Raw genomic sequence first — 57,671 nt, 5'->3', positions numbered from 1 at the left:
GCATGAGCTGGGGCACTTCCTGGCCGCGAAAGCGGTGGGGGTTCATCCATCATGTTTCTCACTCGGCTTCGGCCCCAAGCTGTGGTCTACGACTCGTAACAACACCGAGTGGAGGATCTCGGCACTACCCTTCGGCGCCTATGTGAGGTTGCCGGATGACATCGAAGAGGATCTGTCACTGCCTCGGCAATCAGTCGTGTACGCGGCCGGTCCCTTTGCCAACTATCTGGCTGCGGTCCTGGCGCTCGTCTGCCTGACGGTCTTCGGACCGAACACCAGTGAGCGGACTGTTGCGGACGGTTTCATTTTTCCGGCAGTGGCTATGGTCGAGACGCTCAAGTCCATCCCGGCGGGAATCGACTCTGGCGGCAGGGATTTCGAGGGCCCGGTAGGCATCGTCAAGGTTGGCGGGGGAATGGTCGACAATGGTGAGGTGCTCACTGACGCCGAACATCCCGAGCCGCCGACGCCGTGGATCCGAGTATTCGTCCTGTTCGCCGTCCTGAACGTCGCCCTCATGGTGACCAACCTGATGCCGATCCCGGTATTTGACGGCGGGCGTATGCTGCTGGCCGGCATCAGCGGCTTTGGCACGCTACTACTCCGGCGCTCTTGGCGCATACCTGAGGCAGCACAGACAGCTGTCCTGGTGGTGACCACCATCCCACTCTTCGGCCTCGTTCTCCTGATCACCTTCCACGACATCTTTCAGTGAGCCACCACGTCCGGCAGGAGCGATCCGCTACGATCCCCTGCCGGACGGCTCACTTTTTAGAAAGTCCGGTGTCTGCTCATTTATTATCGACCTTGGTTAACACGTAAAGCGTCTGTAAACTAACGGTATGATTCAAACTATCCTTGTTGTTGGAGCCGGAGTGTCGGGGCTATCTTCGGGCATCTTACTTTTGAAGGCCGGCTACAAGGTGCAGATATGGGCCAAAGACTTACCGCCCAATACTACGTCGAACATTGCCGCTGCCTTTTGGTATCCGTACCTGTGCAGCCCTCAGGACAAAGCGACCGGGTGGGCGGGCCTTACACTGAAGTACCTAAAACGGCATGCACTGGATGATCCAAAGAGTGGCTGTCGGCTATGCACCGTTACAGAAATATTTGATGAAAAAGTTGCTGATCCATGGTGGGCTGACGCTGTGGAGTCATGGCGCCGTGCTGGCCCTGTTGATTTGCCGGAAGGGTACATTGATGGGTATCAAACCGAAGCAGTCCTCATGGATACTACCTATTACCTGAATTGGCTCATGGACCAGTTCAAAGAGCTTGGGGGCAGGATTGAGCAACGCGAAATAAAGCATATGGACGAGGCTCTGGCTGATCATCGGATGGTTGTTAACTGCTCTGGTCTAGGATCGCGTGAACTACTGGGCGACAAGCAACTGTTTCCGGTGAGGGGCCAGGTAGTAAAAATAAAGCCAAACGGGTTTGACCATGTATTGGCTGACGACGATGGGCCAAACAGTCTTGCAGTTATTATTCCGCGAATGCATGACACGGTTTTGGGTGGAACCAAGCAGGTGAATGATTGGAATTTAGAAGTGGACCCACAAGATACCCAGGACATTTTACAAAAGGCACGTGCCTTGTCGCCCGCCTTTGAGAGCGTTGAAGTTATCAGCGAAAGTGTTGGCCTGAGGCCAGCGCGTTCTGAAGTTCGCCTCGAAATTGAAAAAATGGGTGATAAGGCAGTAGTACACAATTACGGTCATGGAGGTGCTGGTTTCACGCTATCGTGGGGCTGTGCTACTGACGTTGTTAGGCTGGTGGATGACTTGAGGGGGAGCTAGTACTACTCGTGGGGTAGAGAGCTATTCCAGTTTACAGGTTTATACCAATAGTGTATACTTTTGGTATGAGTAAGTACGCAGTGATCAATTTAAAGACTGACCCAGAGCTAAAGAAACTTGCTGCCAAGACAGCAGAAAAGTTGGGGGTTAGTGTGAGCGCGGTCCTAAATAACGAGCTACGTCGCTTTGCGACCGAGCAGAGTGTTACCTTTGACTTGCCCGAGGCGCCAAATGCCAAAACTGCCCAGGCATTGGCTGCTTCTAAGAAAGACATCGATGCGGGTGACTACCATAGATTCAAGGATAACAGCGCTGCACTTGATTTTCTACGTGATAAGCTTTCATGAAGATTTCCTACACTAAGAATTTTATAAAGCAATCCAAGAAGCTAAGCCCAACCATGCGCGCAAGACTACCACAAAGAGTTACTTTGTTTAGCGCCAATCCTCTCGATCCGCAGCTGCGAGACCATTCGCTGAGAGGGAGATATAAACAATACCGAAGCATTGATATAACCGGTGATTACCGAGCGCTTTATCTTCTGAAGGCCGACGAAGCTATTTTTGATATAGTTGGCACTCACTCGCAACTTTACGGATAATAGGAACATGAAGTTATTTGTTTGGGATTTTCATGGCGTTTTAGAAAAGGACAACGACAAGGCTGTCCTGGAAATTTCTAATGAAGTGCTACGGCAGGCAGGGCACGCCGAGCGATTTAGTGAGGAAGACAACCGGGCATTTTACGGCCTGAAATGGTTTCAGTATTTTGAAAGACTGTTGCCCGATTTAACCAACGAGCAGCACATGGCGCTGCAGGCAGCCTGCTTTGTCTTTGCCGAAGAAAATCTGCATATCTTGGCCAAGCATATAAAACCGAATGACCACGCGGTTGCGGTCCTGGAGTCGATACATGGGGCTGCTCATGACCAGATTATTTTGTCTAATACTCGGCCGCATGATCTGCTGTGGTTTGTGGACACAGTGGGCATTCAGCATCTTTTTCCAAAAGACAAAGTTGTTGGCGTGAACGCCCATCAAAAACACGGCACCAAAAAAGATGCCCTGGCCCAATACCTCAAAGGCAAGTCACTGGACGGCATCGTTATCATCGGTGATTCGCAGACTGACATCGACCTGCACCAAGTTGCCGGTGGCACGACCTACCACTATGTCCATCCGCACATAGCGACACCCAGTCCGGTTACGGCAGACCACTCTATCCGCGACTTGCGCCAAGTATTGCAAGAGTTGTAGAAAAGTGTTTACGCTTGCATAAGCAGAGGTGCTGGCAAATACTGGGGACAGGGTAATAAGGAGAGGGTAATGTTAAAGTTTAATGAACTACCACCAACTGCCGATACCACAGACGTGGATCCAGCAGTTATTCGGTGGCTGGCATATGACGTCCATGGTGACAGATGCCTTAATGGGGTGGCAGAAACTTGTGCGTCTATGGTGGTGGCGCAGACCGCTGATATGGATGAGATAACAGCCATTGGTGAAAAGATAGGACAGGCCATTGCGGACGCGCCAGCTTATGAGCAGCAGAGCGGAGACGCGTCGTGTTTTCCGCGAAGGTTTCAGGAGGTTGCGCAGGTACTTATAGATATGGCTGACGCCCGGGTATAGCCGTGGGCGCTATGTATTAGTGAATGCCTAGACTATAGTGAACGCAGTGCATAGATCCATCCGATCTCTTTTTACGAATAAAAAACTACTGGGCCTTCATGTGGTGGTTTTTTTGGTGGTGGTCTTGGGATTGTTTTTTGCCACAAAAAGTAGGGTGCCGCAGACACCTGTCTTGCCTGAACCTCCTCTGAAATCTCTGGCCGCGGCAAAGGGTATTCAGCTGGGCAACTTTGCTATGCCAAAGCTGCTGGGCGAAAAGCCGTATTCTGACATACTGACCTCGCAGTTTGACCTTGCCTTGATAGACAACCAACCCAACTGGCACTTTACGGATACTGATCTGCGGCCCACGCCTAGTACTTTTAACTTTAGCCGCGTGGACGAGGTTGTAGATTTTGCAGAAAAGCACGACATGTCTATTCAGGCACACCACTATGTATGGGGAGAAGAAAAATGGCTACCCGATTGGCTACTAAAAGGCAACTACAACAAAGCCCAGCTACTGGAGATTATTCGTAATCACATCATGACTATGGGGCAGCGATATAGCGGCAGGATCCAAGAGTGGACGGTGGTCAACGAGCCGTTTACCCGCGGCCAACACATGTACGGCTTGAATGATTGGTGGGCAGACAGTGTGGGTGATCTGAGCTACATTGACCAGTCCTTTATATGGGCCCGTCAGGCCGACCCGCATTCCAAGCTACTGTTAAACGACTTCAATAACGAAAGAATGAACGATACTTCGAACAGAATGTATGACTACACAAAAGCGGCGTTAGCGCGTGGTGTACCCATAGACGGTATAGGCATGCAGATGCACCTGGATGGTACGCATCCGCCCGTGAAGGACGAGGTAATATCTAACATGAAACGATTCGGTGACCTAGGCCTGAAAGTCTACGTGACCGAATTTGATGTAAACATGAATGACGTAAAGGCCGACCAAAAATCTAGAGATGACATACAGTCTGGCATCTACCATGAAATGATGCGTGCTTGTATTGAATCAAAAGTCTGCCCCAGCTTTGCCCTGCTGGGCATTACCGACAAAGAAACCTGGTATAACTATCTGCCTGGTACTCCAAATTCCAACCCCCTGCCTTTTGACGCAGACTACAAGCCCAAACCGGCTTTTTATAGCCTCAGAGCTGCCTTGGAGCAGCAGTAAACGAGCTACAAGTTTCATTGAATTTATAGGATTTTATGGTATTATCCGGCTGCTTTCGTGGGGTCACTCCGAAAGTGTTTTTTGACAAGTAGACTATGAACCCATTCCACATCTCCAATTCCGTCCCAAAATAGCCCATTCCGGCGCCAATTCGCCCTGGCTCACCAACCATACCTACGGGTATGCCTGGCAACCCAGAACGAATTGTCATCCGAAATGGATCAATCTTGGGATCGAAAGCGAGATATGGAATGGGCTCAGTGTGAGATATAGAGCAAGCCCGTATATTTTGTATGGGTTTGCTCTATATCTTGCATACTTCAGAGGAGATGCCGGCGGCATCGAGAGGACAACTATCGGACTACACTCTTAGGAGGAATACCCGTGATCGATCCCGATGGTCTGATGATGATCCATGTGGGTCGCACCACCAGTGCGCAACCCGTCATGGACAACCTCACCTGCATGATGGCCGCTGCCCTGCGGGCATCGCACCGTTCGGAGCGCGTCTGCCGAGGCGCCCACCGTTGCGCTTGTGGCGCCCGTAGCGACAACCACATCTACACGTTGCCCGACGGTTGCACCACCAACTCGTTGGCTGTGCACTATCTGGCATTCCATCGAGCCGACGTCCCGGCAGCCGAGCTGGCCAAGGTCCTTGCTCTGGGCTGTCCCACTGTGGAGCCCACTGCCAGCGAGCTGCAGGCTCCCAAGCCCCCCGAGCGGCCTGCTGCCGACCAGTATCAGATGCCAGGATCCAGGGTTCGGAGGACGAGATGGAGCTAGCTCTTGGCATTATCGGTGCAGTCCTGGCCATCGGTGCTGGTGGGTGGTTGATCTACCTGATCTGCCAAATTCCCAAGTTCCGTGCCTTCGAGACCAAGTCTCGCTATGACTTCGACCGACTGACCGCTCCCATGCGGCCGGACATCAATCGGCGGCAGCCACCACCCTCTCCTGAGGAGGGATGAGATGAGGCCGGGCGTGGAGATCCTTGCAACAAGAGGGTCTCCACGCCCGTCTCTCCCGTCCTTTGTCTACTTGTCATATTGCTTCTATGAATGTGCAGTCCTGCAAAGTTCATACTGACGAGCTGAAAACAGCGAAAAGCAACAGATAGATGCGGAGAGGTTCCAAGAGATTAGCTTGTAATGGTAAGTACATGTGACATAATCGCCGCATGTAGCGCATGCGCTGCTGGACCTTTCTACCAAGAGAGTTCTGATTGGATTGGTCTGTCTCTGTTGATCCACCAAGAAGGTGAGCATGATAGAACTGCAAATAGTTGCAGGCAGTGTGAGCGATGTGCCACGCATGAGAGATTCCGGGATGTTTAGCATTCTAGACGCGGTCATCGGGCATGAGTACTACGAGGTCAACGTCTGCTCGGCCCACCGCAACGCCGCTGAGCTGGCGGAATTCACCAGTGCGGGTGTGGCTGAGGGTGCTCGGGTGTACATCGGGGTTGCCGGCATGGCAGCTGCCTTGCCCGGTGCTCTGGCTGCTCATACCCGGATGGCTCGGCTGGTCATCGGTGTGCCGATGGACGAAGACGGCATCGACTCGTGCCTGTACATGCCACCTGGCGTGCCTGTGGCCACGGCTGGTGTTGGCAGGGTGGGCCTGAAGCAAGCAGCCATCATGGCCTGCCAGGTGCTGAGCATCGGCAACGATCTGCGTCTGCAGAAGCTTCTGGAGTATCTGGACTCCACGGCCAAGCCGGCCCAGTTCCGTATCGACATCAAGGAGTTCAAGGCATGACACAGACCGTGCTGGCAGAAGGCAAGACCAAGGTCATTCTGGACAACGGTCACGGCGAGGTGCTCATCCGTAGCAAGGACGACATCACCGCTGGTGATGGTGAGCGTCATGAGCTACTGACCGGCAAGGCCGCGTGCAGCACCCGGACCACCTGCAACGTCTTCGCGTTGCTGATGCTCAACGACATCCCTACCCACTATCGGGGTCATGTCGACGACGTGACCTTCCGGGCACGCCGGGTGCGTATGATCCAGCTGGAGCTGGTGGTGCGACGCATTGCCACCGGCAGCTACCTCAAGCGTCACCCTGACGTTCAGGCTGACACGCTTCTTGACGATCTGGTGTTCGAGATCTTCGAGAAGGACGACGCCAACCACGATCCGCTCATGGAGTTCGACTTCCAGCGAGAAACGGTGCGTCGTTATGATGCTAAGCTGCCCTTGGGCGAAGGCCTCATGAGCGAGACGCCACTGGCCGTGACGATTTACTCGGGCGTCAGCCCCACCTTGCTGGAGCGGCTGCAAGAAATCGCCATCCGGACCTTCCTGGTGCTCGAAGCGGCATGGGCGTCTGTCGGCGGCACGTTGTTCGACTTCAAGGTCGAGTGTGGCTACGACGCTGCAACTGGTCAGCTGTTGCTGGCAGACGTCATCGACAACGACTCGTGGCGGCTGCGCTTTGGCCAGCGGACCATGGACAAACAGTTGTTCCGCGACGGCGAGGCATCTCTGCCCGAGATCAAGCTCCGGTACGAGGAAGTTGCCGACCTGTCTGCGGAGCTCACGGACTCTGTCTACAGCGCTCCCGAAGGCACCTGAAGCAGCGGGTAGAACTTTCTGAAGGGTCACGTTGCCGAGAGCCTGTACCGATACGTTCGGACTCATGCAGGCTCTCGGCAACTACTTTATTACCACAAAAACTTGGCGTTTGCCGTGGTATAGTTTTCAAAATGAATCATGCAGACACACGGATCGCCATACTGGCGTCCGGAGACAGGGAATCAGGCCAGGGTGGCAGAGTACGGCAGATTGCGTTGCGCGGGACGCCCTGGAGGGCAAGGTGGCTTTTACCATAGGTGTGGTTATTTGCAATAACCCAGAGGGGACAGTTGGGGTCTATTCGCGGTTTGAGCAGATCAATCACGAATACGGCCTAGAAGGCGACGACCGCATAGACGTGGTGACTATTAATTCTGCCCTGTTCCCGGGCGGCCCTCAGCCGCGTGGTCAGACCGCAGAGGAATCGTCGGCCGTATGCCGGGAGCTGGACCGGCGATCGATCGACTTTGTGGCCATGTTGGGCTGGCTAAAAGTGATAACAACCGAATTTGAAGAGACCTGGGCGTGGCGTCCGGAGCATGCTGCCGATGGCACGGGATTCGATTATCGCTCGGGCTTGTATCATCCACGGGCGCGTATTGCCAATAACCATCCGGCCATTTTGCCCTTTACGGCTGATACCTATGGGCGGCACGCACATCAAAGGGTGTTGCAGGCAAACCGAGCGGGCCAACTCGATCAGACGGCTATGACCTGGCACTTGGTATCTGCCGAGGTAGACCAAGGGCCAATCATACGGGAGGTGCCTATAGATGTGCTGCCTACAGACACCGCCGACACTTTGGGCAGCCGGGTGCAAGAGGTAGAAAAAGACCTGACTGCTACGGTGCTGGAGCATCACCTAATGATGCGGGCTACCCACGTGCGGGCACGCACGGAAACACACAACTCACCTGCCAGTATTCAGCCGGCGCCCATTTGGCCCTGCACTGGTACAATATATCCATGACAAGACGCGTAGCTCTAGCTGCGGTGCACATGCTCTTTGGTGGGCTGGCCCTGGTGGCGATTGCTCGTCAGCTTATGATCCAGATCGATTCTGGCAGCAGTGTCGTTAACTTTTTTAGCTACTTTACGAATTTATCGAATATATTTGCAGCTATTGTCTTGTTACTGGGGGCCGTCTATTTGCTGACCAACCGAAAACCATCGGCTGCCTCTGATATCGTTCGTGGCACATCAGTGGTGTGTATGGTGCTGGTTGGCATCGTGTTTTCGGTATTGCTGCGTGACGTTGATCTGGGGCATCTGCTGCCGTGGGTTAATGCGGTAGTGCATTATGTTATGCCGGTAGTTATATTTGCCAGCTGGCTGTGGTGGCCGCCCCAGACCAAACTGACCACGCGCTCTATAAAGTATTGGATGATTTTCCCTCTTGCCTACCTGGGTTACATACTCATTCGCGGCGCACGTGTCGATTGGTATCCTTATCCCTTTCTGACACCAGAAAAAGTAGGTGGGTACTGGGGCGTGATGGGCTACAGCCTGGGAATCTTGGGCTTATTCCTGGTTAGCAGCTGGGGCCTGCTAGTGCTGGGCAATAAGCTGCGGCCCAAGCGACACTAGAGCTTGGGGTTCGCTCGTCACAGGGAGATATGGAGAAGCTCTTGGACAACGGCTTTGGCCCGGGAGTACAATACCAGTAATAAATAGGAGTCAGCGTTATGCAGGTGGACGTTAACATTTGGGCCGTTCTGTTGGCCATGGCCAGTAGTATGGCGGTGGGTAGCGTGTGGTACGCTCGGCCGGTCTTTGGCAATACGTGGATCAAGCTGGCTAAAGTTGATATGAAAAAGAATACCTCTGCGGCCAAGCCTATCATAGTTACCATGGTGGTCAGTCTGCTGACGGCCTATATTTTGGCGCATGTGATTTTCTTGTCACATCAGTTCTTTGGCAATTCTTTCTTGCAGGATTCTCTGACGACGGCTGTATGGATGTGGCTGGGCTTTACGGCTGCGCGGTTTATTACACATGATGCTTTCGAGGGTCGTCCAGCAGCGCTGACTATTCTGAACATCTCTCACGAACTGGTGACATTTCTTGTCATGGGCCTGATTGTTGGCCTCATGGGTGTGTAACAAACATTAAATAACTTCGCGTCATTAATTGACGTTGAAATTACTGCATACTACCATAGTGATAATGTTTAGTGTGCGGAAAAAGCCACGGCCTACGGCTAATAGTGTTCAGACCATCGGGGACCTTGTGAAGGTTACCCTGGTGGGTAGTCAGGATAAGGCGTTATCTATAAAAACGCTTGCTCAATTCAGGGAGGCGCTCAGGGCCGTGAAGACCAAGCACGACAAGGTCTTTGTCCTGGTGGATGTGACTGGCATGACGCCCAAAGATGTCACCACGTATTCTCGGGTGGCTATCAAAGAAGCTTTTTCGTATTCCTACGACGGGCTAGCTGCTGTTGGTCGTAGTCATTTACTGGAGGTGGCTATGTATTTGATCCGGGCAGGTCAAGCGACCAACCGGGCCAGATACTTTACCTCCGAGCGGAAAGCCTTTCGCTATCTGGGTAACCTGAAGCATCCCCACGAAACCCGTAACAAAGTTCCGCTTGTAGGTGCACTGTTTCTGGCTGCCATCAGTGTTGCGGGCCTCTACTCTTGGCAAACGGGGTACCTGACGTGGGGTCGTTGGGTTGAGCGTTTGCATGTAGTTAATCCTACAACGTGTATCGGGCTCTTGGTTCTGGCAGCCGCATTGTGGGCACTGTGGTCAGGCCATAAGCAAGTGCGGATAGCCTGTGCTTGGCTGTGTGTGGTATTGGGTGTGAGCGCTTTTGTGCCAAATCTTCACCTGCCTTTATTTGTCGGTAAGCTGGAAGCTCTGGGGCAATCGCTGCAGCCATCACATTCAACGGCAATCTGTTTTGTACTGGCTGCGATCAGCCTGCTTGTAGTTGATCTGAAGGGTCGTGACGTAAAATTATTGCGCTATGCACTGGGCGGGATAATCTTGGCAACGGCGCTGTTCAATGCCTTTGGTACCCTGTATGCACTTGGGCCATTGAGCCAAATTGGTCCGAGCTTCAAGATGTCCATGCCAGCGGCAGTTTCATTTGAGATTATGGGACTCTATCTGTTGTCTCTGGCCCGCTTCGGTGCTCGTGACAGTATTGCCGCCCATGTGAGTAGGGTGGGCTGGTTGATCATTGCACTCTTTATGCTGGTCCAAAGCTTTACGTTTGTCTATTGGGAGCAGAGTGTTGCCCGAAACAAGGCAGATAGTCAGAGCGCCTTTGTGGCCCGATCGGCTAGTGTGAGCGATACTATCGAGAACCGTATGCAGGCCTATGTCGATGCACTGTATGGATTCCGGGGTCTGTTTGCGGCCAGTGACGGGGTAGATATGGCAGAGTTCAATACTTACTACAACTCTATAGATTTGGCCGCAAAATATCCCGGCCTGCGAGCTGCTACCTTTATAAGTCGAGTCAAAACGCCGGATCTGCCAGCTCTGGTGGCACTGCGAAATGCCGACCAGAGCGCCAAGGCCGCCGGGTCACCGACATTCAAGATTAATCAGCCAGTGGCAAATGTACCAGTACACTACATCCTGACCTATGTTGCCAACAGTCCCACCAGTACCGGCATGGGCAATGACTTTACCAGCGATCCAGTTCGGTTTGCGGCATACGAGAAAGCAGTGAAGGATGGCGTGCCGACGGCCTCGAGCCCACTGACATTCAATGCCGCCACGCCTAGTGCTCAGACCAATCGCGGGTTCTTTATAACATCACCCATGTCCAGCAAGGCTTCGACGGAAAGAGTCGACGCAGATAAGTACGTGGGTCTGGTCAGCGCGGTATTTTACTATGACGAGTTCTTCAAAAACCTGTTCCGTGACGAATCAATCACCAGCGGACTTGAAGTCGTGGTAAGTGACACGGCATCAGGCGAGAAAGTATTCAGCCCGCAGACTGACAGCAATGGTGATCTGCGCAACACTGCGTTGATAAATATCGCGGATCGGACGTGGCGGGTCCAGACAACCGCGGCCACGGGCTTTGGGATCAAAGACGGCCAGAATATTTTGCCACGGACTATTTTATTTGCCGGACAGGCGTTCTCTGTACTCTTGCTTATTATCTTTGTCTTGCAACAACAAGCACGAAAGCGAGCGCTGCAACTGGCGGACGATATTACGGCTGACTTGCAGCATGAGCGCAACCGGGCTATTGCTCTGCAGCGCAAAGACGACGCTATCCTGTCTAGTATTGGCGATGCGGTCTTTGCGGTAGATAGCAAGAAGCGCATCACCCTCTTTAACCCAGTAGCGGCTGGGGTAAGCGGCTTCACAGAGGAAGAGGCTTTAGATAAGCCATTTGACACAATCTTGAAGTTTACCAATGCCAAAGACAAGAAGCGCAATGACAAATTTATCGACGAAGCACTGGACGGAAAGGTTACTGCCATGAAGGGCAACACAGTGCTGGCGCGCAAGGATGGTTCGTTTGTGCCAGTGGCTGACTCTGCGGCGCCCATTCGTGATTCCGAGGGTAAGATTATGGGTGTTATAGTAGTCTTCCGTGACATCACCAAAGAGCAAGAGTTAGACCGCGCCAAGTCCGAATTTGTGTCAGTGGCTTCACACCAGCTACGGACACCATTGTCGGCTATGAACTGGTACACCGAGATGCTGCTAAACGGTGACGCTGGAAAGCTAACAAAAGATCAGGCCACCTACCTACAAGAAATATATACGGGCAACAAGCGTATGGTAGAACTCGTTAACTCGCTGCTGGATACGTCGCGCTTGGACCTGGGCAAGCTGGCCAACAATCCAGAGGATGTCTCTGTGCCAGAGCTACTGGATAGCCTACATAAAGAGATGCAGCCTGCTATCGGCAAGAAGAGCCAGCAGTACAAGCAGCAAATCGAAAAAGGCATTGCCAGCCTGTACACTGACCCCAAACTTATCCGTATGATTGTTCAAAACCTTATGTCCAACGCGGTCAAATACACGCCAGACAAAGGTATTGTGTCGGTTACGGTGAAAAAGGATGATGCCAAGGTAGAGATTGCCGTAAATGACACTGGCTTTGGTATTCCGGCTGCCCAGCAAGACAAGATCTTTACCAAGATGTTTAGGGCCGACAATGTACTGGAAATGGAGGGTACCGGACTGGGCTTGTATATCGTGCGCGAAGCCGCCCGCAAGCTAGGCGGCGATGTGTCATTTACATCAGAAGAAGGCAAAGGTTCGACCTTTGTGGTCACCCTGCCCGCAAAGGGTGGGCAAAAGAAAGCGCGGTGAAGTATATAACAGGCGTGATACAATATTCGTAGTAACAAAGAGGGTAATTTAGCGTATGGCAGCTGCAAAGCATGTACTGATAGTTGAAGACGAAAAGCCATTGTCGCATGCACTCGAGCTGAAGCTACAGCACGAGGGCTTTGCCACCACCGTGGCACCAAATGGTCAGAAATGTTTGGAGCTTTTACGGGCAAACAAATATGACGTTGTATTGCTGGACATGATGATGCCAGTCATGGACGGCTTCCAGGTACTGCAAAAAGTCAAGGAAGAGGGAGTGACATTGCCGACCACTTTTGTGCTGTCGAATCTCAGCATGCGTGAGGACGAAGATCGTATTTTGGCATTGGGGGCCAAGAAGTTCTTTATCAAATCTGACACGCCGCTAGCGGTCATTGTCGAGGAAGTAAAAAAAGCCTAAGAGATACTTAAAAAAACGGGTGGGTTATGTATCCGAGCATTGAAAAACTTAAGAGCCTACTGCTCCAAGAAAACTATATTTCTGAAGCAGACAACAAAGCAGCCGAGGCGGCAGCACATGATAGCGGCAGCTATGTAGACTACCTCATTCGTGAGCAACTACTCAGCAAGGCTCTGCTGGGCCAAGCCATTGCCGAATCTTATAAACTCAGCTTTGCTGATCTGAACGTCAACCCCACCAGCAAAGAATTGGTACTGCGTCTGCCTCTCCAGATTGCCCAGGCCAACCGGGCGGTAGTGATTGGCGAGACTGACCAAGCTGTGCTGATTGCGACTGACCAACCGGCAGCACTCAATCCCAACGATATCCAGGCTGCCTTCAAGGGCAAGCAAGTGCAGGTGGCCTACACTTTGCCGGAATATATCACTCTGAGCTTTGGGTTGTATGAGCAGCCGCTCGAGACTCGCTTTTCGCAAATTATTCAGTCCAACCAGCGCGTGGCCCCCGAGATTGTAGACGAGATTATCAAGGATGCTGCCGGCTTTCGTGCCTCTGACATTCATTTTGAACCGCGGGTTGATGAAGTGGTGGTGCGTTTTCGGGTAGACGGCGACCTGCGTGTAGCTGGTAAGTTGCCCAAAGAGAATTACGAGAACGTGCTGAACCGAATCAAAGTAGAGAGTGGTATGCGCATAGATGAGCACCTGGCTGCTCAAGATGGTACCATCCAGCGGATGGGTGAGGGCTTTGTGACTGACCTGCGCGTGTCCTTGGTACCCACCGTACATGGCGAAAAGGTGGTTATGCGGGTGCTCAGTTCTTATGTACAAGACATCACCTTGGCCGACATTGGTCTGAGCGAAGCCCATCGCAAGATGGTAGAAGTCCACGCTGCCAAGCCATTTGGCATGATTCTGACTGTTGGGCCAACCGGCTCGGGCAAAACGACCACACTGTATTCTTTGCTGAAGTTTGTAGACAAACCCAATGTGAACATCACTACCATCGAAGACCCAGTGGAATACAAAATGTCCAGTGTTAATCAGATCCAAGTGCAAGAGCAGGGTGGTATGAGTTTTGCCCGCGGATTGCGGGCCATTGTGCGCCAGGATCCAGACATTATTCTGGTGGGAGAAATTCGTGACCAAGAGACAGCCGAGATATCGGTGAATGCCGCCCTGACCGGCCACCTGCTGCTGTCTACGTTTCATGCCAATGACGCCGCTACGGCTATTCCACGCCTGATAGATATGGGGATTGAACCCTTCCTGCTGGCCTCTACCCTAGAGGTTATTATTGCCCAACGGCTGGTCCGTCGCATCTGCCAAAAGTGTCGCTACAGTGTGCCGGCCAGCGAGAGCATGGTCCGCAGCAATGCTGTCGTGGCCAAGTACTTTGCGGCTAGCGACAACGTCTACGCCGGCAAGGGCTGTAACGTATGTAATGGGACTGGGTATACTGGTCGCATTTCTTTATTTGAGTTCATCGAGGTGACTGACGCTATGCAAGACCTGATTGTCAAATCACCATCTACACGTGACATCATTGCCCTGGCTCGCAAACAGGGCAATGCCTCGATGTTCGACGACGGCGTCCAAAAGGTAAAAAGTGGTATCACAACCATTAACGAATTACTGCGTGTGGTAGAGCCACCGTTGTCACGCTAGGAGCAACAGCGCGTGACTGAAGATAAAAAACAACCGCCCAAAGCCAAACACTATCACATCGCTGCCAAGGACCGCGGTTACTTTATTAACAACATAGCCCTACTGCTCAAGGCCAACGTGCCGATTCAGGAAGCACTAGGATCTTTGGCCGACACCAGCAAGTCCAAGAGCTTCAAGGCTGCGCTCAAACAAATGCAGAACGACGTAGATAATGGTCTGCCATTGTGGAAGAGTCTGGACCGTAGCGGCATGGTGTCGCGGGAATCTCTGGTGCTAGTGCGCTTGGGTGAAGCCTCTGGTGGCTTGGTAGACAACTTACTGAAGGCGTCCAAACAAGAAGACAAGCAACGCATCTTTCGGGCCCGCGTACGCTCTGCCATGCTATATCCGGTGCTGGTGCTATCGCTGACCACCGTGGCTGGGTTGGGCGTAGCTTGGTTCTTGCTGCCCCGGCTGGCAGTGACTTTTCGGCAGCTAGACGTGGAACTGCCGTTGATCTCGCGGATTCTACTGGGCACGGGTGAGTACCTAAAGGTCAATGGCTGGTGGGCCATACCACTGGCAGTGACGGTAGTCGTGCTGCTTGGGCTGATATTGTTTGTCTTCCCGCTAACCAAACAACTGGGGCAGCGGATGCTCTTCCGGGTGCCGGGCATTGGCGCTCTCATGCGCGAGATAGAAGTGGCCCGTTTTGGGTATCTGCTGGGAACACTGCTAGAAGCCGGTTTGTCGGTGACCGATGCTACAGAACTCATGCAAGGTGCGACACCCTTGCCGCACTACCGAAAGCTGTACAAGCATCTCAACCAGTCGTTCGAAGATGGCTACAGTTTTCGGGCTAGTTTGCCTGCTTATAAAAAAGCTGGTGATGTGCTGCCCCCTGCCGTGCAACAAATGTTGATTGCTGGCGAGCGCTCGGGCGCGCTGTCCGATACGCTCCTAAACATTGGCCAGATTTACGAGGACAAGACTGATATCTCTGCCAAAAACTTAGAGGTTGTTATGGAGCCGGCCTTGCTGGTCATCATAGGCAGTGCGGTACTGGTTTTGATGCTGGCGGTGTTGGTGCCTATTTATAGTTTGGTAGACAAGGTTCAGGGATGACTGGAGGCTCGAGTGCGTAAGTCGTGGGAGTCGGGTTTCACGCTAGTGGAACTGTTGCTGTCTATGGCCATGATAGGCATTGTTGCTGGCGCTTCTTTGCCGGTGTATTTCTCTTTTTATAATCGCAACGACGTGTCACTTACTACCGAGACCATTGCTTCTATGTTCCGGCGAGCGCAGAACTATGCTCGCAGTGTGCAGGGCGATAGCCAGTGGGGTGTGCACATTCAGGCAGGGTCTGCCACGCTCTTCAAGGGCGCTACCTATGCTGCCCGCGACACCGCGTACGACGAAACGGCCGTCATCAATACCAGTATCACGCCCACTGGCACTACTGATGTGCTGTTCGCCAAACTGTCCGGGGCGCCCGGCTCGACTGCTTCTGTTACCCTGACTGGTCAAGCAAATGAAACAAGGACAATCATCGTCAATGCCAAAGGTACCGTTAGTTACTAGACTAAATCAGAAGGGGTTCTCGTCTGTGGAGGCGTTGCTGGCGGCGGTTGTTTTTGGCCTGTTGGTGACAGCACTGGCGGGGGCAATCGTATACGGCCGAGGGTCGAGCGCCTCGGCTGGTGAGCGAGTGCGGGCCAACCAACTGGCAGAAGAGGGTGTAGAGGCGGCACGCAATATTCGCGACGCAGGCTACACCAACTTGGTGGATGGCACCTATGGCTTGGTCCAGGGCGGCAATGTTTGGACGCTGTCTGGCAACTCGGACACTAGTGGCATATTTACCAGGCAGGTAGTAGTGGCCAGTGCTGGTGCCAATCGCAAAAACATTACAGCTACCGTTAGCTGGCCGCAGGGAACAGCCACTGCTTCAACCAGTGTGGTTACGCGTCTGACCAACTGGTTTGCAATCACGCAGTCATGGGCCAATCTCGTGTTAGCCGGCAGCTACAATGCTGCGAGCACACAGGACGCTGTCAAGGTTGCAACTTCTGGCGACTATGCCTACGTGGTCCGCAACGATGCCGCACCGGACTTCATGGTAGTGAATATTTCTAACCCGGCAGCACCCACCCTCGCTGGGTCACTCAGTCTCAGCGGCGCTCCAACCAATGTGTTTGTCAGTGGCAACTATGCCTATGTGACTACCAGTGACGACGTTGCAGAGCTGCGTATCATAAATATTTCCAACCCAGCTGCCCCGGTTATTGCTGGCACCTATAACGCCACGGGGGCGGCCAATGGTCTCGGTGTGTATGTGGTAGGGAACACTGCATATTTATCTCGGGCAGCTAACGCAAGTAGCGACGAGTTCGTGCTGGTGAATGTGACCACGCCAGCCTCACCTACGCGCATTGGCGGCCTGGCCAATAACATCAGCATGTACGAGGTGTATGTGTCGGGCACGGTAGCTTATTTGGCAACGTTGTCTGACACGGCCGAGGTGCTGGTAGTCAATATTGCCACACCAGCCACACCCGTCCTGGGTACCAGCCTGAATCTCACCGGCACAACCGACGCCCTGACTATAGATGGCTTTGGCACCAATTTACTGGTAGGGCAAGGAACAACACTATACACGTTAAGTATCGCGGCACCATTGGTGCCCACCCAGCTCGGAACGGTTACGGCAAGTGGCACAATATATGACGTGGCAGACAACGGCTCCAGCCGCGCGTTTATTGGTACCAATGGTGCGCTCGCACCCTTCCAGACCGTTAACTTGAACACTATTGCTTCGCCTGTCATTGATAAGTCCTACGCTGCGACACTGCTCACTTTTTACGGTGTAGCCTACAATGCCACTAAAGACCGGGTAATTGCTGCTACTAATTCTGATACACAGGAGGTTATGGTCCTTGCGCCAAACTAGCCTATGAAACGAAACACTGCCGGCTATACCTTGATAGAGCTGCTCCTATATATAAGCATTGCCGGTATCTTGCTGCTGGCTGTGACGTCGTTCTTTCAGCTGACGCTGGACGCTCGGGCCAAATCGCAGACCATCATGGAGGTGGACGAGCAAGGCACGGCGCTCATGGAATATATTACCCAGACCGTACGCAACGCCGACAGCATCACTACGCCTGTCGCCGGGGCCACTGGCTCGTCGCTTACTATCGCAGTGCCAACTGCTGGCTTGAGCCCGACCATCTTTGACCTTACCGGCACCACTGCTCAGGTAAAGGAGGGCGTGGCTACGGCAGTGGCCCTGACCAACAACAAAGTACAGATTAGTTCACTGACTTTTAAGAATTTGACACGTGGTGGTACATTTGGCGCGGTACAAGTCAGCTTTACGGTGACTCGGGTGAATACCAGCGGGCTGAATGCCTATGACTATTCAAAAACATTTACGACTACGGTGGCCCTAAGATGACACGCCTGCAGCATGAATCGTCTGGCTTTATCGTTCTTCTGGCAGTCTTGATTGTGGGGGCAGTCAGCCTGGCTATGGCCACTCTCTTACTGACGCGTGGTATCGACACCCAAAAAGCTACGTTGTCCAACCAGCAATCTGTGCAGGCACGTGGTTTGGCTGGCGCTTGTGCCGAAGAAGGCCTGCAGCAAATCCGTGACAACACCAGCTATATTGGCACTAATAATCTGAACTTGGGCGCTGGAACTTGCACCTATACGGTGGCTAGTGCAGGCGCGTCAACTCGTACGGTTACGGTGTCTGCGGCAGTAGGGGCGGCCACGCGCAAGACCACGGCCTATGCTACAATAGGCACATCAACCATAAGCGTTACGGCTTGGCAAGATGTCCAATGAGGCACGTGTAAAGACTATGCATCAAAGGAGCTCTTAAAGTGAAACTTCATAAGAAACATTCAAGCGGCTTTACTTTGCTGGAACTGGTACTGGTGGTGGCTATCTTGGGAATTTTGGCAGCTATCGTGATCGCTGCTATTAACCCGGGTAAGCAGCTGGGTGACAGCCGCAATTCGCAGCGCACATCTGACGTCACTACTATCCTGAACGCTACTTACCAATACACCGTAGATAATAGCGGTGCCCTGCCTGCTAGTATTACTACCACGGCCACCGAAATTTGCGCTACTGGTGCTGCTAGCTGTACTGGCCTTGTTGACCTGACTGTGCTGACGGCCACCGAAAAGTATTTGACTGCTATTCCCAAAGATCCACAATGTGGTACCGGCACGGTTTGTGCCACTAATGGAACTGGCTACAGGATTGTAAAGACGGCCAACAATCGGGTTACCGTGAACGCTCCAGCGGCCGAGCAGAGCAAAACAATCTCGGTGACTAAGTAGTTCGAGACTTCTCGCTAAAGGAATCTATGGCAGCTATAACCGGCAGGGCTTTGTGGCCCAGGCTGGTCAGGTTATAGGTGACGCAGTTTTTCTCATCTGGGTCGACGATACGGCTAATCAAACCGGCTTCTTCTAGTTTTTTCAGTCGGTTAGTGAGCGTCACGGGGTTGCAGTTATCGACGGCTCGCTGCAGGTCACAAAAACGTACCTCGCCCTCGCCGAGGCGATTGATGATACGCAGTGTCCAGTAGTCTCCTAGTAATTTGATTGCTTCCACAACCTACACACCTCTCCTGCCTGCCATCCAGCAGGGCTGGCTACCCTGCAGGAGTTTTTGGCGCCCAGCACATTTTTCAGCTGTGATCCTCACATCACCGTACCATCTGTACGGCTTGTTCCGGTTCTCGCTGAAGAAATGCACTGGGCATCCAAATGTGTGGGTTGTGGCTTCCATAAAATACTTGCTATAAATTCTATAGTGCTATATATTTTATAGTATCACAGATTAAGCCAAAGTACAAGGAGCACCATACCTATGGCGCGAGATTACGCACGCCCTGTTTCAGATACAGAACTAAACACAGCCAAAGCGGCGCTGGAGAAAAACGGATTCAAGGTAGAGGTTGTTGACGATCTGGCAGCAGCCAAGCAAACAGTTCTGGCCCAGATACCACAAGGCGCAGATGTCTACACCGGTACCTCGGTAACACTGGATGAGGCAGGACTGACGAAAGAACTAGAAGAGTCAGGCCACTACGACTCTGCCCGCAAGCGCTTTATGCCACTGATACTAGATGGCAATAGGCTGGACGGTCGCCGAGTTGGCTCGGCGTCTGATTATGCCGTGGGCAGTGTGCATGCCATAACTCAGGACGGGCAGGTGCTTGTTGCGTCGTCTACGGGCAGCCAATTGCCCAATTATGTCTACGGAGCAAATCACGTCATCTGGGTAGTTGGTACCCAAAAGATTGTCAAAGATCTTAACGAGGCCATTGACCGTATAGAAACCCATGCTCTGCCCCTGGAGGACGTCCGGGCGCAGGCGGTTTATGGCGTTGGTTCGGCTATTAACCGGCTGCTTATTTACCGGAAAGAGCCCAGAGAACGCGTTACAATCATATTGATCAAGCAAGCCGTCGGCTATTAAAAAGGAGTCACTATGAAAGCAGCACAAATGACAGATTACGGTGACCCTTCGGTCATTGCTATTAACGAAGTAGACAAGCCTACAGTAGTTGAAGGCCAAGTGCTGGTAGAGGTACATGCTGCCAGCTTGAATCCGTGGGATACAAAAGTGCGTGAGGGCGCAGCCAAGAGCTTTATGCCCTTGGAATTTCCGGTGACTGCTGCTGGTGATATTGCTGGCGTGGTGGCTGCGGTGGGCGGTGGTGTATCGCATGTAAAAGTTGGCGATAAAGTCTACGGCAGCGCGGGTGTAAAAGCCGGCAGCGGCGCCCTGGCTGAGTTTGCGGTTGCCCCTGGCGGTCAGGTGGCCAAAGCCCCAGCCAATCAGGACTTTGAACAAGCTGCTGCACTGGTGCTGGTTGGGATTGCAGCAGTGCAAGGCCTGACCCAGCATATTGGCCTGAAATCTGGCCAGAAGATTCTAATCCACGGCGGTGCCGGCGGTATCGGTAGTATTGCCATACAGATTGCTAAGCACTTGGGTGCTATAGTGGCTACCACTGCCTCGGCTGACAGCTTTGACTTTGTGAAAGAGCTGGGTGCCGACGAAGTGATTGATTATAAAACCCAGCAGTTCCAAGAGATTATTCGTGACTACGATGCGGTGTTCGACATGGCAGGTGGGGATGTGGTGGATAAGTCAATTAGCGTACTGAAGCCCGGTGGTATTTTGGTGTCCATGACCACTGCCGCCAACGAAGAGAAGGTTGCTCAGCAGGGCATTGTTGCACTGGTTGAGCAAGCTCACGCAACCACAGCGTTATTAGATGAGCTACGTGGCCTGGTAGAGGCCGGCGTGGTCAAGGTGCATGTAGACAAAGTGTTTTCGCTCGACCAGGCGGCCGCAGCCTTTCGTTTCCGTGAAGCCGGGGGTATCAAGGGCAAGGTAGTTATTTCTATCAAGCCATAACTCACGCGCGACTCGCACCATAAAAAATAACCCCGCTTGTGACGGGGTTATTTTAGTTGTGGACGACTACCAACGGTTGTCGTTGCCACCTTCGCGCTTAGGGCGCTCTTCACGAGGACGAGCCTCGTTAACGGTGATGGTACGACCACCAATTTCAGTACCGTTCATAGCTTTTTCAGCTGCTTTGCCTTCGTCGTCACTTTCGAACTCGACGAAACCAAAACCTTTGCTACGACCAGTATCACGATCAGTGATGACCTTTGCATAACCGACGGTACCATGGGCACCAAAGAGCTGCTGTAGCTCGTCATCGGTTGTGGAGAAAGGTAGACCACCTACGAATAATTTGTACATTCGTTATTCCTTGATTACTTTCTTTAGAGGTTCGACCCCTTACTGTACTGAGCCTCAAGAACCGTCGAACTTTGCCTGGTAATCCATGGAACAACTCGATCATTCTACTGCTTCGAACAAATAAGAACCTACGGGGGTATTTAAACAGATTATTCGTTAAAGCGCAATCATTTTATTTACGGGGGTGTTATATCACACTGCGCGACTTGTGCACACCTAGGACTTAATTTTGTGGGAATATTGGTTGTTAAATATGCTTAAGCTTTAGTATACTCGCGCGCATGATTGAGTTTGTCGAACAAGGAATACCAGAACGCTTTTTGCCGGCTGCCGAGGCTGTTGAAAGGTTTGCACAAGATAAAATAACGGCTGGCTCGGACCGGCTTGTACATGCTAGCTTGGGGCGCATGGTCAAACATGGTGGTCTTGAGGTCACTTACACAAACGGAGACACGCAGACCTATGGCGATACTAGCCCAGAATTAGGTGCAGTGCTGCATAATACACCCAAAGTGCTAGGGCGGCTGGCGGTCGAGCGTGATGCAGCCTTGGCGGTCGGTGAAGGGTATATTTACGGTGACCTAGATTTTGTTGACCCAGACAACCCAGGGGCTGTGCCACCAGTGGACAAGTTAGTGCATATTATGGCCCAAAACCGCACACTGCGACACGAGCGATTAGCTCGGTTTTTTGACAAATTTCGCGCTAATGAGCCAAATGATCCGGCCTCGCACTACGATATCAGTAACGAATTTTACAAATTGTTTCTGGATAAAACTATGACCTATTCGTGCGCTTATTTTGACGAAGATCCAGATAATATGTCTCTTGAAGAGGCTCAGGCGCGCAAGCGGCACCTGGTACTTAAGAAGCTACAGCTCGAGCCGGGCCAGCGTCTGCTAGATATAGGTTCGGGGTGGGGTGAGCTGCTGTTCACTGCTGCCGAGGAGTATGGCGTGATTGGGGTGGGTATTACCCTCAGTCGGGAACAGCTAGAGGCGTCACAGCAGGCAGCCCGAGATCGAGGTTTAGAGGGCCAAGTGACTTTCATGCAGCTGGACTACCGAGAGCTGGCGGCGCAGGCCAGAACGTGGAATGAATCTGAGCGATTTGACCGAGTAGCCAGCGTGGGTATGTATGAACACATCGGCCGGGGCAATCAGAAGCAGTACTTTGCCGCAGTAAACAACCTGCTCAAGACGGGGGGTATCACGGTGCTGCATACCATTGCTCAGCAGTTTGATAAGCGGGTGAATGGGCTCATAGACAAGCAGGTTTTCCCTGGTGGCAACTTGCCCACGGGTGGCATAGTGCTAGATGCGGCAGCCATGGAAGGCTGGCGAGACCCTGTGGTCGAAAGTCTGCGTCGGCACTATGGTTTGACACTCTATCGCTGGTGGGAGAACTACGAAAACAATATAGACGCAGTGAAGGAGCTGTTTGCGGCCGGAGAGATAAAACACCGGCTGCTCACCACTGACCAAGCATTTACTCGCCTGTGGCGTATATATATGGGTGGCAGTGCGGGTAGCTTTATGGCAGACAACCTGGACTTACTCCAGTTTGAATTTACCAAAGGCATCAATAACGATAAACCCCTCACTCGCACCAAAATATACACTTAAGAAGTATTTACGATACCTGGCTTGGGATTTTGTGGGGCTATTGCTGCTCGAGTATTGCGTCAAAACCTATTCGATTTTCTTGAATGGTTGGCCAACTCATTTGCAGCCAGTCCATAAACTCGCGCATAGCGGGGAGCAGACTTTTGCCCAAATCTGTTAGGGCATACTCTACTCTTGGTGGAACTTCGGGGAAGACAGAGCGCTCAACAAGCCCGTCTCGCTCCAAGGCCCGGAGGGTGACGGTCAGCATTTTCTGGGATACTCCCTCAATACCGTTTTTTAGTTCTGAAAATCTCAACTGATCACTTTCGTAGAGCATGGCAACGACATGAATTGTCCATTTGTCGCCAAGTCGAGGCATTAAGCCGTTTACGGGACAGGCTGTTCTCTTTGTGCCCTTTGGTTGTTCTAGGCAAGGATGCATAAGTTTCTTTCTAGTAAGCAAGCTACTTTAAAGTGCCGTCTTCAGGCATTAAGTCTATTAGTATACATTGGTTACTATTACAAAACTAGTCAGGGGATTAATCATGAAAATTGGAATACTGGGATCGGGCACAGTGGCGCGGACATTAGGCAAAGCATGGGCGGCAAAAGGTCATGAGATATGCATTGGTGCTCGCAATCCAGCGCAAGAAGCGATTGTTGCTTGGCAGCAGACCATAGGGCCGAAGGCACGGGTTGGCTCGTTACAAGATGCGGCAGCCTTTGGTGAGGTGATACTCATAGCCATTAACCCCTGGACAGAGATTGAGGGAGCCGTTACGCCACTAGCCCTGGAGTTAGAGAGCAAGACCATTATTGATGTCAGCAATAACACTGATTTTGGTAAAGTGCCGCCTAAAATGGCTTTTACGGATCGATCCATGGGCGAATCCATACAATCCTGGCTGCCAGAATCGAATGTTGTGAAGACGCTTAACATTACCCCTGCTGGCATGATGATCAACCCCGGCGAGAGCGGCATAACTCCGGCTGTAGGATGGGTTTCGGGCAACAACGAAGGCGCTAAGCAACAGGTCGCAGCACTCCTTAAGGATATTGGCTGGACGGAAGTCACTGATCTGGGTGATATACATCAATCTATTCTCCAGGAAAGTATCGGGCTGACATTGTCGATTATTGTTACAGGAGCTATGGCACAGAAGGGTTGAGGGTGACCGTACCTGGAGTGTTTGGATATTTAATATAAGGATATTGACAAATAAGCAAAAGCGTGTATAATGAATACTGTTGATGCATCAAAACAAACACTACAAAAATTAATAGGGGGAAGAGCTTAGGAAAGCTCTTAACAAGGCACCACATGTTAGCAGTAGTAAAAGGCTTGGCGTACGAACTCATACCATCTAACGATGAAAAGATCGTACAAGTAGACTCAGAACTAAGCGATATATTCACCAAACGACACTAAATCAAAAATATGTTAATACAAGACATTAAAACACCACGCAGCAAATTGCGCGTCAGCCGTAAACCAAAGTTACGCTTACGCGGGCGACATATAATCATCGTCTCTGCTTAACCTAAAAGAGCCTCCGACGCCGGAGGCTCTTTTTTATTCCTTTGGTTTTGCCAGATCGTCTACGACTTGGGCGTTGGGCAGTTTGGTTAGTTCCTGGGGGTCCAACAGTAGTTTGCTGGAACGGTTGCCGCCACCCATGATGACCTTTTGTTGTTTCATAACGGCTGCATCTATATAAATGGGCAGGTCTGAAACGCCAATGGCAACGACGCCGCCAATCATCATGTCTGTTTGTGCAACGGTTTCTTCGCCGCTGGCAAACGAGGCGCGTTTGACCGCTAGTAGCTGACAGACCTTTTTATTGACGTCCAGCCTGGTAGTAGCTAGCACCACGCAGACCGCATAGTTAGTGGGTTCTACTTTTTTGGAAGCCACCAGAATAGTATTGGCGGATTGGTCTAGGCTGTAGCCGTAGTGTTCGCAAAAAGCGGCAGTGTCGGCCAGGTCCGGGTCGCAGGGCAGTAGCTGGGCTTGGATGTTGTGAGTTTCTAGTGCGGCTTGTACTTTGGGGTGGAGTGTAGCTTGTGACATCTCATCATGATATCAGACAACAGACCTACGCTTGCAATTTATCTACGGGGAGTAAATACTAGGGTTTTAACTTTTAAGGAGGAAGGTATGAAGTCTCCCCAACAGGCAAACACTTTTGAATCTCAGGCGTTTGCTGGTCTGCTCAAAACAGTAGATATTGCAGGTACAACAGAAACAGTTATGTACGGCGGGGACCGCAAACTCGACCTCCTCAAGAGCGCTCTTGTAAACGTCAAACAGATTTCGGTGATTGGCTGGAGCTCTCAAGGGCCAGCCCAGGCGCAGAATTTGCGCGACTCTATTAAGGCCGCAGGTCTAGATATCAAGGTGGTGGTGGGACTCCGCGAAGGGTCTGCCTCTCGTGCCAAGGCCAAGGCTGCGGGCTTTACGGAGGCTGATGGCACGCTGACTACTGTCGAAGAAGCTATCAAGAATGCTGACATGACACTGCTGCTTATTGCTGATGCCGCCATGGCGCAGCATGGCAAGGAACTCATTGGCCTTGCCAAGTCGGGTTCTGATATCTGCCTGTCACATGGATTTTATCTAGGCTACCTAGAGTCTGTTGGTCAAAAGATTCGCAGTGACGTCAACGTTATTGGTGTGTGCCCCAAGGGTATGGGCCCGTCAGTGCGTCGACTGTATGAGCAGGGCAGCGGTATCAACGCCAGTTTTGCGCTGCAGCAAGGTGACGCCGCGGCACGCGACCGAGCGCTAGCCTGGGCTTTGGCCATTGGTGCGCCCTATACCTTTCAGACTACGCTGGGGATGGAATGGCGCTCGGACATTTTTGGTGAGCGAGCTATTTTACTGGGTGGCGTCCACGGTATTGTCGAGGCAGTTTATGCCTGGAAGGTACAGCATGGTACTGCCGCTGAGCAAGCTTATGCAGAGACGGTAGGGTCGGTGGTTGGCCCTATTTCACAGACGATTTCTCACCAAGGTATCAAGGCATTGGTAGGCCAATTTGAGGGTGAGGAAAAGGATCGATTCAAGACTGCCTACAATGCTGCCTATCCGCACATGAAACAGCTTATCCAGAAAATTTACTGGGACGTTTCTAGTGGACGCGAGATTGAAGAAGTCGTATCTGACGACGAACACCAAGTGGCTATGACCCGGGTGGACGGTGGCGCTATGTGGCGTGTGGGCGAAAAAGTTCGTACCAGCACCACAGCCACCGAGACCAAGATAGACCCCGACACCGCCGGCATCTATGTGGCTGCCATGGTAGCGCAAGTAGACACGCTGCGTGAGAACGGTCACTACTGGTCAGAAGTCATTAACGAATCCATCATTGAGTCAGTTGACTCACTCAACCCCTACATGCGGGCCCGAGGCGTTGATTACATGGTAGACAATTGCTCTGTAACTGCCCGCCGCGGCAGTCGCAAATGGGCTCCACAGTTCCAGGCGTGGATAGTACAAGGTGTGTTGCCGGTTATGGACGGTACGCGGAAGGCCGACGACCACCACGACTACTTTGGCGAGCTTGTCGATCACCAAGTGCACCAAGCCCTCCAGGTTTTGGGGCAGATGCGACCAGAAATAGACATCGCTGTAGTCTAGGTTGCTCCGGGTCATATGAAACCCTGACACACGTCAGGGTTTTTGTTTTGTATACTAGGATGATGAAAACAATTGTTATTTGCTCGAGTGTGGCGTTTTATCGCAAGGCAGTAGACTTGCAAGAAGAACTACAAAAACAAGGCTATACCGTGCTGGTGCCTGACGGTGCTACAAAAATGAAAAAGACTGGCAACTTTGCCGTCAGCAGCAGCAAGACGTGGTTTGAAAACCCAGAAGACTACCACAAAAAAGCCAAGCTGATGCGGGATCACTTTGACAAAGTTGCCAAGGGTGATGCTGTCTTGATTCTGAACGATGAAAAGCATGGCGTAGCCAACTACATTGGCGGCAATGTGCTGATGGAAATGTCACTGGCATTTTATTTGAACAAACCCATTTATATCTTGAATGACATTCCAGAAGATTCCCCGTTTGTAGAGGAGATCATAGGTATGGGATCTGTGCCGTTGCATGGCAAACTCGACGTTTTACCCAAAACTTAATCACCCCAATCCATTCAGGGTTCGACCCTGTTACAGGGTCGAACCCTGAAATGGATTTTTTGGGGGAGTTTGGGGGTTGGTAGCTTTCGTCTTTTGCCGTAATGGCTCGACTCATCAGCATGTGAAGTTACACATGGAGCTGTATGCGGTAAGGGTGGTGTTCGATCCCATAAAGGGAGAACGTAGTACCCGTGAAGGCACTCCACCCCTACCGCTCGTGCGAATCTGATTCGCACTAGTTTGGAACCATACAGCTCTTATTGCTGTTGCCGGGACAACTAGTTCCCGAAGCCGCCGAGGGCGACCTGCGAGAAGCCGGTGCCGGCAGCCTGGCTGGCCCGGACGGCCGACTGGCTGACGACCGCGAACGCCTCGCGGATCTGGCTGGGTGTGTTCTTGGGCGTCAGGATCCACTCGTCGCGGATACCCATCTCCCGGAAGACTCGCTTGAAGTCGGTGCCGACCACGCTGTGGCAGCTGGGGCACTTGTTGTCGTCGGGCGGGGCCTGGTCCAGGTCGAAGCCACAGGAGTGGCATCTGCCCTTGACGTCGCTGATGCCGACTCCGATGATGATGTGCCGCTCGGTCTTGAGCAGGCCGGTCACCTTCTGGGTCAGCGACGGCGGGACGTTGGGGTTCTCCGGGTCCCGGTAGTCGTAGTACTCGCTGTCGGCGCCGTCGGTGATGATGGCTGTGACCGATCGCACCGTGACGGCACCCTGTTCGAACTCGGCCATCCGGATGCCCACGCTGGTGAGCACGATGTCCGTCTGGTCGTACAGAGGGGTGCCACCGCTGGGGTTGTAGTTGCTGGTGTCCAGCCGCACGGCACCGGCCAGGGGTCGGTACGGGAACAGGACATCGCGGTTGAGCAGACGGGTACTGATGAGCAGGCTGGATGACTGCTTGGAGCCGTCCAGGGCGTCCAGCACCAGGTTGTGTCCATCACGGACGGGCTGGCTGTTGCCTTCCATGCGGATGGAGGTGCTGTCGTCCACCACCTGGGTGACCAGGGTCAGCTCCGACGACTTGACGTCGTCCAGCGTGATGTCGCCCAGGCCGGCCTGGATGGCCGGGCCGAGGGTGTCTGCCGTCAGCACGATGCTGGCAGCGGTTTCGTCGTCGAGACCGGCGTCACCCAGCAGGGTGCCGAGGTCGGCGGGGATGGAGGTCATCTGTGGTACTTCCTCTCATTGAAGGGTTGTGGCGTTGTCGCCGTGTTCTTCGAGTAGGGGTGTCGGAGGGCTGATGCGTCCTTCTGGAGAAATATCACTCCTCTACGGATACACCAGCCCTCGGTTGGCCTAGAGGACGGGGAAGTCGGGCCAGGTGTTGATGGGGTCCGTGGACTTCACCAGGTGCATGCCGGCCTTCCGGAATCGTTCGAAGGCGTCCTCGCCCTGGGCTTCGAAGCCGGTGACCGGCGAGGTGCAGTCCTCCAGGATGTACACCTTCTTGGCCAGTTGGGGATCGCGGGCCAGGATGTCCCGCAGCAGATCGTCGATGGTCCAGGCCACGCAGTGGCTCTTGGCCTGGCCGCCGATGATCAGCACGTCGTAGTCCAGCAGCTGCTGAAGGAACTCGGTGCGCCGGGGCACGCCGGTGCCGTCGGCCAGCTTGGTGACCTCGGGCCCCAGGATCGAGTACTCCTCGACCCACGGGTTGAGGCCCTTGATCTGGATGCCGGTCTGCGCCCCACGCGCCATGGCATGGAAGGTGCAGGCCTCGAACAGGCCGCTGACCAGGTTGTGACCCTTGTCGCCGAGCATGCCGTGGAACGGCCAGATCATCAGCTGGTAGCGGCCAGCCTTCTCCAGCTCTGCCGTGTAGTGCTCCAGCTGCGCCTGAGCCGACACCAGGTTGGACTTCAGGGCCGAGGCCATGAACGGGCTGGCTCGCCAGACACCGTCCTTGATGTCCTGGAGGCTGACCGCCGTGAAGGGGTCCGGGTGCCCATTGCCCGCTTCGTTCACCAGGAACGTGGGGTGGAACACCGCGAAGGCGCGGTGGGTGTCGAGCGTGCAGTGGATGTCGGTGATGATCCCGAGGTACCGGTACACGAACTCGACGACCCGACGGCTGTCCTCGTCGGCACCGGCCACGAACAGCTCACCGTTGGGGTGGCAGAACGTGTTCTGGTTGTCGATCAGCAGCAGGCCGATCTTGGTGCGGTCCCCGACGGCGGCCTTGAGCTGGTGCGCGATGCGCCATTCCGTGGCTGCCTGCAGGAGTTTGCTGAACTTGATCCAGCGGCTGTCGTCGACGACGTTGGCCGGGTCGTAGAAGCCGGGCAGGGGAAGTTCGATGGTGGACATGGTGTCCTGCTTTCTGTCTCTTGGGGGCTTACTGGATCTGCAGGTGAATGATCTCACCCTTGCGGGTGGACACTGCATAGATGCCGCCGTTGCCGGCAAGCAGCTGTGTGTCGTCGTCCACGAATGGCTCGGTGTCTGGGAAGGTCTGGGCCACGCTGATGGTGTGGTTTTCGACCGTTACCTGGACGATGCCTTCGTCCGTTGCTGCGAACAGCGACGAACCGCTAGCTAGTCGCCCGCGGATGCTGGCTGCTAACCAGGTCGATTCGTCCTGGTCGGCGGTCAGTTCTCCTACTACGTCACCATTCTTGTTGATGACGTAACACCGGTTGATGCGTCGTCCGTTTTCCTGGAGGCTCACCATGAACCAGGCCAATTGATCACTGAAGACACACGTGGCGTCAATCAGCTGACCTGGCAGGGTGGGGATTTGCACCTGGTCATTCAGGCTTGTGCCCTGGGTGTCGAACACGAAGGCCCGCGATATCTGACCGGCCTGGTAGAAGCCGAAACCGAACCGATTGCCGGTCCAGAACAGCGTGCGACCAGACAGGACGGTACCGATGTAATCGGGACCGAGGCGTCCGTTACGAACCAGCTGGCCATTCTGTAGCCAGAAGTAGTTTCGCTCGTTCGCGTCGAACATGGTCAGGTCGCGGGCAGCGACTTCGGCGCTCTGGACCTGGGGGGTAGCCCCGGGCTCGAATACTAGCAGTCGTTCCCGTTTACCTAACAGGGTGGTGTCTTGTGCGATCCGGAACCGCAGTCCGGAGTCCAGTTTGCCGCTCGCCACTACAGTGCCGTCCTCGCGCCGAAAAGCCTGGTTCTCATGGTAGAGGTACCGAAGCTTGTTGGCTTGGAAAACGACATGCAGGAGGCGACCGGTGGTGTGGATCCGAGTTGCAGTTACCGTGCCGCGCTTGACCACCGTCTGCTTGACAATGCCGGGTGCTGCACAAGCCGGGCAGATGGGCCGGGCGTGGGCAATACCGCAATTGGTGCAGGCTGTCCAGCGCAGTGTCCTCAGCAGGTTCTCGGGGAAGGTTCCCCTCCTGTCCTGATCGTACACCTGCTGGAAGTGCTGCAGCAGTTCGTCGGGCAAGTGGCCCATGGGTAGAGCGGGCTTGGGATACTGGACGCTTGGGTGAAACACCGAAAGGCGGGCCAGTACCCGGTCGTCGTGCTCCAGACGATCCGCGCGCTTGGGTGGGCGATGGATCCCACCGTAGGGCCCCACAAAGAGCAATGACTGGAACAACATCACGTTGAACGCGTACCAGTCAGAGTCTGGGCTGTGGGGGTGAGCCATCTCCAATTTGTTGGGCTCACAGACGAGCGGGTCGACAAACCGGAAGGTGAAGGCTCGGCACATGAACTTCCCAAACTGCATGCTGTCCGCATCGACCAGGTACACCTGGTCGTTTTGGTCAACAAGCACATTCAGGTCGTTGAAGTCGCCGATCACTGCCTGCCGGCTGTGTATCTGCTGCACCAGGCTATGCAGGTTCGTATAGATCTGCACTACCTGGTTGTGGTCAATGCCACCTGTCTCGCGGTACTCCTGGTCGGCGTAGGCCAGCAACACCTCCATGCTGCGGAGATATTGCATAGTGTAGCCGACGATACTGCCGGGGTTGCCGTCGTAGGCCAGGTCGATGGGGGTCACCACCTGTGCAGGCAGTCCTTTGGGGAAAGCCGGCAGCTTGAGCTGCTGTTCCTGCAGTCGCTGAATGGCGCCAGCTGGGGCAGCAGGGTTGGTGGCGTAGCTTGGGTCGTTCGGCTGCTTGTACAGCTTCAGAACCGTACCATCGCCCAGGTCGTAGACATAGGCCTCGCCGCCTGCGCCTATCGCCTTGTCTGGCGAGAGCTGCCGGCGACGGCCTTTGAGATAGACAGTTGCCATAAAGCTCCCTCCTTCAGGGGCTTGGTTGTTGGTGACGACGGCCAGCCACGAGGGCGGTGTCGTCCGGGAGAAGACCCAGTTGCGGGTTGCGCCTGGGCCAGTCGCGACCGATCAGCTTGAGCTGACGGTTCACGAGTTCTTCGTTGTCGAAGTAGCGGTCATCGGTCCAGAACTGCTCGATCCCACCTACTTGTTTGGATATGCCTGGCATGCACTTCTGACTGACTCTTCTGAGGTCTAGGACCCCATCACTGCCAATCAGAAAGCTTTCCAGGTCATCCAGTGGGCACTGGGCAACGATCTGAAACTCCAGATCATCCGGAGCAAGGTCAACATTTCCCGGCAGCAAGCCATAGCCCAAGTAGGGCGGCTTGTTACCAGGGAAGGGGCCGAGTCCGGGGATGAGCTCGTTGTTCACCATGATGACACCGTCACCAATGGCAAAAAAGATCGCGGCGTCGTAGGCCAGTAGCGCACCAACGACGGTGAACAGGAAGTGACTGTTGACGGTTTCCCGATAGTCGCCTCCCATACTCCTTGTCAGTACGCTGAGCTGAGACAACACATCCATGCGGATGCGCTCCCAGTTCAGGTCGTACGAACGCCGATGCCGCACCTCATTGCAAATGCTGGTTGCCAGCAAGCGGACACCCAATTGGGCTCCAACTTCGCTGTGCGCTCCGCTGCCGCAGCCGTCTGCCACGATTGCCACGGTGCACAAGTCTCCCTGGACAACGGTGAAGCCGTCCTGGCAGTTCTTGATCACGTCGCGGTGTTCGCGGCCAATGACGCTGCCTGCAGCGAATTCAAAATCGCTGTGGGTAAGCACCAATTCTCCTTTTGTAAAAGCGTATGGTTCCAAACTGTTAACGAACGGGCAGCTCTTAAGCCGCTACCATTCTCTGTTATTCCTCAAGCCATAAAGGCGAGGTTTTATCAACTTAGTATTCTTACAACTCTAGAGCGAATTAGTCAATACTGATTAGTTGATAGTGTCATTATTACACTAACAATACTAACGAGTCAATAGTTTTTGTAAAACAACAATAGCGATAGTCGACTTTTACACCTGTGGTTTTTGCGACACTATGGTGTGGGCTTGGTGCGCAGGGCCTGTATGACCTTTTCAAAGTAGTCGTTGCCATGTGGCACATACAGGTCGGAGTGGTGGTATACCTCGTCCATGAAAGTATCCAGCGGCTTCCACTCTACAGAGGCTAATTCGCTCGTATCTAGGATAAAAGCGGTGTCCGGCGCCACCTGGAGCAAGTACATATACTGGAACTCATTTTCAATGTCGTCAGTGTCACCAACTGGTACGTGCACCCGATAACGGCCGATTGATTCCAGCATGGCTGTCTGAACATCCAGACCCAGCTCTTCCTGGGCTTCGCGTTTGCCGGCAGCTTCGGGTGTCTCGCCCAGGTTGATGTGTCCGCCCACAGAAATGTCATAAAAGTTGGGCCAGGTGCGTTTGCCAGCAGCTCGTTTTTGCACCAGCACTTCTACGCCACTGTCTGTATATCGCCAGATCCATATTTGGCTGGCGGCATGCAGGAGCCCCTTGGTGTAGGCGTCGTCTTTACTGGCGCCTTGGCCGGTCAGCGGCTGCCCATCTTCGCCGTATAGTTGCCATACTTCTTGCATGGCTTTAAGTGTAGCGCTTTTCGTCCTCTTGGACTCATCAGCATGAATACGCATTCATGGAAGCGCGAAGGTTGGGTGACGTATATCCCTGTAAGGGGAAATATGCCACCCAACCTGGTGAGGGGTCAGCTGGCAGGACGCGCCTACCAATCAGACCTCTCGACCATATGTCACGCCTTTTCAGTGGCTGTGGCTGTGGTTGCCGCTGAGCTTGTCGGCTGCGTCCGTCAGGTAGCTGCCGAGGTTGGTCAGGCTGGAGCACAGCAGGGCGGTGCAGCCTGGGCCGAGCGTCGAATCGGGATCGCCCCCACTGCTCTGCCACATCTGCCAGGCATTGGACTTGTCCTGCAGGCCCAACGAGTACATCAGGGGACCCCAGTTGTCCAGGAGCGGTTCCAGCGTGTGGGTGCGGACATGGCCCTGCAGATCGAATTGGGCGATGGCGACCGCTGCCGGACCCCTGCTGGCATTTCGGTGCGGTAGCACCAGGCACAGTTGGTTCTGGCTGGAGTTGCCCGGATCGACGGTCAGGGTGATGGCCTTGAGGCCCAGTAGGCCGTGGACACCGAACAGGTGGGCCTGGGCCGGCTGCATGCAACCGCAACCCGGAACCTCAGGGTTGATGACCACGACGGTGCGGGCGTTGGAGCTAGCCCCGAAGGGGTGGGGGAAGACAGACTGTTCGTTGGCCTGATCCGTCATGTACACCTGGTCAGTCCGGCGGCTGTCCTTGGGATTGACGCGAGCGATAGTGCACATGCCCTCCGCCACGGCCTTGACGCCGCCAGCTATGACCTCGCGCTCGGCGAGATGCTCGGCCAGCTTGGTCGCCGCGATCTCGGGATCACCGTTGGCGTGCTCCCTGGTGAACCAGGTCTCTCCCCTCTGGGGGTAACGCAGCGTGTCCTCCCACACGTGGACGCGAGAGGCGAACCCGTCTGTGGTCAGCGCTTGCTCGATGAAGGCAGTCGCCGGGTGGGGTGTGGTCGTATCAGTTTCGGTGGTGTCGGTCATCAGACCTCTCCTCTGGTTGTGTCGGTTGGCTTGTAGATTTCGGGGCACGCGATATGCGCCAAAATCTACAAGCCATTCCACTGAAAAAACGTGATTTTCGAAGTACTTCGAAGTTAAATAGCTCCGAAGTTTATATTTATAACATAAAACATCAAGTAAGTCCATACATCACCCCAAGAAGGCTTCACTAGCAATATAGACAAAATTTTATTTTAAAATATAACAAATTTATTGCATAAGGGGAGTTCTCTATATGTATAGAGATCATACCAAAACAAAAAGACATCACGTGATGTCTTTTTGGGTAAAGTCTTTCTGGTGCCGGTGAGTGGACTTGAACCACTGACCCCAGGCTTATGAGTCCTGTGCTCTAACCAGCTGAGCTACACCGGCGGCTCAATGTGTGATGCTGCGCTGTCGCAAGTCGCCGGCAAAACAAGTTTGCCCGGCAACTGTGGACAGCCCAGCAAGCCATCTCACCTTCCGTGGTCCAAACAGCAAACAAGTTTGCTTGGTTTGGCCAACGGGTAGCTACAACAGGCTGCAATATAGCATGTTTTGTCCCTGTTGGCTAGGGTCAGGCTCACTCGTATTCTGTGGTGCCTGGTGGTTTGCCGGTCAGGTCGTATACCAGTGTGCCGTGGTCTCGGAGTGACTGGTCCAGATCTGCCATAACTCGGTCAAAACCTGCCTGGTCAATATGCACCCCAGGCACAGCGGCAATACCGGTCATGTAGTCTTCTTTGCTGCCCTTGCCTCGGCGGTGAGCCATTTCGGCAAGCTTGTCGCCTGTTATAAACAGACGCAGCGCCAGAGTGGGCTGGCCTGTGCCCAGTAGGTCAAAGCCCAGTGTGGCAACAAAATGTTGGCTAATGTAGGGGTCTAGGTCTTCGCGGTGCATGGCTGATCGCTTTATTTCTTCCATGCGCCTCAGGTTCTTGGCGATTTGTGGCGTAACGTCGGTGATGACCCCGCCCACTCGGGCTCGGTCAATTGTTACCCCGGGCGCATACAGCACCCGGTTTACGTCCGAGAATTTGTCGGTGATTTGCTGGGATAGCTCATCCAGACGATCCCACGGCGCGGCGCCTTCCAAGACAACCAGATTAGTCAGGCTGCGGCCGTCCCCCTTATTGCCAACGGTATTTAGACAGACGATATGTCCGCGGACTTCGTCGCCCAACAAGGTGTCTAATCTGTCCTGTAGCTGCTCGAAGTTCTCTGGTTTGTTGAGCGTACCCTCTGGGTTGGCAACAATCCGGGGCCCCAGGCCAGGGCCGGGAAACGGCTGACGATCAGAAAGCTCTTCGGGCAGGCCGTACATCTCGCGGGCGCTGGACCGGACATGGTGCTTGAACAGTCCCAGCAGTGGCTCTAGGATCTGGCCGGAGGTGCGCATGGCATCGGTTTCTGGGGTGACGTTATGATGATGCTTGATCACGTCACCACCGTGGGCTCCGCTTTCTACAAAGTCTGCGGCGTTGGTGCCCTGCAAAAGATACTGTGTGGCAGATCGTTCGGTGCGCCGCTGGGCCATGATGCCTTCGCTGATGTCTATAAACGCTTTGCCAATCAGACGCCTTTTTAGCTGCGGGTCTGCCTCGCTAATGAGCGGGCCAGCCAGATACTCCTCGCCCGTTTCTTTGTCTATCAGGGTGATACGTTCGTGAAAGAAGTGGTCAGAGGCGTCGACCTTCTGTACGGGGATACCTGACCGGCCTAGCATATCCACCACCTCTTCGTCCTCGGTGCGCATCAGGCCGTTATCTATAAAGTAGAAGGTCAGTTGGTCTAGCCGCCCCAGACGTTCGGCAACTGTCTTGGCCATCATGGCCACAACAGATGAGTCGACACCACCGCTGATGAGCCCGGTGATCTCGCCCCCGCTTTCCAGTATGTCTGCTATCTTGGCTTCTTCCTTGTGTAGGTACTCGCCCAGCGCAACTTCCTCGGTGTAGTGTGGGTCTGGGGCTATGTTGGCCGTTTCTTGCAGGAATTGCCGGAACATATCCACCCCTTGTTCGGTGTCATTTACCTCTGGGTGGAACTGGGTGCCGAACACTCTTCCGTCCTGACTCTCGAAGGCTGCGACAATGCCGCGCGAATCGCCGATCTGCCTAAAGCCAGGCGGCAGTTCTAGGATGCTATCGCCATGACTCATCAGGGCTTTGGTAACCCTGCCCAGGCCAGAAAAGGCGACAGAGTCTGGGTCGATGGTGATATCGGTGGCGCCGTACTCGCCCAGGTGGTGGCCGTCTTCTTCTTTTTTGCCTACTTCACCACCCAGGGTTTTTGCGATTAGCTGGCCGCCGTAGCAGATACCCATGGTGGGGATTCGTCCATCCAGTAGTTCGGTGGGTATTGTTGGGGCGTCGGCATCGTTGACACTCTTGTTGCTGCCAGACAGAACCACCGCCTTGTAGTTGCTGGTGATACTCTCTATGTCTAGCTGGGTGTTGGCAGTGACGGGTACGATATCGGCCCGGATACCTTGTTCGACTATTTCCCAGTAGATAAGATCGCGGTATTGGGCGCCAAAATCTAAGATAAGCGCTCGATCATTCGGCTGTACGATTTCATGGGTTGGAAGGGCTTCGGTCTCTGACATGTGTCTAATAAAAGCATAAAAGGTATGGCTATAGCTAGGATTTACATTATTTTGGCATAAGCGTTATACTAAGAATCTAGTATGGCAATACTAGATACGTCACCACAACTATCAACCGAAACTTTACAAGGGGCCGAGAGCCCCTTTTTTTATGACCAAGCACCAGCAGTAGCCAGCAGAGAAACCCAGTCGTATCTTTTCTCAGAGGGGTTCTGGCTGGTTCATTCTGATTTGCTAACAGCAGAGCCACGGATGGTGGCTCAGTATGGCATAAGTGCTGACTCAGAAGAGCCAGTAGGCAGGGGGGAACAAGCAGCTCGGTTTATGACCCTGGCTTTTGACGCCAAGTGGCCAGAGGGCGCGGTGCCCACCACTGGGCGGGCGGCATCGTATGTATGGCAGCTGACCCATGCCCAAGAGGGCGAAGGACGAATCGTGCAGCAGCTGCACGCCAAACCTCATGAGGTGACGGCCGCCCGCCGGTCCTACAACGTACAGGGTGTTGGCGCCAGGGTAGAATCAGACGATGCAGTCACACTGGCGCGGGACATCAAGTCCATAACCAAGAGCGAATGGATGCAAGAGCATGTGGCCGGGCTCCGCCGCAGGCAAGAGCTTGCCCGGGTTGCCTTGAGTCGGTTTGCCGTTGAGGGTCTATCTCTTTCGGAACGCAAATATAAGGAAGAGCTAAAGCGCCACGAACACAACGTAGCTCGGGTGGTGTTCTTGGATGGGTTCTTAGAGCCACTCCTGGATCTCGGCATTCGGCAAGCTATGGGGGTGACTCATGGGAAAGTCTTTGTGTACCAGGCTGCGCATGGCTCTACCGAAGCTGCCATGACTTACAACCATAATATCGTCGTGCGGCAGCGTCTCTAGCCAATCTAGGACGGTGCGGGCCCGCTCTACAATCTCGTCATCGTCTTCTACATCATGGTGTTTTAGCGTCGCATATTCCGGCCGGCTACCCGGACGGGTCTGTCCCTGTAATTTTCCAAAGTTACGTTCTACCATCCGCTTATCCACGATAATTTTGTCTAGGGGATAGCCAACTTGGGTGGCAAAAATCTCTGCCGTTTCTTTGGCTCGTTCTAGGGGTGAGCACACAATAACATCCACATGCAGTTTATTGGACAGGGCGTCCTGCCCAGCTTTTTTGGCCTGGCCTCGACCATGGTCGGTCAGGGGTGTGTCTGATACACCGTCATAAATATTATGAATATTGCTAGCACTCTGGCCGTGTCGAAGAAAGTAGAGGTGTTTCATGTGAGGTCCTTTTATTTCTTGCCTCTGTTAAGTGAGAGCCATCCTGGAGGCGGGGGATAAGAGGATCTCATAGTATTATTATAGGGTGAAGCTACAGATGAAACCAGGGACGTACGTGGTGGCGGTGTCGGGCGGTGTGGACTCGATGGCTTTGCTGGATATGCTCAGACAACAGCCAGACGTGTCTATGGTAGTGGCTCATTTTGACCATGGTATTCGACCCGATACCCATGAAGATCGCCAGCTTATTCAGGATGTGACCAGGCAACATGCTATCCCCTTTGTGTACGAAGAAGCGCAGCTAGGTCCGGGTGTTAGCGAAAACACGGCACGTGTTGCTCGTTACGACTTTCTGCGTCGGGCCAAAGAGGCTCACGGTGCTCAGGCCATTGTGACCGCTCATCATCAGGATGATTTGCTAGAGACAGCCGTGCTGAATATCATGCGTGGCACTGGACCACGCGGCTTGGTGTCTCTGAGAAGTCGGCCCGGACTGGAGCGGCCACTGCTGCACGTGCCCAAGAAAGATCTAGTTGCCTATGCCAAGGACCAAGGGCTGGTGTGGCGCGAGGACAGCACCAATGCCGACACGCGCTACGCCCGTAACTATGTCAGGCAGCATATTATTCCTAAGTTTTCCGCCGCACAGCGCCAAGAACTCCTGCACCACATCACCCAGCTGGGTCCCGTGCAGCAAGAACTAGAGCAGCTGTTGGTCGACTACCTGCACCTGCATCCGGGCCAGAGCGAGCTGAACCGGCACTGGTTTATCATGTTGCCGCATGCTGTGTCACGAGAGGTTATGCTGGTGTGGCTGCAACGTCACCAGGTGACGGATATCACCAGCAAGACCCTGGAACGACTGGTACGGGCCGCCAAAACATACGCGCCCGGCCAGGTGGCTGATGTGGATAAAATACATGTTTTACACATTACAAAGGACTCCTTGGCACTCAAACGTCGGTAATGAGACACCCATTCTGGGTTTCTCATCGCACGGAATGCGAAGTAAATTCGCATTCCGGCTGCTCTTCCCGGTTTCTCTCTGGTTGATAATTCAAGCTTTAGCAGTCATCCGTGGGGACCGCTAGCAAGGAAGCTTAACGCTCTGTATAATAGATTTATGGGTAGAGTCCGCACTGCCACCTGTTCGCAAATGGTGGCTCCCGTTCTACTCGTTCCGACCGAACCTGGGCAGCCTCAAAGGCTGCACCCATTTCAAATCTAAAGGAGATACTGAATGGACCCCAAAAAACCGTTTCGTAATTTACCCGGAAGTGGCAACTCAAAACGCAAAGGTATGAAAAATGCCAGTTTTATTGCGCTGGTGATTCTTTTTAGTTTGCTGATTCTGTCCTACTACCGACAGTCTGCACCCAAACTAGAAAAGAAACCCCTGACACAAGTAGTCCAAGAAGCCAACGACGGCAAATACGAAAAGATTGTTGTCCAAGGTGACACGATCAAAGTAACCAAGAAGGATCAAAAAGATCCCACCATCGAATCCCGCAAAGACCCCCAAGTTGGCCTGAAAGAGGAAGGTCTAGACACAGACAAAACCCCGGTTACTTACGAGGCCGAATCTAACGCTGGAGCCACCTGGGCCACCATTGGTCTGAACTTGCTGCCAGTTGTCTTTATTAGTTTCATTTTGTTCTTTATGTTGCGCAGTGCACAGGGACAAGGCAATCAGGCACTAAGTTTTGGCAAGAGCCGCGCCCGGCTGTACGGCAACGAAAAAGACAAAGTAACCTTCCGCAGTATTGCTGGCACAGACGAGGCCAAGGTTGATCTGCAGGAAGTCGTCGAATTCTTGAAGTTCCCCAAGAAGTTCGAGGCCGTCGGTGCCAAGATCCCCAAGGGCGTGTTGCTAGTGGGCCCTCCGGGTACCGGCAAGACCATGCTGGCCCGCGCTGTGGCTGGTGAGGCTAACGTGCCGTTCTTTAGCATTTCTGGTTCTGAGTTTGTGGAAATGTTTGTGGGTGTCGGTGCCAGCCGCGTCCGCGACCTATTTGCCAAGGCTAAAAAGAACGCCCCTTGTATTATCTTTGTCGACGAGATCGACGCCGTCGGTCGCCGCCGTGGTAGTGGTATGGGTGGTGGCCACGACGAACGCGAACAAACTCTCAACCAAATCCTGGTAGAGATGGACGGGTTCGAACAAGGTACCAACGTGATTGTATTGGCGGCAACCAACCGTTCTGACGTGTTGGACCCCGCCTTGCTGCGCCCTGGCCGTTTTGACCGCCGCGTCAACATCAGCCTGCCAGACCGCAAAGATCGCGAAGCTATCCTAAAAGTCCACTTTGCCAAAAAGCCTCTGGCCAAAAATGTTGACCTAGACGCTCTGGCTGCCAAGTCTGCCGGTTCATCTGGCGCTGACCTGTCTAATATTGCCAACGAGGCGGCTATCATTGCCGCCCGGCACAATCGCCACGAGATTACCCAAGACGATGTTACCAACGCCTTTGAAAAGGTAGCTATTGGCCCCGAGCGCAAGAGCAAGGTCATGAGCGAGAAAGAAAAAGAGCTGACTGCCTATCACGAGGCCGGACACGCCGTGGTTGGCCATGTCCTGCCGGACAGTGACCCTATCCATAAGGTAACCATCATTCCTCGTGGTGGCACTGGCGGCGTTACCTGGGCTATTCCCCCAGAGGATAAGAGCTATCACAGCATCATAGAATTCAAGGACGTATTGGCCCGCATGCTGGGTGGGCGCATTGCCGAAGAGCTCATTTACGGCAAAGAGCACGTCACAACCGGCGCCGGTTCTGATCTGCCCAAAGCTGCCGAGCTAGCGCGCGATATGATCATCAACCAAGGTATGGGCAGCGGCAAGCTGCGCAACCAAGTCTTTCATGTAGAAGAGGGTATGATGATAGAGCGTATGGTCCATGAGCGACAGTATTCGGACGACACTGCCAAGCTGATTGACGATGAAGTAGAAAGCCTGATCAGCGAGGCCGCCACTCGCGCCCGCGAAGTTCTGTCGGTGAACAAAGACGGACTAGAAGCGGTTAAGAAAGCACTGCTAGACAAAGAAACCATAGACGCCGACGAAGTAGTAACACTGCTCAAAGGCTCTACTATGCCCAAAGCCGCAGCCCTGTACTAAGCTAACAAAATTAAAACAAATTTAAACATTCTAAAAGTTACTGTTGTCAGGGAGCTCCCCGAGCCGTACTATCCGCTTAAGATACTTAACTACGGAGACGGCGATGCAGGTAACCTTGGGGGGCATGCGCGGCAGATGTAACTTTGGCTTTGTAACAAAACAGCGCTTCATTGCGCTGTTTTTATTGCTGGGTATTTTGGTAGGGACAATTCTTCCGACCGCGTCAGCGTATGCCTTGTACCGTCCCAATCCTGATAATCCTCATATAAAAGATGCTCCGGCCGACGCCAACAAGCCCATGAAGCAGGACTATCCTAAGGGCGAGGTGGCCACCACTTCGCAACTGAAGGCCGCGGCAGACGCAAAACCACTGCAACCCAAGGAGAGGGCCGGAGGGGCTTTGATGGGTGAGGCACTCCAGGGTATTACAGACACCCCAAAGCCAAAACCAGGGGAGGTGGTCGGCAAGCGTACAGCTACCTCTTCAACAACCGTGAACCAGGACGGCACTATCACCGAAGAACACTCCTTTACCCCAAAGCACTTCCAAAAAGCAGGCAAGTGGGAGGTGATTGATACCAAACTGATAGAAGATAAAAACGCTGGTGATGCCGACAACTTTCTAGGTCGCGCCTGGGGACAGGTCCGGTCAGCGGTGACAGAAGAAAAAACCTTCCAGGTCAAAGACAACGACTGGCAGGCTCGGTTTGCCCCGAGCGATGCCAAAGACGGCTTGCTCCGCATAAAGAAAGGCAATGACCAAATCGGCTTTGAACCAATCGGCGCCAAAAAGGTCGCCCCGGTTATCACCACCAACAACGAGGGCAGACAGACTGTCCATTACTATGACTTGTGGCCTGGCGTGAATGTGGAATACACGGTTGAGTCCGCGGCGGTCAAAGAAAATATTATTATCAAAGACAAAAACGCCACCCACCAGGTGTCGTTCAGAATGCTGGGTGCCAGCCTAGAAAAACAAAAAAGTGACAAAAAAGATGGACCAGCCTATGTCATCAAAGGCGCATTTGGTGACGAGTTCGGGATAGCGCCACCCAACCTCATCCTCAATAACTTTGGGTTCGTCAGTGACCAGAAAGTGTTTGGCCAGACATATCAGGACGGTATTGTGACGCTGTCTGTGGACAGAGAATACCTGAAGAACCTTCCGGATAAGGCTTTCCCGGCGGTGATAGACCCGTACATTATCAGCAGCTTTGGCGGCAGTTATGTGTCATTCAAAGACGATGGGAGTGTTTGTTATTCCAATGTCTGCGGTCTTCATGCCGGAACGCTGAATGATCCCGACGGAACACCCAGGGCCTGGCGGGGAGCCTTTCATGCGCCGTACAGCCAGGCTGCTACTAATGGCAATACGCTCGTCAATGCCACGTTGCACTTGGTCCAGCGTTCCAGTGAAAGCTACTGGACAGGCGACTGGGGCTGGCATACTTTTGACGTGGGGTACGCGCCATGCCTAACCAATATTGGCTGTGTCACCGGCGATTTGGGGATAGCTAGCAACGGGCTGGCTGGCTCGGGCGATATCAACGTTACTGGCATTTACCAACACCTGGTTGCTGCTGGCAATCTTTCCGGGTGGCTCATGCTTATGGGCGAGGATGATACGGGCCATTCATTTAAAAACTTTGACTCCGATTACAGCCGCGTTACCTTCACCTACGACGGCTCACTGGTGGCTCCCTCCATTGAGACACCGACACCTAACCAGGTGTATGTAGATCCGCAGCCCTCATTTAGGGCAAACGAAGTTTCAAATCCAAATGGCAGCACACCTTTACAATACGAGTTTCAGGTCAGCGGCGGTCCTGATGGGTCTGGCGCGTTGATCGCCTCTGGTAAATCGTATTCACGCCAATGGACCGTGCCGGATGGTATTTTGCAAGACGGCTCTACCTATTATGTTCGATCCCGCAGCCATGATCACAGTATTCCATTAACTAGCCAATGGGGCACGGCCGTGCCGTTTCGCGTAGACATGCGCACCGGCAAAGACCAGACTCAAACCTATGATAACCTGGGTCCGGTAGACGTAGACCTGGCCACCGGCAATGTCACCACTAGCGCCAGTAGCCACACATCGTCAGCCTTGGGCGGTAGTTTGGGTGTGAGCTTGGACTACAACTCGCCGCTCAAATCTCGAAATGGCCTCGTTGGGCAATATTGGGATGACAATAACTTTACGGGTGCCCCAGCGGTAACGCGAGTAGACCAAAATATAGACTTCGCGTGGGATACTGGTGCACCGGCGTCAGGTGTGAGCGCAGATAGCTTCACGGTGCGCTGGAAGGGCTACTTTGTTGCCCCACAAACGGGCTCGTACCAGTTTGGCGCTGCCGCTGATGATGGCTGCAGTGTCTGGGTGAATAGTCAGCAGGTCCTTAACAGCTGGACAACATGCGGTAGCCAATATGGCACTGCCGTCAACCTGACAGCAGGCCAGATCGTGCCCATGCAAATGGATTATCGGGAAGGAAGCGGCAGTGCCTCTGCCGAGTTGTGGGTAAAGGGCGTGGTGAGTACGTCTGGCATGAAGGTGCCGCAATCCTGGCTGCAGACGGGCGTCAGGCAACTGCCCAACCAGCGCGGGCTGATTGGTGAATACTTTGCGCGGCTGGATGGCACCAATACGTTCTCTGCCGGTAATCCAAAAGTTATGGAGCGCACCGATCCATACCTTGGTTTTGACTGGAAGGAGGATGCTCCGGTCGCCAACGGTCCCAAAGACTTCTTAGTGCGCTGGCACGGCTACGTCACTGTGCCAACTACAGGCACCTATACTTTCGGTTCGAGGAGTGACGATGGAGTGAAGATAATGCTCGATACCAGCACTACGGTCTACAACGACTGGACGCCGCATGGTGCACCGGCAACGCCCGGCTGGGGGACCGGATACGTGCTAACCGCAAATACACCGACTCGCATAACGATTGAATACTTCGATCAGGTAGCATTTGCAAGCTTTGAACTCTGGGCTAAAAGCACTGATGCCAATGTGCCGCAGCAGATCGTGCCCAGTGACTGGCTGTCACCGCAGGCACAGGTACTGCCGAACGGTTGGAGTCTGGGACTAGATCCAGACGGCAACCTCAGCTACGACCGCCTCAAGGCCAACCAAAATAGCGTGGTCCTCACAGATTCTACGGGCGCCACCCACGAATACACCTCGACTGGCAGCGGTTATAAGCCACCAGTCAATGAAGACGGCCAACTGGTGCGCAATGCCGACGGCACTTTTACTCTGCAGGACGTCGACGGCCGAACCTATGTATTCGGAATAGACGGCACACTGACATCCGTGACCAGTGCGGTAGATGACCGCAAACCCGCCGCTTTGCAATACGAATACGGCAGTCTCAATGGTGGGCCAACGCATCTGTATCGTATAAAAGACAGCGTAGACCCGTCGCGTACCGCCACCGTATACTACAGCGGCCAAAGCGACTGTGGCAGCGCCCCATCCGGCTTCGACGCAAACGCACCCGCCGGCATGATCTGCGCGGTCAAGACCAATGACAGCCGCGCAACATATTTCTACTATATTGACGGTCAATTGGCACGTATCGCTCAGCCCGGAAATCAGATGGCTGATTACCAATACGAGGTAGTAAATAATGCCGCCAGTCAGCCGATCGGCTACCGGCTGGTGGGTATGCGTAGTGCACTTGCCAATGATGCAATTGCAGCCGAAGTACGAGCAAATGACGATAACGTCAAAACACAGATTGCATACGATATCCTGGGGCGGGCTACCAGTGTCACGCAACCGGCACCAACTACGAACGCGAGTCGCCTGCAGCACACCATCGAATATCTGCCAGGCGCAGAAAGTTATGTAGACGGAAATGGCAGCACAATCCCCGGTTACGAAGGCATGACCAAACAGCACGTGGTAGGCGCCGCAGAGCCGCACGGTTTTAGCCGCCGTATCAAGTACGACAGCCTGTTCCGTACCATTGAGGCAACAGATATAAGCAACCTATCCAGCAAGGCTGAGTGGGATCCGGCAAAAGACCTACTACTCAGCAGTCTGGACCCTACTGGACTTAAGGGCACAACAATTTACGATGATGAAGATCGTCCAGTAGACAGTTATGGCCCAGCGCCGGCTGCGTGGTTTGGCGCAGACCGCAAGCCGCTCACCAGCTACCTTGCTCAAGTACCGCATAGTCAGGTTGGCTACGAAGAAGGAATGATAGGCCCGGCAGTGGCCTGGTACGACTACTCCAAACCCACCGGCAACCCCAGCGGCACTTTGTTTGGTGCACCCAAACTGCATACCACTGGCATCAACACCACCAGCCCCGGGCTGATAGATGCCACGACCGCCCAGATACCTATAACCGCCAGCTCTGGCATGCAGGGGGTTGGCTTTAGTGCCACCGGTAAACTGCGGCTCCCTACCGGCACCTACTGGCTGGTTCCGTCAGACGGCATTCGCGTATGGGTAGACGATATCCTGGTAGTAGATAAATGGGATGGAGTTGTGTGGCCGGGTCTGTCGGGTGGTAGCTTTACCGTGGCTGGCGGTGCTGCCACGCGTGTCCGGATTGATGGTTATCGTACCACCGGTGCCACTACGCCACTGACCGTATCAATGCAGCAAGCCGGTGGCTTTACCTGGACCACCGACTGGTCCAGCTACCTCAAACCGGGCTACGGCCTGACGACCAGCACCAAAACTTACGACAGTACGGTCGGGGATAGTACTGCTACCGTAAACTACGGATCCACACCAGAGCTAGGTTTGCCGCAGAGCGCAACCGCAGATCCAACAGGACTGAACCTTACCTCAACTGCTACCTATGAACAGCAAGGTGCCACCGGCAGCTACTTGCGGCCAACCAGCAAGAGCCGGCCTGGCGATTCGTCTACTAATCCGGCCACCTCCTATACCTACTATGGTGCCACCGAAACTCGCGATAATCCCTGCACAACTAGTACCACCGAGGCCTTCAAGCAGGCCGGTATGCTCAAGCTCACTACCGGGGCCAGTCCAGACAATGGCACCACACCCGGACGTGTCGGCGAGGTAGTCTATGACGATGCGGGCAGAATAGTTGCCACGCGCACTAATAACGACGGCTGGACCTGCACAAGCTATGACACCCGCGGCCGGCCGGCACAGACAGCCATTTCGGCTTTCGGGTCCGAACCCGGACGCACCGCCACAAATAACTACGCTGTTTGGGGCGACCCAACCTATACCGGCGCAGAGGACGCCAGCGGCTCGATTGTGACGCAAGTAGACCTGCTTGGTCGGACCATTTGGTATCACGACGCCCAGTGGAACGAAACGTGGACCGGCTATGATAGTCTCGGCCGCATGTCTAGCCGCACCAGCCCCTTGGGTGTGGAATCATTTGTTTACGACACCTACAATCGGCTCACTCAGCAGAAGTTGGACAATGTGACGTATGCCGTTGTCTCGTACGATCAATACAGCCGCACGCAGTCAGTTGAATATCCCAATGCCTCTAGCCAAAAGATGGTAGTTAGCCGTGATGCGCTTGGTAGGCCAAGCGGAAAAACATACTACGCAGGCGGCTCCCAAACACCAGGTAGTAACGTGATCTCCAACCCTTCGGTAGAGCAGGTGTCGGGCAGCGATCCCAATAAGCCTGAGAGTTGGCAGCACAGTGCTTGGGGTACAAACACAGCGAACTTCACATACCTCAATGAAGGCTACACCACGAATCACAGCGTCAAAACAGAAATCACTAGCCATACCGATGGTGACGCCAAGTGGTATTTCGATCCAGTAGCTGTTTTGGGTAATACCACCTATACATTCAAGGACTACTACAAATCGAACATCACAACCGAAGCAGTCGTGCAGTACACGCACCAAAATCAGAGTGTCAGCTACCAATCGCTTGGCAACATAAACGCCAGCAGTAACTGGACGCAAAGCGATCTCAGCTTTACTACACCAGCAACTGCGGTACAGGCAACGGTATTCCATCTAGTGGCTAATGTCGGCTGGCTCATCGTGGATGATGCAGAATTGTACGCTACAAACTCGGGCAGCCAGACCATCATGGCAAGTGATATCGTGACTCGCAGCCAAAGCGGGCGCATAGTCTCTGGCATCGAAAACGGTCAAACCAAATCCTACACCTACGACAAAGCCAGCCGTCTGACCGCAGCGACACTAGGTGCCAACACCTACACCTATGGCTTCGGTACTCAAAGTGGCTCCTGTGCATCCGGCACCAATGCAAGCTCTGGCAAAAACAGCAACCGCACCGCCCAGACAATCAATAGCGTCACTACCACCTACTGCTACGACTATGCCGACAAGCTCATCGGCAGCTCTGACCCGCTCACGAATGCTGCCCAATACGACGCGCATGGCAATACTACCTCCATAGGCTCGGGTACATCTCCACTCCAGATGTTCTATGACTCCTCGGATCGCAACTGGGGCTTCCAGCAGACTACAGCCGCAGGCAACGGCACTGCCAGCTACTACAGTCGTGACGTGGCAAGTCGCATCACCTACCGCGAAACAGACACTATTTCAGCTTGGAACTGGACCCTCACTAACCAACAGTGGTACGGCTTCACTGGCTCCGGAGATGCCGCAAGCTTTGTGCGCAACGCCAATTGGGACATAACCGAGAAATACTTGTCCCTGGCTGGCGGTGTCCTGGTAACCATCCGCCCAGGACAAACCGGCAACGCCAACAAAGTCTATTCACTGCCCAACATGCACGGCAGCGTTATGGCCACCACCGACGCATCTGGCACCCTGACCGGCACCTTCCGCTACGATCCCTTCGGCAACAAGGTTAGCACCTCATTCCCGGACAACACCTACGCCGGCGCCACCTTAGGCTGGGCGGGCTCCCACCAAAAAATAACCGAGAAAGACCTCACCCTCGCCCCCATCCAAATGGGAGCCAGAGTCTACTTCCCAACCCTCGGCCGCTTCGCCCAAATAGACCCCATCCCCGGAGGCAACGCCAATGACTACATCTATCCTGCCGATCCCATCAATATGATTGATTTCAGTGGTGCCGCTGCCGAAATACCCATATTTAATAATCTGTGCTACTTATGTGGCAGTGGTCCTATCGCAAGTCTCAATAGGGCAGTGGCCGCAGCAGTTGGCATACCTTTACCTGTTCCGTACCGGGCACCAGCACGGGTGGCTACGCCTCGGGCAGTGACATCATCGGCACCAGCACGGCCTACGTTAACACTTCCTAAGATACAAGGAATACCTCTGGGCCCGATCTCGCCCACATTGAGAGCCGGTGACCCAAATGAAAGACCGTACCCCACAACTCATGATCGCGTCAGTCGTGTACTTGATACCGGGAGAGACTATGCTGACAATGGTCAGATTGTCGGCTATGGAGCAGGGTGTATGCTTAGTGGGGGTGCGGCTATATATGGCTCTGCCCTCTCGTTCGGCGGAACGATACTTTTAACGGGTGTTGCATGTGCAGCTGGCACACAAATGGGTGGTGACATCGGGTATGTGTTAGGCGGTACGGTTGGAGTGCTTAAAGGATTAGTCACTTTTTAATAATAAAGGAGAGTTGAGGGCTTAATTGATGGAAACAGCACAAGAGATGATTTTACTTGGTTTAGGGTTCGTGGTCGGTGGATTACTGCTCGTAATGGGAATGCTCTTCCATGTGTTTCCTGACAGCAATAGAGCGAAAAGGTTGTGGGCGATTATTATCCCAGGGATTATTATAGGGCTGGCCCTGATATTGTCGGGCAGCCTAATGAAGTAGGTTTAGGGACTTATCCATGCAGGTCTCATACCTAAATGTCTTAATAGCGTCCGGGTTCACAGCCTTTACGATTTATCTGATTTGCGTAAGAGTTAAGCACATACCAGCTGCGGATAAATATAAAGGTACACCAAGTTACGGGCTATACAAAAAGATCTACAGTCCTCGTTTTTTGGTCATCGCGATAGCCAACACACTGCTTATTCTTCTTGGTCTGGCATATCAAATCTTCAGCTCATTACTTGGACCACCTCCATTCTTTGTTGAGATGCTCTCATTTATTATGCAGCTTGGGGTTTACATCGTACTAGTATATCTACTAGTACTTCTGTTCCGGAAAAAGTAATAGCCTCATAGGGAAACAGGCTACGACAACTACAACCGTCTCACCCAGCAGAAATTAGACAACGTCACATACGCCATTGTCTCTTACGACCAATACAGTCGCACGCAGGCAGTTGAATATCCCAATGCTGGCGGTCAAAAGATGGTCATCGGACGCGATGCACTAGGCAGGACCAACAGCCAAACGTACCACCAGGGCGGCGGGCAAACCCCAGGCAGTAATATCATTCCAAATGCCTCGGTCGAGCAAGTCTCTGGCAGTGACCCAGACAAACCCGAGGGTTGGCAGCATAGTGCTTGGGGGACCAACACAGCTAACTTCACCTATCTCAACGAGGGCTATACAGGCAGCCGCAGTGTTAAAACAGAAATCACCAACTATACTGACGGGGACGCCAAATGGTACTTTGACCCTGTCTCCGTCGTGGGCAATACATCTTACACCTTCAAAGATTACTACCGTTCCAATATTCAAACCGAAGCAGTGGTCCAGTATACTCACCAAAATCAGAGCGTCACATACGAATGGCTTGGCAATATAAACACCAGCAGTAACTGGACGCAGTCCACTCAAAGCTTCACTACACCAGCTACAGCCGTACAAGCAACGGTGTTTCACATAGTTGCCGGCGTGGGCTGGCTGATGGTAGACGATGCCGAACTGTACGTAAGCAGCCAAACCGGCAGCCAGAACATCATAGCCAGTGATTCTGTCACGAGAAGCCAAAGCGGAAGGGTTATATCCGGCACAGAGAATGGCCAGACCAAATCCTATACCTACGACAAAGCCGGCCGCCTCACAAATGCCACCATAGGCAGCAATACCTATGCCTACGGCTTCGGCGCTCAGAACGGCTCATGTGCATCGGCAACAAACACAAACTCCGGCAAGAACAGTAACCGAACCACCCAGACAATCAACGGCCAAACCACCACCTATTGCTACGACTACGCAGACAAACTTATCAGTAGCTCGGACCCACTCGCCAACGCCGCTCAATACGATAGCCACGGCAATACCACCTCCATAGGCTCGGGTACATCTCCACTCCAGATGTTCTATGACTCCTCGGATCGCAACTGGGGGTTCCAGCAAACAACATCAGCAGGAAACGGAAACGCCAGCTACTACAGCCGCGACGTGGCCAACCGTATTACCTACCGCGAAACAGACACTATTTCAGCTTGGAACTGGGCCCTCACCAACCAACAGTGGTACGGCTTTATTGGTTCTGGCGATGCCGCAAGCCTTGTCCGCAACGCCAACTGGGATATAACAGAGAAATATCTATCGTTGGCTGGAGGCGTTCTGGTGACTATTCGCCCGGGGCAGACCGGCAACGCTAATAAGGTCTACTCATTACCCAACATGCACGGGAGTGTTATGGCCACCACGGATGCAGCTGGAACACTCACTGGCACCTTCCGCTACGACCCATTCGGCAACAAGGTTAGCACCTCGTTCCCGGACAACACCTACGCCGGCGCCACATTAGGCTACGCCGGCGCCCACCAAAAGATCACCGAAAAAGACTTATCCCTTGCACCAATCCAAATGGGAGCCAGAGTCTACCTCTCAGTCCTCGGAAGATTTACTCAGGTAGACCCCATCCCCGGAGGCAACGCCAATGATTACATCTATCCACCTGATCCGATAAACATGTTTGATTTCAGTGGTGCCTCCGAATCGTCCATACCCCTCTTTAATAATCAGTGCATCTTGTGTGGCAGTGGCTCCACGGCAGTTCTGAACAGGGCAGTAGCCGCAGCGATAGGTATGACACTGCCTGTTCCGTACAGAGCACCTGCACGGGCAGCGGCACTGAGGGCTGTGGCACCGGCAGCAAAGCCTGCGTTGGGTTTGGCTAAGGTGTACAGTTCTCCTGTTAAGGTACTATCTAATGGTCCACCTAATCCTCCGCGTTCAGATCAACGACCGCGGGGAGGTAAGTCTGCCATGCAGCATATTGGAGGGGCGGCTCGTGCGGCGGGTGTTGGCTGTGTCGCTTCAAGTGGTGGAGTATTCATCACAGGGGCCGCCTTAACCATCTTTACTTGGGGTGCTGCCGCACCTGCGAGTGGTGTAGCGATTGTGGGTGCTTGCGTTAAAGGGGCCGTAGGTGGGGTGGTTGTCTATGGCTTAACTCAAGGAAGCGAAGGAGGCTCCATCGATGCTTCTGGGATCTACGACGGTTATGATCTAAGATATAGGTAAGTTAAATAGAAAGGCTAATGATGGAGAATGCAGGAATTGTTTTGGTTATCAGTACTGCCATAGTCGGGCTGGCTTCTATCATCAGCGCCTCATATAAAACTGGCTTTATAGCCTTCTCAGTTCAATCTCACCTTCGAGACGATCAGCCAAAGTACGAGGTTGACAATAATAAAACAGGACGATTTGCAAAGATTATGCTTGCAACATTCTTGTTAAATATTCTATATGGCTTTCTGATAGTTCAAGATCTACGCGAAATAGCGGCCGTAATAGTGTTCAGTTTGCTGAACACAGCCTTCATCGCCTATAGTCTAGTTTATTGGGTGCTTCTCAAGAAAAAGGTAAATCAGAAAGCGCGAAAGCGCTAGAGGATTTCACCCCATCATATGAATGAAGTTTTGCAGTTGATTATACTTACTGTATTTATCCCAAGCTTGATTATATGGGGTCTTTTGGATAGGGGATAAGAGGACGTTCCTCCAGAGGCCTCAGCTTAACCACACCCGCAGATGCCACGCATGCAACAGTCTTCCATATCGTGTCGGACGTAGGCTGGCTCATCATGGACGACACAGAACTATATGCCACAAACGCGGGCAGCCAAAATATCATGGCAAGCGATACCGTTACCCGCAGCCAAAGCGGGCAAATAGTCTCTGGCACAGAGAATGGCCAAGCCAAATCCTATACCTATGACAAAGCCGGTCGCCTGACAAATGCCACTATAGGCAGCAACACATACGCCTATGGCTTTGGCGCCCAGTCCGGCTCCTGCGCCGGTGGAACCAATGCCAACTCCGGCAAAAACAGCAACCGCACATCCCAAACAATCAATGGCTCCACAACCACCTACTGCTACGACTACGCAGATCGCCTCATCAGTAGCTCTGACCCCCTCACCAACAATGCCCAATACGACGCCCACGGCAATATGACATCTCTAGGTTCAGGCGCCACACCACTGCAACTCCTCTACGACTCCTCAGATCGTAACTGGGGCCTCACACAGATTGCTCCTGCTAGTGGCAACGGAAGCGCAAGCTACTACAGCCGTGACGTTGCCAATCGTGTGATCTACCGCGAGACAGATACTATATCCAACTGGAACTGGAATATCACCAGCCAGGAATGGTACGGCTTTACCGGTTCAGGTTCGGCCAGCTTTGTACGCAATGCCAGCTGGGATATAACAGAGAAATACCTATCGCTGGCTGGGGGTGTCTTGCTCACCATCCGTCCAGGCCAAACCGGCAACACCAACAAAGTCTACTCACTCCCCAACATGCATGGGAGCATAATGGCAACAACAGATGCCTCCGGCACCCTCACCGGCACCTTCCGCTACGACCCCTTCGGCAATAAGATCAGCACAACCTATCCCAACAACACCACCCAAAGTTCAACCTTCGGTTGGGCAGGTAGCCACCAAAAAATAACCGAAAAAGACTTATCACTTGCACCAATCCAAATGGGAGCTAGAGTCTACCTAGCAGTCCTAGGAAGATTTACTCAGGTAGACCCCATCCCCGGAGGCAACGCCAATGATTACATCTATCCACCTGACCCAATAAACATGATTGATTTCAGCGGTGCTTCTCAGATACCCCTCTTTAACAACCTATGCATCTTGTGTGGCAGCGGCTCTGCGGCAGGTCTCAGCAGGGTAGTAGCCGCAGCGATAGGTATGACACTACCTGTTCCGTACACAGCACCAGCACGGGTGGCTACGCCGAAGATTGCGGCTGTGGCTACACCGAGACAGCAACTTACGCTTCCGAAGGTGCGGGATACCAGGAGTGCTATTTCGAAGGTTACTGGGGTATTAAATGGCATAACCAAACCAACTACTGGTAAGTCTTTGATGCAACACGCAAAGGGCGTTGCTTTTGCGGCTGGCACGGGCTGTGTTGGATCAAGCGGTGCGGTATTTATGACTGGAGCCGTGGCATCCATAGTAACACTGGGAGCCGCAGCCGGACCAAGCATGGCAGCGGTGTTGCATACTCTTGTATTGGTGGTCTAGGAACGGGCGCCACGGCGTATGTACTAACTCAGGGAAGCAGCGACTATGACGATATGTCCTCCGTGTACGATTCTTATATGTATCTCAATGGGTTAAGATAAATATGATAAGAGGAGAAGTCTAAATGGAATTAGCTATAATTTCGGTCGTTATAATATGGGTCTCTGTATTTGCCGTGTCCTATAAAACTGGATTTGTATACCTTTCTATGAAATCGTATCTTCGTGATAATAAACCTAAGTATGAAGTTGATAAGACTAAAGTGGGAAAATTTGTAACTAGTATCCTACTGTCTTTCTTGATAAATATTGTAGGTGGTGTTGCGATAGCTGGAACTATTCGTGAAATAGGGGCGGTATTTATCTTTAGCTTACTTAATATGACTGCTATAACTTATGCTCTAGTTTACTGGGTACTTCTAAAAGAAAAGAAGAAGACCACTACAGGTAAAGGTTAGGGATTAGTAGATTGCGAAATACATGCCATGCTGATGATCAGGCAGTCTCCAGGAAGAGGATAAGCTTCGTAACTCAAGTAGAATAGAGAATTATGAAGATATGCATTAAACGAGACTCCGGTTATGCCGATAGTCTTCGTAACTACGAAGTGTTAGTAGATGGTAAAAAGATCGGTACAATCGCTGATAACGAAAGGAAAGACTTCCATGTCAAGCCTGGTATGCATGCTTTGTATTTGAAAATCGACTATATCAAAAGCAATCACATTAATTTCAAGGGCGGCGATGGTGAAGATCTCAGCTTTGAAATTAAAATAACTTAAGAGGGAAAAGATATCTTTTACCATTTTATTTAACGATTCGATAACGAAGGATAACAAGATAACGATAACGAAGGCGATAACGAACGATAACGAAGACTGTCTTCTAACAGATAGAAAAACGTGTCACATTTTGTTATTCTAGTCGTATGCCTCAGAAAAACACCATCAAAGAATATGCCCCACATTCGTATTATCACGTCTACACCCGTGGCGCTAACAAGCAAAAGATATTTCTAGAAGCAAAAGATTATCATTACTTCCTGTCACTTTTTAAAAGATACCTTTCTGACCAGAAAGCAACAAGCAAGACAGGCGTCGTATATCCAAACTACAGCGTCAATATCAAACTATTGTCGTACTGTCTTATGACTAACCATATCCATTTGTTGATCTACCAGACCGACGATGCGCAATCACTCCGAAAACTCATGAGCAGCTTAATGACAAGCTACAGCAAATACTTCAACCTAAAATATCGTCACGTAGGCTCAGTGTTTGAGAGTCGCTATAAAGCAAAGCGAATCGACAACGATGGCTACCTAACCCACATCTCGCGATACATACACATGAATCCGCGTCGCTGGCAGACATATAGCTATTCAAGCCTGCGTTTTGTTTTTAGCGAGCAGTGCCCAGGGTGGCTATCACTTAGCGAGGTTTTGTCTGAGTTCAAAAGTCGCGAAGATTATCTTGCGTTTCTGCGCGATTATCAAGAGAACAAAGATATACTTGAGGAAGTTAAGTATCAGCTTGCTGACGATTGACATGAATTAACACCTATAGAAGACTGTCTTCGTTAATCCTTCCTATAGAAGACTGTCTTCGTTAATCCTTCGTTAATCCCTGTCTTCGTTAATCCGTGTATAGCGCCCCAACTGTGTTAGTTTGAGGTCTGTAGCTATTTTTTTGAAGAGTGAGTTTACAAAAAAGACGGCAAATATGGCTCGCCAAACGAGCCTGATATCGGAGTGTTCGGCTTCTTTTATGGCTTGCCAGTTTTTGTAGAACCAATATATTTCGTATAGGTTAAATGTTATGGCGCTCAGCCAGAACAATTTCTTGGGCTGAATCTGATAATACTTAGGATGTGCTGTTGCCATACCTTGTGACTCCGAGTAGTTTTTAGTTTACAGAGGTATAATAACACAAAAAATATAATTCGTCCACAGTATATATTGCTAAAAAGCTTGCAATATTATATAATGTGCAAAGTTATTTTACTTAAGGAGTTGTATGAAAGACCCTTATTTTGCTGGTTTTCTTAAACTTCTGCCTAAGCGCCGCCGATGGCAAAACATGGTAGGGTTTGCACTATTCTGCCTTTTGTCTGCTTCTCCATCTGTCTATTCTCATGGGCGGATGGGAGCGGCTTTGAACATGTTCCGGATGCCCCATAGAGCAGAGCAGTATCTTAGGCAGGGATGCCTCCAAGAGAATGCCCGGGCAAATAGTGGCCTCGCGTGCGGCGATATAAAAATGAAGGGCCTCAAGACTGAGCGCAAAGGGCTCCCAGGCGCGGGCAAACCTGCGTGGATAGCCCGTGGCTTGGCCAGGGGCGAGAATGGTGATCTCTTTGTCGTGATTGAGGTCGTTATGAATAAAGAAGGGCACCTAATCCGATACCACCCGACGTACCTGGATGGCAGCGGTACACTTATTGGGCGACCACGAATAGGGGACGATGAAGCAGCAACAAATACCACCACGCCAGCTAAAGAATATATAGAACCCGCAAAGGACCCTGAGGCGTATATGCCTAGCGAGGCTATTCCTCCGGCCAGTGTAGATTTAGGCCCGGGATATCAGCTTAGAGCCGAATCACAGTAGGGGAGGCTCACTCTAATTGCCGCAGGCAGGCAGCTGCAATCTCCTGCCATCGCTCCGCGTCTTCTGTTCTTTCTGTCAGGGACTGCGCTTCGGCTGCTCCTACTGCCGCAGCGGCTGCACCCTGTAGGTCGGGTGGTGCTTTGGTTGCTTCAACATAGGCCCAGACAAACCAAGAGGCCGCCTCGCCGTATTCATCACGCTTCATGCGCCCCTGCCCATATTCCATGAAACGTTCGAAATCAGGTGTCTGTTCCTCGCGTTGTGTAGGCCGCTTCTTGTGGTCTTCCATGCCCCAATCTTACACCTACTGATTTGGGCGTGAGAGGTTTTGCATGCTCACAACTTCAAAGGAGCCAACGCGATCAGTGGGGTCGTAATGATACTTACCTGTTAGTTTTTGGTCATGTACTTCGGCCGAAACAAGCATATTGTCGTATTGCCGCACAACAATCTGATTGCTGCCGACCTTTCTGAAAGTTGACTCTGTGCTGGCAAGCCAGTTTCCAAGGTATAGGGCCCAGCCTATGCCAGAAAAGGCAAACACAAGCCCGAGGGCTGCTAGTTTGAATTTCTGTATAATGCTTCGAAGCTGCGGAAATGAGTGCGCTACGAGCCATGTCGTCAGGCCACTAAAGACAAGCAATAGGGCGGCAATATAAAAGACATGCAAAAACTTTCCCCAAGAGAAGTCCCTGTAATAGGCGAGCAGGGGCATGAATGCCATGCTGGTCAAAAGAGTCACCCAACAGTACAAAATTACAACTCCAACCTTCTCAAACAAGACTTCTTGCAAAATTGCATAGAAGTGCAGGAAAAGCCATACGGTGCCGAAGGCAGTCAAACTGAGCAGGGTAAAAACCACTGCAATCGCAAATGCAATGTAGCTTTCAGTACCAACACGCACCGTCTGATACGGTATGCCAAAATAGTTTAAATAGCCTACCTCAAAAAAGTACGTGTAGAACTTTCCTACGAGCGTTAGTAGCCAAACCAGCGCTACGGCATCGATTAGTTTGTTCTTCATTAAAAGCTCCTGCCAAGTCCTAGTCATGCCTAGCCTCCCATAAAAGTTATATCGTGTCGTCGAATGGGGGAAGCTCTAGTTTTCGGGTGAGTTCTTCCACCTCACCAAGCGCTTCCCTGCGAACTACTTCTGCCGCAAGGCGTCGCTTATCATAAACGGCAACGTCACGGAGTTCTTCGGCTCTTTCGGCACGTGCCTTTGACACTTCCAGGCGGGACATTTTGGGGTAGGGACAATTTGCGCATGCCATCCGGCCAGCGGCTCGGCCCAGGTGGTCTTGGGCGTCGGCGGGTGACTTATATGCCCTGATGTCACCCCCACCATCTATGCCCCAGGTTTGAACGCCTGGACCATCGAATCCGTATTCATCGACTTCACCGTCTGCCCGGACGTCAATATTGAGATTAGTATCCTGTGTGCGTGGACAGTCGAGTACTGCCCTGACTATAATCTGACGCTGAGTATTGCCAATACGCTGAAAGGTAACTTCCTTGTGCTCACAGCGCTCAAAGTTTTTCTTGCCCTTGTCTCCAAACATGCGGCTTACTGTAACATAAATACCGATCCTATCAAGGGTTGTTGACCCCAATCACGAATTAGCCCCAACAAATAAAGCACGCTACACTTTCTCCTGTTAATCGACTAAAACAAACAAGGAGAAAAGCATGCGTGCTCTACAAAAACAGCATATCGTAGATGTTTTTGTTTGGGTAGACGATAG

Annotated in this window: 55 protein-coding genes and 1 tRNA gene (1 of these 56 running past the window's edge); 38 read left to right on the top strand and 18 right to left on the bottom strand. The window is 52.8% G+C overall.

Features of this window, described 5'->3' with window-relative positions:
* From VK694_07885 to VK694_07860, 6 genes are all read left to right on the top strand, one after another.
* A protein-coding gene (locus tag VK694_07885) for a site-2 protease family protein (protein HTE58629.1) crosses the window boundary here: on the top strand, nucleotides 1-715 show its 3' portion. The gene continues 53 nt to the left of window position 1, outside the view; 715 of the gene's 768 nt are visible here — the last part of the coding sequence; the start codon falls outside the window, past its left edge; its stop codon occupies nucleotides 713-715.
* Nucleotides 716-842: 127 nt separating this feature from the next.
* Entirely contained in the window at nucleotides 843-1,802 is a 960-nt protein-coding gene (locus tag VK694_07880; protein ID HTE58628.1) for an FAD-dependent oxidoreductase, read from the top strand.
* 65 nt (nucleotides 1,803-1,867) lie between these two features.
* The gene (locus VK694_07875; protein ID HTE58627.1) at nucleotides 1,868-2,149 is read left to right on the top strand and encodes a type II toxin-antitoxin system RelB/DinJ family antitoxin; all 282 of its coding nucleotides are present in this window, start codon (nucleotides 1,868-1,870) and stop codon (nucleotides 2,147-2,149) included.
* 261 nt (nucleotides 2,150-2,410) lie between these two features.
* Complete coding sequence (locus tag VK694_07870; GenBank protein HTE58626.1) at nucleotides 2,411-3,058, top strand: HAD hydrolase-like protein; 648 nt, start codon at nucleotides 2,411-2,413, stop codon at nucleotides 3,056-3,058.
* A gap of 69 nt (nucleotides 3,059-3,127) precedes the next feature.
* The gene (locus VK694_07865; protein HTE58625.1) at nucleotides 3,128-3,433 is read left to right on the top strand and encodes a hypothetical protein; all 306 of its coding nucleotides are present in this window, start codon (nucleotides 3,128-3,130) and stop codon (nucleotides 3,431-3,433) included.
* 46 nt (nucleotides 3,434-3,479) lie between these two features.
* The gene (locus VK694_07860) at nucleotides 3,480-4,604 is read left to right on the top strand and encodes an endo-1,4-beta-xylanase (GenBank protein ID HTE58624.1); all 1,125 of its coding nucleotides are present in this window, start codon (nucleotides 3,480-3,482) and stop codon (nucleotides 4,602-4,604) included.
* Between the two features lie 369 nt (nucleotides 4,605-4,973).
* Here VK694_07860 and VK694_07855 read toward each other — a convergent pair whose 3' ends face one another.
* Nucleotides 4,974-5,225, bottom strand: a complete 252-nt coding sequence (locus tag VK694_07855; GenBank protein HTE58623.1) for a hypothetical protein — start codon at nucleotides 5,223-5,225, stop codon at nucleotides 4,974-4,976.
* A gap of 155 nt (nucleotides 5,226-5,380) precedes the next feature.
* On the opposite strand from VK694_07855, the gene VK694_07850 reads away from it, so the two are divergent.
* The 15 genes from VK694_07850 to VK694_07780 all read left to right on the top strand — a co-directional run bounded on the left by VK694_07850 (nucleotide 5,381) and on the right by VK694_07780 (nucleotide 18,897).
* Nucleotides 5,381-5,575, top strand: coding sequence for a hypothetical protein (locus VK694_07850; GenBank protein HTE58622.1), 195 nt, complete (start codon nucleotides 5,381-5,383; stop codon nucleotides 5,573-5,575).
* 295 nt (nucleotides 5,576-5,870) lie between these two features.
* Nucleotides 5,871-6,365, top strand: a complete 495-nt coding sequence (locus VK694_07845) for an AIR carboxylase family protein (protein HTE58621.1) — start codon at nucleotides 5,871-5,873, stop codon at nucleotides 6,363-6,365.
* On the top strand, nucleotides 6,362-7,183 hold the full coding sequence (locus VK694_07840) for a phosphoribosylaminoimidazolesuccinocarboxamide synthase (GenBank protein HTE58620.1): 822 nt from the start codon (nucleotides 6,362-6,364) through the stop codon (nucleotides 7,181-7,183). Before VK694_07845 ends, VK694_07840 begins: the two co-directional genes overlap by 4 nt.
* A 64-nt stretch (nucleotides 7,184-7,247) precedes the next feature.
* Nucleotides 7,248-8,153: a formyltransferase family protein gene (locus VK694_07835; GenBank protein HTE58619.1), complete on the top strand. Its 906-nt coding sequence runs from the start codon at nucleotides 7,248-7,250 to the stop codon at nucleotides 8,151-8,153.
* On the top strand, nucleotides 8,150-8,770 hold the full coding sequence (locus VK694_07830; GenBank protein HTE58618.1) for a Pr6Pr family membrane protein: 621 nt from the start codon (nucleotides 8,150-8,152) through the stop codon (nucleotides 8,768-8,770). The genes VK694_07835 and VK694_07830 overlap by 4 nt, the downstream gene beginning before the upstream one ends.
* A 98-nt stretch (nucleotides 8,771-8,868) precedes the next feature.
* Nucleotides 8,869-9,285 (top strand): DUF1761 domain-containing protein, encoded by a 417-nt coding sequence (locus tag VK694_07825; GenBank protein ID HTE58617.1) that lies wholly within the window; start codon nucleotides 8,869-8,871, stop codon nucleotides 9,283-9,285.
* Between the two features lie 64 nt (nucleotides 9,286-9,349).
* On the top strand, nucleotides 9,350-12,475 hold the full coding sequence (locus tag VK694_07820) for an ATP-binding protein (GenBank protein ID HTE58616.1): 3,126 nt from the start codon (nucleotides 9,350-9,352) through the stop codon (nucleotides 12,473-12,475).
* Between the two features lie 55 nt (nucleotides 12,476-12,530).
* Nucleotides 12,531-12,896, top strand: a complete 366-nt coding sequence (locus tag VK694_07815; protein HTE58615.1) for a response regulator — start codon at nucleotides 12,531-12,533, stop codon at nucleotides 12,894-12,896.
* A 26-nt stretch (nucleotides 12,897-12,922) separates the two neighbouring features.
* The gene (locus VK694_07810) at nucleotides 12,923-14,563 is read left to right on the top strand and encodes a GspE/PulE family protein (protein ID HTE58614.1); all 1,641 of its coding nucleotides are present in this window, start codon (nucleotides 12,923-12,925) and stop codon (nucleotides 14,561-14,563) included.
* Between the two features lie 12 nt (nucleotides 14,564-14,575).
* Nucleotides 14,576-15,667: a type II secretion system F family protein gene (locus VK694_07805; protein HTE58613.1), complete on the top strand. Its 1,092-nt coding sequence runs from the start codon at nucleotides 14,576-14,578 to the stop codon at nucleotides 15,665-15,667.
* A gap of 12 nt (nucleotides 15,668-15,679) precedes the next feature.
* A complete protein-coding gene (locus tag VK694_07800; protein ID HTE58612.1) occupies nucleotides 15,680-16,123 on the top strand; it encodes a prepilin-type N-terminal cleavage/methylation domain-containing protein in 444 nt (147 codons plus the stop codon).
* Nucleotides 16,098-17,492: a hypothetical protein gene (locus VK694_07795; GenBank protein ID HTE58611.1), complete on the top strand. Its 1,395-nt coding sequence runs from the start codon at nucleotides 16,098-16,100 to the stop codon at nucleotides 17,490-17,492. The genes VK694_07800 and VK694_07795 overlap by 26 nt, the downstream gene beginning before the upstream one ends.
* A gap of 3 nt (nucleotides 17,493-17,495) precedes the next feature.
* The gene (locus VK694_07790) at nucleotides 17,496-17,999 is read left to right on the top strand and encodes a prepilin-type N-terminal cleavage/methylation domain-containing protein (GenBank protein HTE58610.1); all 504 of its coding nucleotides are present in this window, start codon (nucleotides 17,496-17,498) and stop codon (nucleotides 17,997-17,999) included.
* Complete coding sequence (locus VK694_07785; protein HTE58609.1) at nucleotides 17,996-18,394, top strand: hypothetical protein; 399 nt, start codon at nucleotides 17,996-17,998, stop codon at nucleotides 18,392-18,394. The genes VK694_07790 and VK694_07785 overlap by 4 nt, the downstream gene beginning before the upstream one ends.
* A 38-nt stretch (nucleotides 18,395-18,432) precedes the next feature.
* Entirely contained in the window at nucleotides 18,433-18,897 is a 465-nt protein-coding gene (locus VK694_07780; GenBank protein HTE58608.1) for a type II secretion system protein, read from the top strand.
* Here the strand turns inward: VK694_07780 and VK694_07775 are convergent.
* Complete coding sequence (locus VK694_07775; GenBank protein ID HTE58607.1) at nucleotides 18,890-19,174, bottom strand: helix-turn-helix domain-containing protein; 285 nt, start codon at nucleotides 19,172-19,174, stop codon at nucleotides 18,890-18,892. The two genes, VK694_07780 and VK694_07775, sit on opposite strands and share 8 nt — an antisense overlap.
* A gap of 258 nt (nucleotides 19,175-19,432) precedes the next feature.
* On the opposite strand from VK694_07775, the gene VK694_07770 reads away from it, so the two are divergent.
* The gene (locus tag VK694_07770; GenBank protein ID HTE58606.1) at nucleotides 19,433-20,044 is read left to right on the top strand and encodes an LUD domain-containing protein; all 612 of its coding nucleotides are present in this window, start codon (nucleotides 19,433-19,435) and stop codon (nucleotides 20,042-20,044) included.
* A gap of 12 nt (nucleotides 20,045-20,056) precedes the next feature.
* Nucleotides 20,057-20,992: an NADP-dependent oxidoreductase gene (locus tag VK694_07765; protein HTE58605.1), complete on the top strand. Its 936-nt coding sequence runs from the start codon at nucleotides 20,057-20,059 to the stop codon at nucleotides 20,990-20,992.
* 66 nt (nucleotides 20,993-21,058) lie between these two features.
* On the opposite strand, the gene VK694_07760 is transcribed toward VK694_07765, so the two are convergent.
* On the bottom strand, nucleotides 21,059-21,346 hold the full coding sequence (locus tag VK694_07760; protein HTE58604.1) for an RNA-binding protein: 288 nt from the start codon (nucleotides 21,344-21,346) through the stop codon (nucleotides 21,059-21,061).
* 281 nt (nucleotides 21,347-21,627) lie between these two features.
* Here VK694_07760 and VK694_07755 point away from each other — a divergent pair, with 281 nt between their 5' ends.
* Nucleotides 21,628-22,971 carry a cyclopropane-fatty-acyl-phospholipid synthase family protein gene (locus VK694_07755; protein ID HTE58603.1) on the top strand — a complete coding sequence of 448 codons (1,344 nt, stop codon included), beginning with the start codon at nucleotides 21,628-21,630 and terminating at the stop codon, nucleotides 22,969-22,971.
* A gap of 37 nt (nucleotides 22,972-23,008) precedes the next feature.
* Here VK694_07755 and VK694_07750 read toward each other — a convergent pair whose 3' ends face one another.
* Entirely contained in the window at nucleotides 23,009-23,332 is a 324-nt protein-coding gene (locus tag VK694_07750; GenBank protein ID HTE58602.1) for a helix-turn-helix domain-containing protein, read from the bottom strand.
* A gap of 166 nt (nucleotides 23,333-23,498) precedes the next feature.
* Between VK694_07750 and VK694_07745 the strand changes: the two genes are divergently transcribed.
* Nucleotides 23,499-24,122, top strand: a complete 624-nt coding sequence (locus tag VK694_07745) for an NAD(P)-binding domain-containing protein (protein ID HTE58601.1) — start codon at nucleotides 23,499-23,501, stop codon at nucleotides 24,120-24,122.
* 404 nt (nucleotides 24,123-24,526) lie between these two features.
* Here the strand turns inward: VK694_07745 and VK694_07740 are convergent, their stop codons facing one another.
* Entirely contained in the window at nucleotides 24,527-25,024 is a 498-nt protein-coding gene (locus tag VK694_07740) for a YbaK/EbsC family protein (protein ID HTE58600.1), read from the bottom strand.
* Between the two features lie 87 nt (nucleotides 25,025-25,111).
* Between VK694_07740 and VK694_07735 the strand changes: the two genes are divergently transcribed.
* Nucleotides 25,112-26,593, top strand: a complete 1,482-nt coding sequence (locus VK694_07735; GenBank protein HTE58599.1) for a ketol-acid reductoisomerase — start codon at nucleotides 25,112-25,114, stop codon at nucleotides 26,591-26,593.
* Nucleotides 26,594-26,655: 62 nt separating this feature from the next.
* On the top strand, nucleotides 26,656-27,096 hold the full coding sequence (locus tag VK694_07730; GenBank protein ID HTE58598.1) for a hypothetical protein: 441 nt from the start codon (nucleotides 26,656-26,658) through the stop codon (nucleotides 27,094-27,096).
* Nucleotides 27,097-27,374: 278 nt separating this feature from the next.
* On the opposite strand, the gene VK694_07725 is transcribed toward VK694_07730, so the two are convergent.
* The 9 genes from VK694_07725 to VK694_07685 all read right to left on the bottom strand — a co-directional run bounded on the left by VK694_07725 (nucleotide 27,375) and on the right by VK694_07685 (nucleotide 37,849).
* Nucleotides 27,375-28,271 (bottom strand): zinc ribbon domain-containing protein, encoded by an 897-nt coding sequence (locus tag VK694_07725; protein ID HTE58597.1) that lies wholly within the window; start codon nucleotides 28,269-28,271, stop codon nucleotides 27,375-27,377.
* Nucleotides 28,272-28,400: 129 nt separating this feature from the next.
* Nucleotides 28,401-29,411, bottom strand: coding sequence for an isochorismatase (locus VK694_07720; GenBank protein ID HTE58596.1), 1,011 nt, complete (start codon nucleotides 29,409-29,411; stop codon nucleotides 28,401-28,403).
* A 28-nt stretch (nucleotides 29,412-29,439) separates the two neighbouring features.
* Nucleotides 29,440-31,314 carry a hypothetical protein gene (locus VK694_07715; protein ID HTE58595.1) on the bottom strand — a complete coding sequence of 625 codons (1,875 nt, stop codon included), beginning with the start codon at nucleotides 31,312-31,314 and terminating at the stop codon, nucleotides 29,440-29,442.
* A 13-nt stretch (nucleotides 31,315-31,327) separates the two neighbouring features.
* The gene (locus tag VK694_07710; protein ID HTE58594.1) at nucleotides 31,328-32,143 is read right to left on the bottom strand and encodes a protein phosphatase 2C domain-containing protein; all 816 of its coding nucleotides are present in this window, start codon (nucleotides 32,141-32,143) and stop codon (nucleotides 31,328-31,330) included.
* 257 nt (nucleotides 32,144-32,400) lie between these two features.
* Complete coding sequence (locus VK694_07705; GenBank protein HTE58593.1) at nucleotides 32,401-32,961, bottom strand: NUDIX domain-containing protein; 561 nt, start codon at nucleotides 32,959-32,961, stop codon at nucleotides 32,401-32,403.
* 180 nt (nucleotides 32,962-33,141) lie between these two features.
* Nucleotides 33,142-33,975, bottom strand: a complete 834-nt coding sequence (locus tag VK694_07700; protein HTE58592.1) for a hypothetical protein — start codon at nucleotides 33,973-33,975, stop codon at nucleotides 33,142-33,144.
* Between the two features lie 316 nt (nucleotides 33,976-34,291).
* A tRNA-Met gene (locus VK694_07695) sits at nucleotides 34,292-34,368 on the bottom strand.
* 190 nt (nucleotides 34,369-34,558) lie between these two features.
* Complete coding sequence (locus tag VK694_07690; GenBank protein ID HTE58591.1) at nucleotides 34,559-36,583, bottom strand: gamma-glutamyl-gamma-aminobutyrate hydrolase family protein; 2,025 nt, start codon at nucleotides 36,581-36,583, stop codon at nucleotides 34,559-34,561.
* 738 nt (nucleotides 36,584-37,321) lie between these two features.
* Nucleotides 37,322-37,849: a histidine phosphatase family protein gene (locus VK694_07685; protein ID HTE58590.1), complete on the bottom strand. Its 528-nt coding sequence runs from the start codon at nucleotides 37,847-37,849 to the stop codon at nucleotides 37,322-37,324.
* Between the two features lie 97 nt (nucleotides 37,850-37,946).
* Here VK694_07685 and tilS point away from each other — a divergent pair, with 97 nt between their 5' ends.
* From tilS to VK694_07635, 10 genes are all read left to right on the top strand, one after another.
* Entirely contained in the window at nucleotides 37,947-38,816 is an 870-nt protein-coding gene (tilS, locus tag VK694_07680) for a tRNA lysidine(34) synthetase TilS (protein HTE58589.1), read from the top strand.
* A 273-nt stretch (nucleotides 38,817-39,089) separates the two neighbouring features.
* Complete coding sequence (ftsH, locus tag VK694_07675; GenBank protein HTE58588.1) at nucleotides 39,090-40,967, top strand: ATP-dependent zinc metalloprotease FtsH; 1,878 nt, start codon at nucleotides 39,090-39,092, stop codon at nucleotides 40,965-40,967.
* 103 nt (nucleotides 40,968-41,070) lie between these two features.
* The gene (locus VK694_07670) at nucleotides 41,071-48,522 is read left to right on the top strand and encodes a PA14 domain-containing protein (GenBank protein HTE58587.1); all 7,452 of its coding nucleotides are present in this window, start codon (nucleotides 41,071-41,073) and stop codon (nucleotides 48,520-48,522) included.
* Nucleotides 48,523-48,550: 28 nt separating this feature from the next.
* Nucleotides 48,551-48,736, top strand: coding sequence for a hypothetical protein (locus VK694_07665; GenBank protein HTE58586.1), 186 nt, complete (start codon nucleotides 48,551-48,553; stop codon nucleotides 48,734-48,736).
* Between the two features lie 487 nt (nucleotides 48,737-49,223).
* The gene (locus VK694_07660) at nucleotides 49,224-51,296 is read left to right on the top strand and encodes an RHS repeat-associated core domain-containing protein (protein HTE58585.1); all 2,073 of its coding nucleotides are present in this window, start codon (nucleotides 49,224-49,226) and stop codon (nucleotides 51,294-51,296) included.
* A gap of 20 nt (nucleotides 51,297-51,316) precedes the next feature.
* Nucleotides 51,317-51,664 (top strand): hypothetical protein, encoded by a 348-nt coding sequence (locus VK694_07655; GenBank protein HTE58584.1) that lies wholly within the window; start codon nucleotides 51,317-51,319, stop codon nucleotides 51,662-51,664.
* Between the two features lie 194 nt (nucleotides 51,665-51,858).
* On the top strand, nucleotides 51,859-53,319 hold the full coding sequence (locus VK694_07650; protein HTE58583.1) for an RHS repeat-associated core domain-containing protein: 1,461 nt from the start codon (nucleotides 51,859-51,861) through the stop codon (nucleotides 53,317-53,319).
* A gap of 124 nt (nucleotides 53,320-53,443) precedes the next feature.
* Nucleotides 53,444-53,776: a hypothetical protein gene (locus VK694_07645; protein ID HTE58582.1), complete on the top strand. Its 333-nt coding sequence runs from the start codon at nucleotides 53,444-53,446 to the stop codon at nucleotides 53,774-53,776.
* Between the two features lie 92 nt (nucleotides 53,777-53,868).
* Complete coding sequence (locus tag VK694_07640) at nucleotides 53,869-54,099, top strand: hypothetical protein (GenBank protein HTE58581.1); 231 nt, start codon at nucleotides 53,869-53,871, stop codon at nucleotides 54,097-54,099.
* 146 nt (nucleotides 54,100-54,245) lie between these two features.
* Nucleotides 54,246-54,863, top strand: coding sequence for a transposase (locus tag VK694_07635; protein HTE58580.1), 618 nt, complete (start codon nucleotides 54,246-54,248; stop codon nucleotides 54,861-54,863).
* 72 nt (nucleotides 54,864-54,935) lie between these two features.
* On the opposite strand, the gene VK694_07630 is transcribed toward VK694_07635, so the two are convergent.
* The gene (locus tag VK694_07630; protein ID HTE58579.1) at nucleotides 54,936-55,199 is read right to left on the bottom strand and encodes a hypothetical protein; all 264 of its coding nucleotides are present in this window, start codon (nucleotides 55,197-55,199) and stop codon (nucleotides 54,936-54,938) included.
* 376 nt (nucleotides 55,200-55,575) lie between these two features.
* Here VK694_07630 and VK694_07625 point away from each other — a divergent pair, with 376 nt between their 5' ends.
* Nucleotides 55,576-55,926 carry a hypothetical protein gene (locus tag VK694_07625; GenBank protein HTE58578.1) on the top strand — a complete coding sequence of 117 codons (351 nt, stop codon included), beginning with the start codon at nucleotides 55,576-55,578 and terminating at the stop codon, nucleotides 55,924-55,926.
* 7 nt (nucleotides 55,927-55,933) lie between these two features.
* Here VK694_07625 and VK694_07620 read toward each other — a convergent pair whose 3' ends face one another.
* From VK694_07620 to VK694_07610, 3 genes are read right to left on the bottom strand one after another with little or no spacing between them, the layout of a single operon-like run.
* Nucleotides 55,934-56,215, bottom strand: coding sequence for a hypothetical protein (locus tag VK694_07620; GenBank protein ID HTE58577.1), 282 nt, complete (start codon nucleotides 56,213-56,215; stop codon nucleotides 55,934-55,936).
* Between the two features lie 15 nt (nucleotides 56,216-56,230).
* Nucleotides 56,231-56,950, bottom strand: coding sequence for a hypothetical protein (locus VK694_07615; GenBank protein HTE58576.1), 720 nt, complete (start codon nucleotides 56,948-56,950; stop codon nucleotides 56,231-56,233).
* A 46-nt stretch (nucleotides 56,951-56,996) separates the two neighbouring features.
* Nucleotides 56,997-57,488 (bottom strand): hypothetical protein, encoded by a 492-nt coding sequence (locus tag VK694_07610; GenBank protein HTE58575.1) that lies wholly within the window; start codon nucleotides 57,486-57,488, stop codon nucleotides 56,997-56,999.
* Nucleotides 57,489-57,671: the final 183 nt, after the last annotated feature.

This window comes from Verrucomicrobiia bacterium, assembly GCA_035489575.1.
Taxonomy (GTDB): domain Bacteria; phylum Patescibacteriota; class Saccharimonadia; order Saccharimonadales; family JAGQNK01; genus DATHJY01.
The sequence above is the reverse complement of the archived record's forward strand: the minus strand, read 5'-3'. Positions and strand labels throughout refer to the sequence as shown.

What these genes read in the sequence shown, in the direction of transcription:
- VK694_07880 (HTE58628.1), top strand. Translation starts at nt 843, where the DNA reads ATGATTCAAACTATCCTTGTTGTTGGAGCCGGAGTGTCGGGGCTATCT.
- VK694_07875 (HTE58627.1), top strand. Translation starts at nt 1,868, where the DNA reads ATGAGTAAGTACGCAGTGATCAATTTAAAGACTGACCCAGAGCTAAAG.
- VK694_07870 (HTE58626.1), top strand. Translation starts at nt 2,411, where the DNA reads ATGAAGTTATTTGTTTGGGATTTTCATGGCGTTTTAGAAAAGGACAAC.
- VK694_07865 (HTE58625.1), top strand. Translation starts at nt 3,128, where the DNA reads ATGTTAAAGTTTAATGAACTACCACCAACTGCCGATACCACAGACGTG.
- VK694_07855 (HTE58623.1), bottom strand. Translation starts at nt 5,225, where the DNA reads ATGGAATGCCAGATAGTGCACAGCCAACGAGTTGGTGGTGCAACCGTC.
- VK694_07850 (HTE58622.1), top strand. Translation starts at nt 5,381, where the DNA reads ATGGAGCTAGCTCTTGGCATTATCGGTGCAGTCCTGGCCATCGGTGCT.
- VK694_07845 (HTE58621.1), top strand. Translation starts at nt 5,871, where the DNA reads ATGATAGAACTGCAAATAGTTGCAGGCAGTGTGAGCGATGTGCCACGC.
- VK694_07840 (HTE58620.1), top strand. Translation starts at nt 6,362, where the DNA reads ATGACACAGACCGTGCTGGCAGAAGGCAAGACCAAGGTCATTCTGGAC.
- VK694_07835 (HTE58619.1), top strand. Translation starts at nt 7,248, where the DNA reads ATGCAGGCTCTCGGCAACTACTTTATTACCACAAAAACTTGGCGTTTG.
- VK694_07830 (HTE58618.1), top strand. Translation starts at nt 8,150, where the DNA reads ATGACAAGACGCGTAGCTCTAGCTGCGGTGCACATGCTCTTTGGTGGG.
- VK694_07825 (HTE58617.1), top strand. Translation starts at nt 8,869, where the DNA reads ATGCAGGTGGACGTTAACATTTGGGCCGTTCTGTTGGCCATGGCCAGT.
- VK694_07820 (HTE58616.1), top strand. Translation starts at nt 9,350, where the DNA reads ATGTTTAGTGTGCGGAAAAAGCCACGGCCTACGGCTAATAGTGTTCAG.
- VK694_07815 (HTE58615.1), top strand. Translation starts at nt 12,531, where the DNA reads ATGGCAGCTGCAAAGCATGTACTGATAGTTGAAGACGAAAAGCCATTG.
- VK694_07810 (HTE58614.1), top strand. Translation starts at nt 12,923, where the DNA reads ATGTATCCGAGCATTGAAAAACTTAAGAGCCTACTGCTCCAAGAAAAC.
- VK694_07795 (HTE58611.1), top strand. Translation starts at nt 16,098, where the DNA reads ATGCCAAAGGTACCGTTAGTTACTAGACTAAATCAGAAGGGGTTCTCG.
- VK694_07790 (HTE58610.1), top strand. Translation starts at nt 17,496, where the DNA reads ATGAAACGAAACACTGCCGGCTATACCTTGATAGAGCTGCTCCTATAT.
- VK694_07785 (HTE58609.1), top strand. Translation starts at nt 17,996, where the DNA reads ATGACACGCCTGCAGCATGAATCGTCTGGCTTTATCGTTCTTCTGGCA.
- VK694_07770 (HTE58606.1), top strand. Translation starts at nt 19,433, where the DNA reads ATGGCGCGAGATTACGCACGCCCTGTTTCAGATACAGAACTAAACACA.
- VK694_07765 (HTE58605.1), top strand. Translation starts at nt 20,057, where the DNA reads ATGAAAGCAGCACAAATGACAGATTACGGTGACCCTTCGGTCATTGCT.
- VK694_07760 (HTE58604.1), bottom strand. Translation starts at nt 21,346, where the DNA reads ATGTACAAATTATTCGTAGGTGGTCTACCTTTCTCCACAACCGATGAC.
- VK694_07755 (HTE58603.1), top strand. Translation starts at nt 21,628, where the DNA reads ATGATTGAGTTTGTCGAACAAGGAATACCAGAACGCTTTTTGCCGGCT.
- VK694_07750 (HTE58602.1), bottom strand. Translation starts at nt 23,332, where the DNA reads ATGCCTCGACTTGGCGACAAATGGACAATTCATGTCGTTGCCATGCTC.
- VK694_07745 (HTE58601.1), top strand. Translation starts at nt 23,499, where the DNA reads ATGAAAATTGGAATACTGGGATCGGGCACAGTGGCGCGGACATTAGGC.
- VK694_07740 (HTE58600.1), bottom strand. Translation starts at nt 25,024, where the DNA reads ATGTCACAAGCTACACTCCACCCCAAAGTACAAGCCGCACTAGAAACT.
- VK694_07735 (HTE58599.1), top strand. Translation starts at nt 25,112, where the DNA reads ATGAAGTCTCCCCAACAGGCAAACACTTTTGAATCTCAGGCGTTTGCT.
- VK694_07730 (HTE58598.1), top strand. Translation starts at nt 26,656, where the DNA reads ATGAAAACAATTGTTATTTGCTCGAGTGTGGCGTTTTATCGCAAGGCA.
- VK694_07725 (HTE58597.1), bottom strand. Translation starts at nt 28,271, where the DNA reads ATGACCTCCATCCCCGCCGACCTCGGCACCCTGCTGGGTGACGCCGGT.
- VK694_07720 (HTE58596.1), bottom strand. Translation starts at nt 29,411, where the DNA reads ATGTCCACCATCGAACTTCCCCTGCCCGGCTTCTACGACCCGGCCAAC.
- VK694_07715 (HTE58595.1), bottom strand. Translation starts at nt 31,314, where the DNA reads ATGGCAACTGTCTATCTCAAAGGCCGTCGCCGGCAGCTCTCGCCAGAC.
- VK694_07705 (HTE58593.1), bottom strand. Translation starts at nt 32,961, where the DNA reads ATGCAAGAAGTATGGCAACTATACGGCGAAGATGGGCAGCCGCTGACC.
- VK694_07700 (HTE58592.1), bottom strand. Translation starts at nt 33,975, where the DNA reads ATGACCGACACCACCGAAACTGATACGACCACACCCCACCCGGCGACT.
- VK694_07690 (HTE58591.1), bottom strand. Translation starts at nt 36,583, where the DNA reads ATGTCAGAGACCGAAGCCCTTCCAACCCATGAAATCGTACAGCCGAAT.
- VK694_07685 (HTE58590.1), bottom strand. Translation starts at nt 37,849, where the DNA reads ATGAAACACCTCTACTTTCTTCGACACGGCCAGAGTGCTAGCAATATT.
- tilS (HTE58589.1), top strand. Translation starts at nt 37,947, where the DNA reads ATGAAACCAGGGACGTACGTGGTGGCGGTGTCGGGCGGTGTGGACTCG.
- ftsH (HTE58588.1), top strand. Translation starts at nt 39,090, where the DNA reads ATGGACCCCAAAAAACCGTTTCGTAATTTACCCGGAAGTGGCAACTCA.
- VK694_07670 (HTE58587.1), top strand. Translation starts at nt 41,071, where the DNA reads ATGCAGGTAACCTTGGGGGGCATGCGCGGCAGATGTAACTTTGGCTTT.
- VK694_07665 (HTE58586.1), top strand. Translation starts at nt 48,551, where the DNA reads ATGGAAACAGCACAAGAGATGATTTTACTTGGTTTAGGGTTCGTGGTC.
- VK694_07660 (HTE58585.1), top strand. Translation starts at nt 49,224, where the DNA reads ATGGTCATCGGACGCGATGCACTAGGCAGGACCAACAGCCAAACGTAC.
- VK694_07655 (HTE58584.1), top strand. Translation starts at nt 51,317, where the DNA reads ATGGAGAATGCAGGAATTGTTTTGGTTATCAGTACTGCCATAGTCGGG.
- VK694_07650 (HTE58583.1), top strand. Translation starts at nt 51,859, where the DNA reads ATGGACGACACAGAACTATATGCCACAAACGCGGGCAGCCAAAATATC.
- VK694_07645 (HTE58582.1), top strand. Translation starts at nt 53,444, where the DNA reads ATGGAATTAGCTATAATTTCGGTCGTTATAATATGGGTCTCTGTATTT.
- VK694_07640 (HTE58581.1), top strand. Translation starts at nt 53,869, where the DNA reads ATGAAGATATGCATTAAACGAGACTCCGGTTATGCCGATAGTCTTCGT.
- VK694_07635 (HTE58580.1), top strand. Translation starts at nt 54,246, where the DNA reads ATGCCTCAGAAAAACACCATCAAAGAATATGCCCCACATTCGTATTAT.
- VK694_07630 (HTE58579.1), bottom strand. Translation starts at nt 55,199, where the DNA reads ATGGCAACAGCACATCCTAAGTATTATCAGATTCAGCCCAAGAAATTG.
- VK694_07625 (HTE58578.1), top strand. Translation starts at nt 55,576, where the DNA reads ATGAAGGGCCTCAAGACTGAGCGCAAAGGGCTCCCAGGCGCGGGCAAA.
- VK694_07620 (HTE58577.1), bottom strand. Translation starts at nt 56,215, where the DNA reads ATGGAAGACCACAAGAAGCGGCCTACACAACGCGAGGAACAGACACCT.
- VK694_07615 (HTE58576.1), bottom strand. Translation starts at nt 56,950, where the DNA reads ATGAAGAACAAACTAATCGATGCCGTAGCGCTGGTTTGGCTACTAACG.
- VK694_07610 (HTE58575.1), bottom strand. Translation starts at nt 57,488, where the DNA reads ATGTTTGGAGACAAGGGCAAGAAAAACTTTGAGCGCTGTGAGCACAAG.